Origin of the sequence: Streptomyces corallincola (assembly GCF_019104725.1) — a bacterium.
Taxonomy (GTDB): domain Bacteria; phylum Actinomycetota; class Actinomycetes; order Streptomycetales; family Streptomycetaceae; genus Streptomyces; species Streptomyces corallincola.
On sequence record NZ_JAHRXF010000018.1, the window covers coordinates 55,569 to 105,065 of the forward strand.

The following is a 49,497-nucleotide window of genomic DNA, read 5'->3' on the forward strand; positions in this document are numbered from 1 at the left end:
GACGGTGAAGCGACCACCGGGGACAGCGAGTTGTACGCCCTCTACGCCGAGCCCGACTGTGTCGGGACCGGGGTCGGGCGGACGCTGCTGGAGACGGTGCTGCGGGACTGGGGCGGGCGGGGGCGGATGCTGCTCTGGGTGGTCGAGGGGAACACACGGGCCCGGCGGTTCTACGAGCGGGCCGGGTTCCGGGCGGACGGGGCGCGGGAGCCGTACGAGGCGGGCGGGGTGGAGGTGCCCGAGGTGCGGTACGCGCTCGGTGGCTGACCGTCCACTCAGCCGCGCCGCTGGGCCGGGATGCGGGACAGGGCACGGACCGCCGCCTCGGCCAGGGTGGGGTGGGCCAGAGCCTCGGTGAGGACCCGCCGGGCCCGGTCGTCACCGAGGGTGCCCAAGCCCTCCACGCAGGCCAACGCCACTCTGCGGTACGGGTCGTGGGGGCGGAGTCTGCGTTCCAGGGTGGTGATGAGCGCGGGGACGGACTCAGGGGCGCCGAGTTCCGCGAGCAGCCGTACCGGCTGGAGGGCGTAGGCGACGCGGAGTTCATTGGTGGCGAGGGTGGCGGCGGCGCGGGCGGTGCGGGGGTCGTTCAGGCGGGCAAGGGCTTCCGCGGCGGCGGCGCAGCGGGGCGGGTCGCGGTGGTTGAGCAGCAGCACCAGGGACTCGAACGCGCGCCGGTCCCCGGCGAGTCCGAGCCGGTACGCGGCCAACTCCCGCGCCCAGAGCGGCTGCCCGGGCGCGGTGAGTACGTCGGCCAGCTCGTCCAGGTCCCCGGTGGCCGCCAACACGTCGTAGGCGGCGGCTCCCTGGGACTCGTGCCGTAGGCGTTCCGTCACGGAGCGCGACTCTTCGTTCACGACCACAGGGTAGGCCGCGCGCCCCCGTGCCGGGCACGCCTGTGGAAAACCTCGCCCCGTCGCCGTACCGGATTCGGCACCCTCCGCCCCTGGCGCGCTCGTTACTGGCGAGTTAAGCTCATACGAGCGAGCCCACCCGGCTCGTGCTCCACAGCCGACGACGGTCTGGTGACGCGGCCGTCCGAAGCCTCGCAGGTCCGGTGCCCTGGTACCGGTGTACGAGTGGTGCGATCCGGCTCCGGGACAGGGCCGGCCCGCCGCACCGCTCGCGGGCGCCCCGCGCCCCCGGCTCCGACCGCACACGCACCGGCGCGCACGACAGGCCGCCCACGCGGCTCCGCGCGCCTTCGCGCCCCCTCCACGCCGAGTGCGCCTCCTCGCGCACCGGCGCGTCCCCCGTCGTCACCCTCATTCCTGGAGTCCCGCGATGGACGCTCCCCTGTCCCCCAGCTCCCCCTCCCACCACGCGCCCTCCGGCCCCACCCCTTCCGGCACCACCCCGCTGCGTACGGTCGCCGTCGTCGGCCTGGGCACGATGGGCACCGGCATCACCGAGGTGCTGGTGAAGGCGGGCCGTACGGTGATCGGCATCGACACCGACCCGGCGCAGACCGCCCGCTGCGCCGCCGCGCTGGAGACCGCCACCGCGCGGGCCGTCGAGCGCGGCCGGATCACCGACGCCGAACGCGCCGAGGCGCTGACCCGGCTGCGCACGGCCACCGACCTCGGCGCGGCGGCCGGAGCCAATCTGGTGATCGAGGTGACCCCGGAGTCGTACGAGGTCAAGCAGCGGGTGTTCCGCGAACTCGACGGTGTGGTGCGGCCGGACACGATCCTGGCGACCGGCACCAACGCGCTGTCCGTGACGAGGCTCGCGGCCGACTCCGCGCACCCCGAACGCGTCCTCGGTCTGCACTTCTTCAACCCGGCACCCGCGATGAAGCTGGTCGAGGTGGTCTCCTCGGTGCTGACCGCCCCGGCCGCCGTCGCCGCCGTCACGGACTTGGCGATCGAGCTGGGCAAGGAACCGGTGGCGGTCGGGGACCGGCCGGGATTCGTCGCGGACGGGCTGCTGTTCGGCTATCTCAACCAGGCCGCCGCGATGTACGAGGCCCGCTACGCCTCCCGCGAGGACATCGACGCGGCGATGAGGCTGGGCTGCGGCCTGCCGATGGGCCCGCTCGCGCTGCTGGACCTGATCGGCGTGGACACCGCGCGCACCGTGCTGGAGGCGATGTACGCCGAGTCCCGCGACCGGCTGCACGCCCCCGCGCCGATCCTGAAGCAGCTCGGCGCGGCCGGGCTGACCGGCCGCAAGTCGGGCCGGGGCTTCTACACGTACGAGGCACCGGGCAGCGCCACCGTCGTCCCGGACGCGCTCACCCCGACCCCGGACAGCGCCGGCACCCCCGGCCGCCCGGTCCGCTCGGTCGGCGTGGCCGGGTCGGGCACGATGGCGTCGGGCATCGCGGAGGTCTTCGCCAAGGCGGGGTACGACGTGGTGCTGGCCGCCCGCGGCGCGGTGAAGGCGGAGGCGGCGAAGGCCAGGATCGCGGCGTCCCTGGACCGCTCGGTGGCCAGGGGACGGCTGACCGGGGAGACGGCGCGGGAGGTGCTGGCGCGGATCTCCCCGGCCGACTCCTACGACGCGTTCGCGGACGTGGACCTGGCGGTGGAGGCGGTCGCGGAGGACCTGGAGGTCAAGCGGGAGCTGTTCGCGGCGCTGGACAAGGTGTGCAGGCCGGGCGCGGTGCTGGCCACCACCACCTCCTCGCTGCCGGTGATCGCCTGCGCCCGCGCGACCTCGCGCCCCGCCGACGTGATCGGGATGCACTTCTTCAACCCGGCCCCGGCGATGAAGCTGGTCGAGGTGGTGCGCACCGTGCTGACCGCCGACGACGTGCACGCCACCGCCCGGGAGGTGTGCGCGCGGGTCCGCAAGCACCCGGTGGACTGCGGCGACCGGGCCGGGTTCATCGTGAACGCGCTGCTGTTCCCGTATCTGAACAACGCGGTGAAGATGGTCCAGGAGCACTACGCGTCACTGGACGACATCGACGCGGCGATGAAGCTGGGCGGCGGCTATCCGATGGGCCCCTTCGAACTGCTCGACGTGGTGGGCCTGGACGTGTCGCTGGCGATCGAGAAGGTGCTGCACCGCGAGTTCCGCGACCCCGGCCTCGCCCCGGCGCCGCTGCTGGAGCATCTGGTGGCCGCGGGCTGCCTGGGCCGCAAGACCGGCCGGGGCTTCCGCGAGTATGCCCGCCCCTGAGGGCCCGACGCCCGGTCCGGCGGCCCCGCCGACCGGTGCGGGCTGCTCCGGCCGGGCGGCTTCCCGCCGTCCGGCCGGGGCGGCGGGCGGCGGGAGGGCGCCCGTGGCCGGGGGCGCCGGACCGCGCACCGGGCCGGGCGCATGCAGTACGTTCAGGACATGCCCCAGCCTGCCAAGTCAGCCCGTGCCAGCGCCCCGACCGACGTCCCGGAGAGCGCCGCGGGCAGTCGCGCCGCCGCCCAGCGGCTGAAAATGCGCCGGGAACTGGCCGCCGCCGCGATGGAGCTGTTCGCCACCAAGGGGTACGAGGCGACGACGGTGGACGAGATCGCCGCCGCCGCCGGGGTGGCGCGGCGCACCTTCTTCCGTCACTTCCGCTCCAAGGAGGAGGCGATCTTCCCGGACCACGACGACACCCTGGTCCGGGCGGAGGCGGTGCTCAACGCGGCGCCCGCGCACGAGCATCCGCTCGACACGGTGTGCCGGGGCATCAAGGAGGTCATGCGGATGTACGCGGGCCACCCGGACATCTCGGTGGCCCGGTACAAGCTGACCCGTGAGGTGCCGACGCTGCGCGAGGCGGAGATCGCCTCGGTGGCCCGCTACGAGCGGCTGTTCACCCGCTACCTGCTCGGCCACTTCGACGAGCACGCGCACGCCGACGACGCCAACGACGACCCGCTGCTCGCCGAGGTCGCCGCCTCGGCGGTGGTCACCGCCCACAACCACGTGCTGCGCCGCTGGCTGCGGGCGGGCGGACAGGGCGACGTGGAGGCGCAGTTGGACCACGCGTTCGCCATCGTGCGCAAGACGTTCGGCACCGGCATCGGCGCCGGACGCGCCACCGCCCCGCGCACGGGCGGCGGCACCGGTCCGGACTCCGCGCCCGCGACGGTGTCCGCGCACGGCGAGGTGCTGGTCACGGTGGCCCGGACCGATGCCCCGCTGGACGAGGTGATGCGGACCATCACGGAGGCGCTGAAGGAGCGCTGACCGGGTCGGCGCTGCCCGGCTCCCCCGCGCGGCGCTCTCTCCGCTGGGCTGACGGCCACCCCTCGGGGTGGCCGTTTTGCCATGTCAGGGGCGCTTTTCCACCCGCTCGGCGACCCCGTCTGATCGATCATCGCTCATTTGTTACGTAAAGATTTCATCTGAGATCAATAGGTGGCACTCAGTGCCTTGCCACCTGACACGCGGTGTCATACGTTGAAGGAGTCCGGGCGGCCGGAGCACCGCATCCCAGGTGCGCCGACTGTCCCCGCGGGCCCTGTCGCCCGTGCGCCCGGACGCCTGCGTCACAGGCAACCTCCCGCGCCGCACAGCGCCACCGAGAACCCAGCACCCGACACCGCACCGCCGACCCATCGAGGCGTCCCCCCAGCGGGACCGCTCACCGCCGGAGGCAACACCGTGACCGTGAAGGACATCCTGGAAGCGATCCAGTCGCAGGACGCCACGTCCGCCGACTTCGCCGCCCTGCCGCTGCCCGAGTCGTACCGCGCGATCACCGTGCACAAGGACGAGACGGAGATGTTCGCGGGCCTGGAGACCCGCGACAAGGACCCGCGCAGGTCCACCCACCTCGACGAGGTGCCGCTGCCCGAACTCGGGCCCGGCGAGGCCCTGGTGGCCGTCATGGCCTCCTCGGTCAACTACAACTCCGTGTGGACCTCGATCTTCGAGCCGATGTCCACCTTCGGCTTCCTGGAGCGCTACGGCCGCACCAACGAACTGGCCGCGCGGCACGACCTGCCGTACCACATCATCGGCTCCGACCTCGCGGGCGTCGTGCTGCGCACCGGACCCGGCGTCAACGCCTGGAAGCCCGGTGACGAGGTCGTCGCGCACTGCCTCTCGGTGGAGCTGGAGTCCTCCGACGGGCACAACGACACGATGCTCGACCCCGAGCAGCGCATCTGGGGCTTCGAGACCAACTTCGGCGGGCTGGCCGAGATAGCCCTCGTCAAGTCCAACCAGCTGATGCCGAAGCCGGACCACCTCAGCTGGGAGGAGGCCGCCGCGCCCGGCCTGGTCAACTCCACCGCCTACCGGCAGCTCGTCTCCCGCAACGGCGCCCAGATGAAGCAGGGCGACAACGTCCTGATCTGGGGCGCGAGCGGCGGACTCGGCTCGTACGCCACCCAGTTCGCGCTGGCCGGGGGCGCCACCCCGATCTGTGTCGTCTCCAGCGAGGAGAAGGCGCGGATCGCCCGGAGCATGGGCGCCGAGCTGGTCATCGACCGCAACGCCGAGGACTACCGGTTCTGGAAGGACGAGCACACCCAGGACCCCAAGGAGTGGAAGCGGTTCGGCAAGCGCATCCGCGAACTCACCGGCGGCGAGGACGTGGACATCGTCTTCGAGCACCCCGGCCGCGAGACCTTCGGCGCCTCCGTGTACGTCACGCGCAAGGGCGGCACCGTCGTGACCTGCGCCTCCACCTCCGGCTACCACCACGAGTACGACAACCGGTACCTGTGGATGTCGCTCAAGAGGATCGTCGGCTCGCACTTCGCCAACTACCGCGAGGCGTGGGAGGCCAACCGCCTGATCGCCAAGGGGAAGATCCACCCCACGCTGTCCAAGGTGTACGCCCTTAAGGACACCGGGCAGGCCGCGCACGACGTGCACCGCAACGCCCACCAGGGCAAGGTCGGCGTGCTGTGCCTGGCCCCCGAGGAAGGGCTCGGTGTGCGCGACCACGCGATGCGCGCCACGCACCTCGACGCCATCAACCGCTTCCGGAACGTCTGAGAGACGGGCATGACAGAGCGTCAGAAGGACCGCCCGTGGCTCATGCGGACGTACGCGGGCCACTCCACGGCCGAGGCGTCCAACGAGCTGTACCGGCAGGGCCTCGCCAAGGGCCAGACGGGTCTGTCGGTGGCGTTCGACCTGCCGACCCAGACCGGCTACGACCCCGATCACGTCCTCGCCCGCGGCGAGGTCGGCCGGGTCGGGGTGCCCGTCTCCCATCTCGGTGACATGCGGCGGCTGTTCCAGGACATCCCGCTGGAGCGGATGAACACCTCGATGACGATCAACGCCACCGCCATGTGGCTGCTGGCGCTCTACCAGGTCGTCGCCGAGGAGCAGGGCGCGGACGTCGCCGGGCTCCAGGGCACCACGCAGAACGACATCGTCAAGGAGTACCTGTCGCGCGGGACGCACGTCTTCCCGCCCGGCCCCTCGCTGCGACTGACCACCGACATGATCGCGTACACGGTGGCGCACCTGCCGAAGTGGAACCCGATCAACATCTGCAGCTACCACCTCCAGGAGGCCGGGGCCACACCGGTGCAGGAGATCGCGTACGCGATGTCCACCGCCATCGCCGTGCTGGACGCCGTCCGCGACGGCGGGCAGGTGACCGAGGAACGGATGGGGGACGTGGTCGCGCGGATCTCGTTCTTCGTCAACGCGGGCGTCCGCTTCGTCGAGGAGATGTGCAAGATGCGCGCCTTCGGCCGCATCTGGGACCGGATCACCCGCGAGCGGTACGGCATCGAGGACCCCCGGCAGCGCCGGTTCCGCTACGGCGTGCAGGTCAACTCCCTCGGCCTGACCGAAGCCCAGCCGGAGAACAACGTCCAGCGGATCGTGCTGGAGATGCTGGCCGTCACGCTCTCCAAGGACGCCCGCGCCCGCGCGGTGCAACTCCCCGCCTGGAACGAGGCGTTGGGGCTGCCCCGGCCCTGGGACCAGCAGTGGTCGCTGCGCATCCAGCAGGTCCTGGCGCACGAGAGCGACCTGCTGGAGTACGAGGACATCTTCGCCGGGTCGCACGTGATCGAGGCGAAGGTGGAGACGCTGGTGGAGGAGTCCCTCGCGGAGATCGGGCGCATCGAGGAGATGGGCGGCGCGATGGCCGCCGTCGAGTCCGGCTACCTCAAGTCGCGGCTGGTCGCCTCGCACGCCGAGCGGCGGGCCCGGATCGAGGGCGGCGCCGAGAAGATCGTCGGCGTCAACATCTACGAGACCAGCGAGCCCAGCCCGCTCACCGCCGACCTGGACACCGCGATCCAGACGGTGGACCCGGCGGTCGAGGCCCACGCGGTGGAGGCGATCGGCCACTGGCGGGACACCCGCTACCAGCCGCCGTTCAACCACCCGCGTCCCTGCAAGGCGCTGGAGCGGCTGAAACAGGCCGCGCGCGGCACCGCCAACCTGATGGAGGCCACGCTCGACTGCGCCCGCGCCGGGGTGACCACCGGCGAGTGGGCGGGCGCGCTGCGCGAGGTGTTCGGGGAGTACCGGGCGCCCACCGGGGTGTCCTCCGCGCCGGTCGCGGTCCCCGCCGAGTCCGGCTCGGCGCTCGCGGAGGTACGGGCACGGGTGGCCGCCACGGCGCGTGAAATGGGCGTCGGCAAGCTGCGGTTCCTGGTCGGCAAGCCGGGCCTGGACGGGCACTCCAACGGCGCCGAGCAGATCGCGGTGCGTGCCCGCGACGCCGGGTTCGAGGTGGTCTACCAGGGCATCCGGCTCACCCCGGAGCAGATCGTGGACGCCGCCCTCGCGGAGGACGTGCACGCGGTCGGCCTGTCCATCCTGTCCGGCTCGCACGCGCAACTGGTTCCGGACGTGCTGGACCGGCTGCGCGAGGCGGGCGCCGCCGACATCCCGGTGATCGCCGGGGGGATCATCCCGAACGCGGACGCCGCGCGGCTCAGGGCGGCCGGTGTGGCGGCCGTGTTCACCCCGAAGGACTTCGACATCACCGGGATCATCGGCCGTATCGTCGATGAGATCCGCACCGCCAACAAGCTCGAACCCCTGGAGGTCCCCGCATGAGCCGCCCGTCCACCGACACCGCCCCGGCCGTCGATCGTCTGCGTCCCCGGCGCTCCTGTCTGGCGGTACCCGGAAGCAACCCGCGTTTCCTGGAGAAGGCTCAGGGCCTCCCCGCCGACCAGGTGTTCCTGGACCTGGAGGACGCGTGCGCGCCGCTGGCCAAGCCCGAGGCGCGGCACACCATCGTCAAGTTCCTCAACGAGGGCGACTGGACGGGCAAGACACGGGTGGTGCGGGTCAACGACTGGACGACCGAGTGGACGTACCGCGACGTCGTGACGGTGGTCGAGGGCGCGGGCCCGAACCTGGACTGCGTCATGCTGCCCAAGGTGCAGGACGCCCAGCAGGTGGTCGCCCTCGACCTGCTCCTGACCCAGATCGAGAAGACGATGGGCTTCGAGGTCGGGCGGATCGGCATCGAGGCGCAGATCGAGAACGCGCGCGGGCTGAACAACGTCAACGCCATCGCGGAGGCGTCGCCCCGGCTGGAGACGATCGTCTTCGGCCCGGCCGACTTCATGGCGTCGATCAACATGAAGTCGCTGGTGGTGGGCGAGCAGCCGCCCGGCTACGACGCGGACGCCTACCACTACATCCTGATGAGGATCCTGATGGCCGCCCGCGCCAACGATCTCCAGGCGATCGACGGCCCGTACCTCCAGATCCGCAACGTGGACGGCTTCCGCACCGTCGCCGGCCGGGCCGCCGCGCTCGGCTTCGACGGCAAGTGGGTGCTGCACCCGGGCCAGGTGGAGGCCGCGAACGAGGTGTTCTCGCCCTCGCAGGAGGACTACGACCACGCCGAACTGATCCTCGACGCCTACGACCACTGCACCTCCGAGGCGGGCGGGAAGAAGGGCTCGGCGATGCTCGGCGACGAGATGATCGACGAGGCCAGCCGGAAGATGGCGCTGGTCGTCGCGGGCAAGGGCCGCGCGGCGGGCCTGAAGCGCACCAGCACGTTCGAGATCCCGGAGGCGTGAGCATGCGGTTCGGTCGCACCTACGAGGAGTTCGAGGTCGGCGCGGTGTACAAGCACTGGCCCGGCAAGACGGTCACCGAGTACGACGACCATCTGTTCTGTCTCCTCACCATGAACCACCACCCGCTCCACCTGGACGCCAACTACGCCGGGAAGACGACGGACTTCGGGCGCAACGTGGTGGTCGGCAACTACATCTACTCGCTGCTGCTGGGCATGTCGGTGCCCGACGTGTCGGGGAAGGCCATCGCCAACCTGGAGATCGAGTCGCTGAAGCACGTGGCGCCGACCTTCCACGGCGACACGCTGTACGGCGAGACGACGGTGCTCGACAAGTGGCCGTCGAAGTCGAAGGACGACCGGGGCATCGTGCACGTGGAGACCCGCGGTCACAACCAGGACGGCACGCTGGTCTGCGTGTTCCGCCGCAAGGTCATGGTGCCCACGCGGGCGTACATCGAGGAGCGCGGCGGGGAGCAGCCCGGCCGGCCGCAGCCGACGGATCAGGAGAAGTAGACATGGCCCGTCTCGCGCAGACCGCCGGTCTGACCGACGTGCAGCAGGAGATCGTCTCCACCGTCCGGGACTTCGTGGACAAGGAGATCATCCCGGTCGCCACCGGACTGGAGCACCGCGACGAGTATCCGCAGGCCATCGTGGACGGTCTGCGGGAACTCGGGCTGTTCGGGCTGATGATCCCCGAGGAGTACGGCGGCCTCGGGGAGTCGCTGCTCACCTACGCGCTGTGCGTGGAGGAGATCGCGCGCGGCTGGATGTCCGTGTCGGGGATCATCAACACCCACTTCATCGTGGCGTACATGCTGGGGCGGCACGGCACGCGGGAGCAGAAGGAGCACTTCCTGCCGCGCATGGCACTCGGCGACGTCCGGGGCGCGTTCTCGATGTCGGAGCCGGGGCTCGGTTCCGACGTGTCCGCGATCAGTTCCAAGGCGGTCCGGGACGGTGACGAGTACGTCCTCGACGGCCAGAAGATGTGGCTGACCAACGGCGGTACGTCCTCGCTGGTGGCCGTGCTGGTGCGCAGTGACGAAGGACACCCCGAGGGGACCCCGCCGCACCGGTCGATGACGACGTTCCTGGTGGAGAAGGAGCCCGGTTTCGGTGAGGTCCGGCCCGGTCTGACCATCCCCGGGAAGATCGACAAGATGGGCTACAAGGGCGTTGACACCACCGAGTTGATCATGGACGGTCTGCGGGTGCCCGCCGACCGGGTGCTCGGCGGGGCCACCGGCCGAGGTTTTTACCAAATGATGGACGGAGTGGAGGTCGGCCGCGTCAATGTGGCCGCCCGCGGCTGCGGTGTCGCACAGCGTGCCTTCGAACTCGGTGTCGGTTACGCACAGCAGCGGCACACCTTCGGCAAGCCGATCGCGGAGCACCAGGCGATCCAGTTCAAGCTGGCGGAGATGGCCACCAAGGTCGAGGCCGCGCACGCCATGATGGTCAACGCCGCACGTAAGAAGGACTCCGGGGAGCGCAACGACCTGGAGGCGGGCATGGCGAAGTACCTGGCCTCGGAGTACTGCAAGGAGGTCGTGGAGGACGCGTTCCGCATCCACGGCGGCTACGGCTTCTCCAAGGAGTACGAGATCGAACGCCTCTACCGGGAGGCTCCGATGCTGCTGATCGGTGAGGGTACCGCCGAGATCCAGAAAATGATCATCGGACGGAGGTTGCTCGAAGAGTATCGATTCCAGGGCTGATTATCCCGGTATGGGGTGTTTTTTCCGAGAAGAAGATCACACCCCGTAGACCGTCTTCGGCCGCCGACTCGGCTTCCTGGCTTGCCCAGTTGTGGCCCGCGAACGGTACGATCCCGGAAAGCCGCCGTCCCCCGTCCTGCGCGGCATCATCCGCTACGAAGGTCATCCATGCCCCACAGCCAAACCTCTGCACACCGCGACCGCCTGGTAGGCGCACGCCTCGCGCGCGGAGCATCGCCGTGGCTTCTCCCGACCGTCGCCACCGCCGCCCTCAGTCTGGTACGCGCCCGCCGCTCGGGTGCCGCCAAGGCCGTCGCCGTGCCCGTCACCGCTCTCGCGGCGGGCATGCTGTGGTTCTTCCGCGACCCGGAGCGCGAGATCGCGCCCGGCAGGGTCATCTCGCCCGCCGACGGCGTGGTGCAGAGCATCATGCCCTGGAAGGACGGGCGCACCCGCGTCGCGATCTTCATGAGCCCGCTCAACGTCCACGTCAACCGCGCACCGCTGGCCGGTACCGTGACGTCCGTCGAGCACGTCCCCGGTGGCTTCGTTCCCGCCTTCAACAAGGAGAGCGAGAACAACGAGCGCGTAGTCTGGCATTTCGACACCGAACTCGGCGACATCGAGATGATCCAGATCGCCGGCGCGGTGGCCCGTCGCATCGTGCCCTACCTCCCGTCGGGCACGAAGGTCGAACAGGGCGACCGGATCGGTCTGATCCGCTTCGGCTCGCGTGTCGATCTCTACCTGCCCGAAGGTGTGGAGATCGCGGTCGAGGTCGGACAGAAGACCGTGGCTGGGGTGACTCGCATTGACCGTGATTGATCCTGAAACCCAGGCGGGCTGGGTGCCCGAGGCGGAGGCGTCCGACGACGAGGAGGAGATGCCGCTCTCTCTGCGTCTGTCGATAGCGGACACCCTCACCCTCGGCAACGCGACGTGCGGCTTCATGGCGGTGTACTTCACCACCACCGGCATCCTGATCCCGCACCTCACCGGAAGCCAGGAGTCCGGCATGGCCCGCCACAGCGCGGCCACGGCGGTCATCCTGATGCTGTGCGCGGCGATCTTCGACCTGTTCGACGGGCTCGTCGCGCGCAAGCTGCGCTCGTCCCCGATGGGCGCGGAGCTGGACAACCTCTCCGACCTCATCAGCTTCGGGCTCGCCCCCGCGTACTTCGTGCTCGTCTACGGCATGGTCGCCGACGACGCGCACCAGCGGGTGGCCGCGCTCGGGGCGATCGTGGTGCTGCTGGCGGTGGTGCTGCGGCTGGCCAGGTTCTCCTGCGTGACGCTCAAGGACGGCATGTTCCAGGGCATGCCCTCGCCGTTCGGCGCGCTCACCGTCGTCTCCATCGTGCTGCTGGAGCTGCCGTTCGTGGCGACCCTGCTGGCGATCCTCGGCACCGCCTGGCTGATGGTGAGCCGGGTCGAGTACCCGAAGCCGCGCGGGCGGCTCGCCGGGGCCGTCCTCGGCTGGATCGTCCTCTCGATGGGGCTGCTCGCCGCCTGGGCCCTCGACGCCCCCGGCGGTCAGCTCCTCCTCCAGACCGGCTGCGCCCTCCAGCTCGTCATGGGCGCCGTCATCCCCCTGTTCGCCACGGCCCGCCGGGTGAACAACTTCCGCGACAACCGCCGCGAGGCGCGTGCGGCGCAGTCGTAGTCGTAGTCGCCGTCTGTGACAACCGGCCCCGGAAGCCTGAGGCTTCCGGGGCCGGTTGTCTTCCGGCGCGGAGGGCGGGCGGCAGCGGCGGGTCAGGACAGGTGGGCGGTCGCCAGGCGGGCGGCCGTCCGTTGCAGGAGGGGGCCGGCCTGGGCGATGCAGCGGGCCGGGTCGGGTTCCAGGTCCGTGAGGGGGTAGGCGTGGGAGATCCCGGCGGCGCGGAGGTCGGCCGGGGAGAGGGCGAGGCGTCCGCAGACGGCGACGACCCGCCTGCCCGCGGCACGCGCGGCGGCGGCGACCCCGGCGGGAGCCTTGCCGTGCAGCGTCTGCGCGTCGAGCGACCCCTCACCGGTGATGACCAGCGAGGCGCGCTCCAGCGCTGAGGAGAAGCCCAGCACGTCGAGCATCACCGCGATGCCGGGCCGGAACCGCGCACCGAGCAGCAGCGCGCCGTACCCGATGCCCCCGGCGGCCCCCGCTCCGGCGGCGGAGGCGAGCGCGGCGCCCCGCAGCCCGGCGGCGTCGGCCAGGACCGCCGCGTACCGCCCGAGAGCCGCGTCCAGGACGGCGACGTCCGCCGCGGAGGCGCCCTTCTGCGGCCCGTACACCGCCGCCGCGCCCGTGGGCCCGGTCAGCGGATTGTCCACGTCACTGGCGAGCACCAGCCCGACGGAGGACAGCCGGGTGTCCAGCCCGGACAGATCGGCGTGCGCCAGCCGCGCGAGCCCGCCGCCCCCCGGTCCCACGGGCTTGCCCCCGGCGTCCAGGAACCGCGCGCCGAGCGCGGTCAGCATGCCCGCGCCCCCGTCGGTGGTGGCGCTGCCGCCGACGCCGAACACGATGGTCCGCGCCCCCGCGTCCAGCGCGGCCCGCAGCAGCTCCCCTGACCCGTACGTGGACGCGGTGAGCGGTGCGCGCACCCCGTCCGGCAGCCGCTGGAGCCCGCTCGCCTCGGCCATCTCCACCACGGCGGTCTCCCCGCGCAGCGCGAACGCGGCGGTCACCTCCCGCCCGGTGGGCCCGGTGACCCGTGCCTCCCGGCGCGCGAACCCGGCCGCGACGGCCGCGTCCACCGTGCCGTCGCCGCCGTCGGCCACCGGCAGCGACTCGATCGCGGCCGTCGGTACGACCTCGCGCAGTCCGGCGGCGATCCGCTCGGCGACCTGTACGGCCGTCAGGGAGCCCTTGAACTTGTCCGCGGCGATCAGCACCCCGCGGCCCCCGTTCCGTGCAGCCTGCGTCACGTCGCCCGTCCCTCGCTCTCGTGGTCCCGCCGAGTACGGGACCGGCCGCGCCGCAGCGACCATAACCACTTCACCGACCCGCCCGTCATGCCCGCCGCCCACCGCGCCGTACCGGTAAGAACCGCCGTGCCCTCGCCGGTGCGCCGGGCCCCCTCCGGGACGGGGACGGGCCCGCGTCTTCAACTCCCGTGATTCCACTGAACCTTCACCTCACATGGCGACGTGTGACTCATCGGTCACTGATCGAGATTGAGGTGGTGTGTGATGGACTCCAAGTCCAGCCGTCGTACTTTTCTGAGAGGCACCGCGGCAGCCGGTGTCGTAGGCATGACGGGGATGGCCGGGATGGGGCTGTCGGCGGAGTCCGCCGCGGCAGCGCCGTCGGCCGGGGGGACGACCCGTCCCACGGTCGCCGTGCTCGGCGGCGGTATCGCCGGGATGACCGCGGCGCACGAGCTCGTCGAGCGCGGTTTCGACGTCACCGTCTACGAGCGCCGCGTGCTGGGCGGCATGGCGCGCAGCATCCCGGTGCCCGGTACCGCGCGGGGCGGCCGTGCGGACCTGCCCGGCGAGCACTCGTTGCGGATCTATTTCGGCTTTTACCACGACCTTCCGGACACCCTGAAGCGCATCCCGGTCCCCGGCCGGGTGAACGGGGTCCACGACAACCTCGTGGACGCCGGTGAGCTGGTGTTCGCGCACGACGGCGGCCGCGCCGACCTGCACGTCCCGCTGACGATCAACAAGCTGGACGCCATCACGCCGGACGCGCTGCTGGCGGTGGCGACGGGGCTCGCGGCGGGCGGTCTCCAGCTGCCGCCCGACGAGGCGGCCGTCTTCGCCCAGCGGGTGCTGGTCTACATGACCAGCAGCGAGCAGCGCCGACTGGGGCAGTGGGACAACACCACCTGGCCCGACTTCCTGCGGGCCGAGGGCAAGTCGCAGGACTACCGGCGGGTCCTGGTGGACACCTTCACCCGTGCGCTGTCCGCGACGAAGACCGCCGACGCCAGCGCCCACACCACGGGTCTGGTCTTCGAGAACCTGCTGTTCAACATTCTCGGGCGGGGCAACGAGGGTGCGGTGGACCGGGTGATGAACGCCCCCACCAACGAGGCGTTCATCGACCCGTGGGAGCGCCATCTCACCTCGCTCGGGGTGCGGTTCCGCGTCGGCTGGTCGGTGGAGGACCTGGTGCTGAGCGGCGGCCGGATCAGCGCGGCGCAGGTCCGCGACCCCCAGGGCGTGGCCCAGCAGGCCAAGGCGGACTACTTCGTCTGCGCGCTGGACGTCCGCTCCGCCGCGCGCGTGTGGAACAAGGCCGTACGCGCGGCCGATCCCCAGCTGGCCACGGCGGCGACGCTGGACACCGAGTGGATGGCGGGCATCCAGTTCTACCTGGACCGCCGCACCCCGCTCGCCAACGGCCACACGTTCTACGTCGATTCGCCGTGGAAGCTGACCACGACCACGCAGGCCGAGTTCTGGGACCGCGATCTGCCCGCCCAGTACGGCGACGGCCAGGTCAAGGAGATCGTGTCCACGATCATCGCCGAGTGGGACGTGCCGGGCGTGCTGTACGGCAAGCCCGCCAAGCAGCTCACCGCGGAGCAGATCTCCCGCGAGGTGTGGGCGCAGCTCAAGCTGAGCCTCAACGACACCGGTCAGACGGTGCTCACCGACAGTTCGCTGCTGACGTGGTTCCTGGACTCCGGAGTGACCGGGCTCGGCGGGCCGAACCCGCAGAGCGCCGACGAGCTGATGGTGCACCCGGTGGGTTCCTGGGCGCGGCGGCCCACCTCGCGCACGGCCATCCCGAACCTGGCGCTGGCCGGTGACTACGTGCGGGTGCCGATCAACGGCGCGTCGATGGAGGGTGCGAACTCCTCCGGCCGTCAGGCTGCGAACGTGGTGCTGGACGCGGCGGGTTCGCAGGCGTCCCGCGTGCCGGTCTTCGGCCTGACCAAGGCGCCGGAACTCGAACTCCTGAAGGTCGGGGACCAGCAGCGGTACGCGGCCGGTCTGCCGAACCTGTTCGACGTGTGATCCCGGACCGCCGTTGACCGGCGGGGGTGTGCGGGGCAGGTCCCCACGCACCCCCGCTCTTCGGCCGACCGGGCTCAGAACAGCGCCGATCCCCGCTCGAAGTCCAGCAGTCGGCGCTTGCGGGCCACGCCGCCGCCGTACCCGGTGAGGTCGCCGCCCGCGCCGATCACCCGGTGGCAGGGCACGACGATGCTCACCGGGTTGCGCCCGTTGGCGAGGCCGACCGCGCGGGACGCGCCGGGATTGCCGAGGGCGGCGGCGAGTTCACCGTAGGAGCGGGTCTCGCCGTACGGGATGCGGGTGAGCTGGTCCCAGACGCTGCGCTGGAACGGGGTTCCGGGGAGCCGGAGTTCGAGGGTGAACTCGGTCAGCTCGCCCTCGAAGTAGGCCCCGAGCTGTTCCTCCGCCTCCGTGAAGACGCCGGGGTCGCGGTCGCCGAAGGTCTCCAGCGGCGGGCGGTGGCGGTGGTCGGTCATGTAGAGGCCGCACAGGACGCCGTCGTCCGCGACCAGATGGAGCGGGCCGTAGGGGCTGTCCATGACGGTGTGCCGTTTCATCATGAGGTTCCTCGTGACGTTCCTGAAGTTCCTGAAGTTCCCGGTGCCGGGAGGAAGTTGACCGGGTGGTCGCCGGTGGCCCAGAGGTACTGCACGGCGTACGCCCGCCAGGGGCGCCAGGCTTCGGCGTGCGCGGTGAGCGCGGCCGGGGTCGCGGGCAGGCCGAGGTCGCGGGCGGCGCGGCGGATGCCGAGGTCGGTGGGGAGGAACGCGTCGGGGTCGCCCAGGGCCCGCATGGCGACGGTGTCCACGGTCCAGGGTCCGAAGCCGGGCAGGCCGAGCAGGAGGGCGCGGGTCTCCGCCCAGTCGGACCCGGCGCCCAGGCGCAGGCCGCCGTCCGCGAGCCGGGCGGCCAGGGTGGTGAGCGTGGTGCGCCGGGTGCGGGGCATGGCGAGGGTCGCGGGGTCCACGGCGGCGAGCGCCTCCGGGGACGGGAAGAGGTGGGTGAGTCCGCCCTCGGGGTCGTCGATCGGTTCGCCGTGCGCGGTGACCAGGCGGGCGGCGTGGGTGCGGGCGGCGGCCGTGGACACCTGCTGGCCGAGTACGGCGCGGACCGCGAACTCGTTCTCGTCCACGGTGCGCGGCACCCGGCGGCCGGGTGCCTTGTCCACCAGCGGTGCGAGCAGCGGGTCGGCGCGCAGCCGGTCGTCCACGGCGACCGGGTCGGCGTCGAGGTCGAGCAGGCGGCGGCAGCGGCTGATGGCGACGGTGAGGTCGCGCAGGTCACCGAGGGTGAGGCGGCAGGCGATGTGGTCGGGGCGGGGCGAGAGCGCGACGATGCCGTGCCCGTACGGCAGCCGCAGCGTGCGCCGGTAGGCGCCGTCGCGCCACTCCTCCACGCCGGGCACAGCGGTGGCCGCGAGGTGGCCGAAGAGGTTGTCCGGGGTGAGCGGGGCCCGGAACGGCAGCCGCAGTTCCAGGGTGCCGGGGGTGGTCGCGGCGCGGCGCTCGGGGGTGCGGGCGCGCAGCTCGCCGGGGGCGGTGGCGAAGACCTCGCGGACGGTGTCGTTGAAGGTGCGGATGGAGGAGAACCCGGCGGCGAAGGCGATCTCGGCCATCGGCAGCGTGGTGGTCTCGATGAGCAGCCGCGCGGTGCGGGCGCGCTGGGCGCGGGCGAGGGCGAGGGGTCCGGCGCCGAGTTCGGCGCTTAGCTGGCGTTCGACCTGGCGGGGGCTGTAGCCGAGACGGGCGGCGAGGCCGGTGACGCCGTCGCGGTCCACGACGCCGTCCGCGATCAGCCGCATGGCGCGGGCGACGAGGTCGGCGCGTTCGTTCCATCGCGGTGAGCCGGGGCTGGCGTCGGGTCGGCAGCGTTTGCAGGCGCGGTACCCGGCCTGCTGACAGGCGGCGGCGCTGGGGTGGAAGGTCATGTTCTCGGGGCGGGGGGTCACCGCCGGGCAGCTCGGACGGCAGTAGATCCCGGTGGTGCGGACGGCCGTGTAGAACCAGCCGTCGAACCGGGCGTCCTTGGAGCGCACGGCGCGTACGCAGTGTTCGCGGTCGAGGACTGTCCCGGCCCCGATGGCGGTCCCTGTGCTCTGCATGGGTCCAGCATCCGTCAGAGCGGGGGCGGCCGGCTGGCGGAAATCCGACATGGACGTGGGCCCGGCCTGCGGTGGTGCCGTGCCGGGCGGGGTGCGCAACCCCGTGCCGTACACGCGTTCGCCCGGTGCGCGGCGCGATCCCCGGCCGGCTCCCTCAGCGCGTCCCGTGGGCGGCCCGGAACTCCCGCACCCACGCGGAGGTGGCCGCGAGCCCGCCGAACGTGTAGAAGTGCGCCCGCACCCGCCCGTGCCGTGCCGGGTCGTGGCCCGCCTCCAGGGCGCGCAGGAAGCGGTCGGGCCCCGCGGTGCCCATGAGGTGGGTCAGCGAGAAGCCGTACTTGCGGGCGATGGAGGCGCTGGTGCCGACGCCGAACCGGGTGGCGTACGTCATCAGGCGCCGTACTCCGGCGGGGCCGGGCACGCCGACGCGGACAGGCAGACGCACGCCACGGGCGCGGACGGCGGCGATCCAGTCGAGGACGGTGTCGGCGTCGAAGCCGAACTGGGTGACGATCTCGCCGGTGAGGCCCTGGGCGTCGAGCAGGGCGCTCTTGTCGGCGAGGGCCGTCCACAGGGCGTCCTCGGCGATGGCGGGGTGGCCCTCCGGGTAGCCGGTGATGCCGACGTGCCGTACGCCGTGCGCGGGCAGCAGTCCGGAGCGGAGCACGGCGAGGGCGTCCTCGTACGGGCCCTCGGGGGTGGCGGGGTCGCCGCCGACGACGAGGACGTGCTCGCCGGTGCCGTCGGCGGCCAGGCCGGACAGGAACTCCGCCAGGTCGCGGTGGTGGCCGAGGCGGCGGGCCGAGATGTGCGGTACGGGGACCAGCCCGAGGTGTTTGACGGCGCGGGCGGCGGCGAGCCGGGCCGGGGTGTCCTCGCCCGCGAGGAAGGTGATGTTGACGCGGGTGCCGTCCGGTATGCCCGGCCGGGCCTCCTCCAGCGCGGCCACGTCCTTGCCGGTCATCTCCAGGGAGAAGCCGTCCAGCAGGGCGGCGGGGGCCGTGGGCGGCGCGGTGACGGCGGGGTTCATCGGGCTCCTCACGGCTCCGGGCCGTGCTGTTCACGGCACCGGGGCCGCCCCGCGTCCGTCGCGGGCGGCCCCGGCCGATGATGCCACGGGGTCAGCGCGGCCCGTCCCCGGCCCCCGCTCCCCCACCGGCCTCCGGCTCCGGCTCGGGCTCCGGCTGGGGCTCCGAGGGCGGGTTCACGCCGTGGCTCGCCGGGTGGCGGGTGCCGCCGGTGTCCGGGTGGGCGCGGTCGCGGCCCAGTTCCTCGTCCAGCGCCATCGCGGCCGTGATGAGCGACAGATGGGTGAACGCCTGGGGGAAGTTGCCCAGTTGCTCGCCGGAGGGGCCGATCTCCTCGGCGAACAGGCCGACGTGGTTGGCGTAGGTGAGCATCTTGTCGAAGGCGTGCCGGGCCTGGTGGAGCCGCCCGGTGCGGGCGAGCGCCTCCACGTACAGGAAGCTGCACAGGTTGAAGGTGCCCTCCGAGCCGCGCAGGCCGTCCGGGGACGCCGCCGGGTCGTACCGGTGGACCAGGCTGTCGCTGACCAGCTCGCGGTCCATCGCGTCCAGGGTGCTGACCCAGTCGGGGTCGTGCGGGGAAAGGAACCCGACGCGCGGCATGAGCAGCAGGGACGCGTCCAGCACATCGGTGTCGAAGTGCTGGACGAACGCCTTGCGCCCCTCGTGCCAGCCGCGTTCGGTGATCTGCCGGAACACCGCGTCGCGGGCCTCGCTCCAGCGGCCGAGGTCGCCGGGGCGGGCGTACCGGGTGGCGGCCCGGATGCCCCGGTCGAAGGCGACCCAGCTCATCAGACGGCTGTAGGTGAAGTCCCGGCGCCCGCCCCGGGTCTCCCAGATGCCCTCGTCGGGCCGGTCCCAGTTCCCGGCCAGCCAGTCCAGTACGCCGCTGAGCGCCCGCCAGCCCCGGATCGCGCCGATGTCGCCGCCGACGGACAGCGCGTCGGACGCCTCGCCGTAGATGTCCAGCTGGAGCTGGTCGGCGGCGGCGTTGCCCGCGCGCACCGGGCGGGAGCCCCGGTAGCCCTCCAGGTGGGGCAGTTCCTCCTCGGTGAGCCGGGGGTCGCCGTCCACCCGGTACATGATCTGCAACGGGTCGCCGGTGGCGGTGCCGCCCGCCTCGACCCGGTCGCGCAGCCAGCGCCGGAACGCGTACGCCTCGCTCTCGAAGCCCAGCTCGACCAGGGCGCGGACGGACAGCGAGGCGTCCCGGACCCAGGTGTAGCGGTAGTCCCAGTTCCGTTCGCCGCCGATCTGCTCGGGCAGGCCGGTGGTCAGGGCGGCGACGGGGGCGCCGCTGGGCGCGTAGGTGAGGACTTTCAGGGTGATGGCGGACCGGTTCACCATGTCCTGCCAGCGGCCCCGGTAGGTGCAGGGACGCAGCCAGTCCAGCCAGAAGCGGCGGCAGTCCTCGACGGTGTCCGCGATGCCGGGCAGGGTCGGCGCGGGCGGGGCGGGCGCCCCGGACGCCGTGGTGGTGAGGACGAACACGGCGGCCTCGCCCGCGCTCAGCGTGACGCGGGCGGTGACGTCGTCGTCGCCGTCCGCGCGGAGCCGGACACCGGGGGTGGTCCGCACGTGCAGGTCCAGGTCCGGCCCCCGGAGGACGGCCGTACGGTCGTCCCCGAGCCTCAGGGTGTGCGGGGCGCGGCCGTAGTCGAAACGGGGGCGGCAGTCGAAGGCGAAGGGCAGGCTGCCGCGCACCACACGGGCGATCCGGATCAGGGTGTGCCGGTCGGTGGGGTCCGGGCCGTCGAGCGGCGGCATCAGGTCGGCGACCTCCCCGACCCCGCCGGGCCCCATGAACCGGGTGATCAGCACGGCGGTGTCGGAGAGGTACAGCTGCCGGGCCCGTACGCCGTTGCCGCCGGTGCGGTGCGCCGTGAGGCGGCAGTGCCCGCCGCGCCGCCGGTCCAGCAGCGCGGCGAACAGACTGGGCGAGTCGAAGCGCGGGGCGCACCACCAGTCCACGGTCCCGGCGGACGACACCAGGGCCGCGGTCTGGAGGTCGCCCACCATGCCGTGGTCGGCGATGGGCGGGTACGGGCCGGGGTCGGCCGACGGCGGGAGCCGGTCCACGCGCGGTCCTAGGCGGCGCGGCCGGGGTCGTCCCGGCGCACCACGCACAGGGCCCAGATGATGAACCCGGACAGCGCGATCATCACGACCGACCACACCGGGTAGTACGGCAGCGAGAGGAAGTTGGCGATGATGACCAGCGCCGCGACGGCCACGCCCGCGACCCGCGCCCACATCGCCGTACCGAACAGCCCGAAGCTGATGACGACGGCGACAACGCCGAGGACCAGGTGTATCCAGCCCCAGCTGGTCAGGTCGAACTTGAAGACGTAGTTCGGGGTGGTGACGAAGACGTCGTCCTGGGCGATCGCCATGATGCCCCGGAAGATGCTGAGCAGTCCGGCGAGCAGGAGCATGACCCCGGCGAAGGCGGTCAGCCCGAAGGCCCACTGCTGGCGGGCGCTGTGCGCGTGCGCGCGGGGCTCGGGTGTGGGTGACGCGGTCATCGGCTGCCTCGTTTCGTTCGGTCGGGTACGGGCTCGGGGTGCCGGGCCGGGTCAGTGCGGGGTCGGGGTGCGCGGGGTGGTACCGGCGCCGGTGGCCCCGGGACCGCCGGGGGCCGCACCGGTGCGCTGCTCCGGGGCGTCGCCGCCGAGCAGCATCTCCTTGGCGCGGCGGAACTCGTCGTCGGTGATGTCGCCGCGCCGCCGCATCTCGGAGAGCCGCGACAGCTCGTCCACGTTGCTCCCGCCGGACCGGGCGGTGTCCCGGACGTACGACTCGAACGCCTTCTGCTGGGCGCGGGCGTGCTCCACCTCGCGCCTGCCCATGCCCTTGCCGCGGGCGATGACGTAGACGAGGACGCCGAGGAACGGCAGCACGATGGCGAAGAGGGTCCAGCCGGCCTTGGCCCATCCGCTCATCGAGTCGTCGCGGAAGATGTCCACGATGACGCGGAACAGCAGGACGAACCACATGACCCACAGGAAGAACACCAGGATGGTCCAGAAGGCGCTCAGCAGCGGGTAGTCGTACGCGAGGTAGGTCGGGGCGCTCATGTCTCTCCTCCGTCCGGGGGACGTTGTCCCTCCCGGCTCTCAGCGTGCACACGCCCGGCGGGAGCGGCCTCACCCGTGACGGGTGACCCTGGCCCGGGACGGATGTTCAGTCGGCGGGCTCCGGGGCAGCGGTGATCACCCGGATTCCGGGGGTCGCGGAGGTTCCGGGGGTGGTTCCGGGAGCTGGCGCAGTTCCACCACGCGCAGGCCCAGGGACTGGCAGCGCGTCAGCAGGCCGTACAGATGGGCGTCGTCCACGACCGGGCCGTACAGGACGGTCTGGCCGGACATCGTGACGTGGTCCAGCTCGGGGAAGGCGTGGGCCAGCGTCTCCGACATCAGGCCGTCCACGCGGATCTCGTAGCGCATGTGCCGCTCCCGCCGGGGGGTGCTGCGATCCTGCTCCGCGCACGGGCCCTCCGGCCTCACCCGCTACAGGTGAACCGTGGCGCGGTGCGGGCCGGGCGCTCGGGTGCGGGCCGGTACGGGCGCTCAGTGGGTGACGGCGAGCTTGAAGACGATGATCGCCAGTCCCAGGACGAGGTTGACGGACGCCGAGACGGCCACCAGCCGCCAGGACGCGCCCGCCCGCCACGCCCCGTACGCCGACCAGCCGACCTGTCCGGCCACGGCGACGGCCACCGAGAGCCACAGGGCGCCGTCCAGGTCGAGACCGAGCAGCGGGCTCACCGCGACGGCGACCGCCGGGGGCACGGCCGCCTTCACGATCGGCCACTCCTCCCGCGCCACCCGCAGCACGGTCGCCCGGTCGGGGGTGCGCTCCGCGAGCCGGGCGCCGAACAGCTGGGCGTGCACGTGCGCCACCCAGAAGACCACCCCGGTGAGCAGCAGCAGGATCACCAGATGCAGGCGCGGGAACTCACCGAGCGACCCGGCCCCGATGACGACGGAGGCGGCGAGCATCGAGCCGTAGACGGCACCGGTGTAGTCGGCGAGGTGGTCGGCCGGAGTGCGCCCGGTCCGCTCGCGCGGTGTGGCGCCCGCGCGGCTCACAGCAGCCCCTGTTCCCGGCCGCGCCGTACCGCGTCGCCCCGCCGGTTGACGCCGAGTTTGCGGTAGACGCTCTTGAGGTGGGTCTTCACCGTGTTCACGGAGACGTACAGCTCGGCGGCGATCTCCTCGGCGGACAGCAGTTGGGCGAGGCCAAGCAGCACCTCGCGTTCGCGCCCGCTCAGCTCCTCGACGACCGGCGGCCCGCCCTCCGGCCGACCGCCCACCGGCGGCCGACCGCCGACCCGCGCGGGCGGCGGTGGCCCGGCCGACGGCAGCAGCCAGCCGGTGGCCAGGGCGTGCAGCGGCGGGCGCCCGAGCAGCCGCCGTACGCCGGGACCGGCCTCCAGGAACGGGCGGCGCAGCCCCTCCCGGCGGGCCTCCGGGAGCGCGCGGGCCAGCAGCCCGCAGGCGGTCGCCGTGTCCCCCGCCTCCAGCGCCGCCCCGGCCCGGACCAGCGCGACGGCGATCCGGACGCCGGGTGCGGCCCGGCTCCCGGTGTCCGGTTCCCCGGCCAGGGCGAGGGCCCGCACGGTGTCACCGGCGGCGAGCAGGGCGCGGGCGGCCTCCGCCGCGTGGGCGGGTCCGGCCGCGTACGGTACGTCGTCCAGCACCTTGACGGCGCTGTCGGGGCGGCCGTCGGCGAGGTGCGCGGCGGACGCCACCAGCGCCCAGTGCACCTCCGCCCACGGGGACGGCGTGTCGGCGGCCACGGCGGTGCCGACCGCTTCGGCGGCGGCCCGGTGATCTCCCCGCGCGAGCAGCAGCCGGGCGGTGACGAGGGCGCGGCAGGCGGTGGCGGACGGGTCGGGGGCGGCGGGTACGGGCGTGCCGTCCAGCAGGGTCCGCGCGCGGGTGAGGTCGGCGCGGTCCACCGCGACGGCGGCCAGCACCAGGCGGGCGAGCGTGCCGCTCCCCGGCCGGTCGAGCCCGTACCGCTCAGCTTCCGCGAGGGCCGCGGTGGCGGTCCGTTCGGCCTTCGCGGGCCGCCCCTCCAGATGCTCGATGAGCGCGAGCTGCCCGAGGCAGTCCTGCCGGGGCAGCGCGGTCGCCACCCCGCCGGGCCGTGCCGTCGCCTCGGCGAACGCGGCCCGCGCGTCGGTGAACCGCCCGGCCCAGGTCCGCGCCGCCCCCACCTGTGCCAGCAGCAGGGCGGACAGCTCGGGGTGCTTGTCGAGCAGCCGGGCGGGCACCTCGCACCGCAGCTCGCGCGCCGCGGTCACGGCCGCCTCCGCCCGCCCGACCGCCCCGGCCCGCCGCGCGGCCACCGCTTCGAGCAGGGCGTGCCCGAGGAGGAGTTCGGGGGCGGTGCCGGAAAGCGGGGACGAAAGTGCCGGGGGCGCCGGGGTGGGGGTGAGGCGCGGGACGGCCGGTGCGGCGGAATCCACGGCCGGAGCCGTACCCGCCGAAGCCGGACCCACCGCGGCGGCCCCGGCACCCACCCCGGCCGGTCCGCCCGGCCCCACCCCCGCGCGTGCCCGGCGCAGCTGGGCCAGGCCGCGTGCCGGATCGGGCCCGGCCAGGTCGCGTGCGGCGCGGACGAGGTCGGGTGCCGGACCTCGGGTGTCCGGGCCCAACGGGGCGAACAGCGCGGCGAGTTCACCGGCGCGGGGCGCGGTGAAGAACTGCCCGAGAGCGAGGTCGGAGACGAGAGCGGCGGCGGTGAAGTGCCAGTCCCGGGCGGCGGCTCCGTGGACGAGTGCCTCGGGTACGGCGTCGGCGGCCCCCAGCCAGTGGGCGGCACGGCGGTGCAGCTCCGGTTCGAGACCGGGGTGCCGGGCGCGCAGATGGGCGCGGAGGATCTCCCCGAACAGCGGGTGCAGCCGGTACCAGGAGTGTCCGAGGTCCTCCACGAAGGCGTTCTCCCGGTGCAGCGCGGCCAGCGCCGGTTCGAGTCCGGCGCGTCCGGTGAGCGCCTCGGCCAGCTCAGGCCGGAACCGGTCCAGGACGCTCACCCGGAGCAGCAGTTCCTGGGTGCGGGCGGGCTGCCGGGTCAGTACCTCGGCGAGCAGGAAGTCCGCGACGGTGCTGCGCCCGGCCTCGAACTCCCGCAGGTATGCCACCGGGTCGGCGCTCTCCCCGGCGGCCATCGCGCACAGCCGCACCCCGGCGGCCCAGCCACGGGTACGGGCGACCAGCCCGCGAACCGCGTCGTCCGGCAGGTGGAGCCCGTGCAGCGCGAGCAGTCCGGCGGCCTCCTCGGGGGTGAGGGCGAGGTCGGCGTCCCGTATCTCGGTCATGGCGTCGGCGGCGCGGTACCGGTGCAGCGGGAGGAGCGGTTCGGTGCGGGTGACGAGGACCAGCCGCAGGCCGGGCCCGGAGTGGTGCAGTACGAACTCCAGCTGGTCGGCGACCTGGCGGGCGGTCTGCCGGTCGAAGTCGTCCAGCACGAGGACGGCGGGCCGGTCCCGGCCGCTGAGCCCGTCGGCGAGGCGGGCCAGCAGCCCGTGGTCCACGCGTCCGGCGTCGGCGGGGCGGCCGACGCCGGGGGGCGGTTCGACCCCGGCGGTGCGCAGCGCGTGCAGGACGGACGCCCAGAACATCCCGGCGCCCTGCCCGGCGGCCTCGCCGGTGTACCAGGCGACCGGCTGCCCGAGCCGCGCCGCCCAGTCCGCGACCAGCAGGGTCTTGCCCGCGCCCGCGGGGCCATTGACCATCGTCAGCGGGGTGTCCAGGGCGCGGTCGAGGCGCTGGGTGAGGCGCGGGCGGTGCAGGAAGGTGGCGGGTCGGGCGGGTGGCGCGAACCGGGTGTGCAGGAACGGCTCCCCGAGGGGGTCGGTGCGGGGGGTGTCCGGTTCCCGTGTCCCGGTGTCGTCTCCCGGTTCGCGTGTGCTGTCGGCGTCCCTCGTGGCCACTGGTCACCACCACGGTTCGTGAGGCTGTGTCCGGCGTCCGCCGTCCGTCCGGGGCGGCGTTCCACCTGATCAGAATCGCAGGGTTCGGGTCGGCGCGCAGGTCGCGGGGGTGCGGGCCGGGCAGGGGGCGGGCACGGCCGGAGCAGGGGGGCGGCCCTGGGGCGCGGCTCAGTGCCGTACGGGTGCGGCGGGCCGGTCCCGTTCCACGCGCCCGCCCGCCGCGAGCAGCGCGATCACCACGAGGGCGGCGAGCAGAACGCCCACGAGCAGCAGCACGGTCGGCGCGGTCGGGTGGTTCCAGAAGGCGAAGACGCAGGCGACGACCAGCAGCACGGCCACGGTCAGCGGGCGCCGCCACGCCAGCGTCCAGGTGCCCGCGGGCCCGGTGCGGACATGGTGCCGCGCGGCCCAGCGGGCGGCGGTGTCGGCCCCGCGCTCGGAGGCGCCCCGCACGGCGACGGGCAGCCGCCCGGGCCCGGTGAAGTAGGCGCCCAGCGCGATCACCACCCCGAGCACGACCGCCGTCACCAGCGCGGCCCTGAGAAAGCGCAGCAGGGTGTCGAGCACGGCCGCGACGGCCGCCTTGGACTGCACCTGCGGCGGCAGATGGTCCAGCAGGTGGTGCCGTACGACGACCAGCGCGACGGCGACCACCAGCGAGGCGAGGGCCGCGCCCAGGGCGGTGCGGGCGAGGGCGCGCCGTCTGCCGCGTGCCAGGAACACCCCGGCGGCGCCGAGCAGGACGACGAGGACGGGCATCCAGTTGCCGACCACGTTCAGCAGGTGGGCGCCCTTCCTGACCTCGGCGAACTGGTCGGAGTGGAACAGCGTGAACTGTTTGTCGATGTCCGGGATGTTCTTGGCCGGGGTGAGCCCCGCATCGACGAGTTCGGTGCGGGCCTTGTCCACGACCGTGCCGAGGTCGAGGGAGATCGTGCCGTCGTCGATGTCCAGCGCGCCCCGGCCCTCGCCGGTGAGGGCGCGGACGACGGCCTGGTGGGCGACCCGGTTGGCGCCCCGCCAGGTGGTGGCGAAGGCGTCGCTGTCCACGACCTTGGTGGCGATTTTGGTGACCGCCGTGTCCACGGCCGTGTCGATCTGCGGCCCGAGTCCCCGTACGGCGTTCGCGGCGCGCGGCGGCAGGCCGAGCGACTGGAGCCAGGACGCGAAGTCCCCGGCCACGGCGGGCCCGTCCACCTGGTCGCCGACGGCCTCGGTGACGCGGTGCACGACGGCCTGTTCGACGGCCGGGTCGGTGGCGAGCGGGGCGACGGTGGCGACGTACCGGTCGGTGTCGAGGACGATGTCGTGCACCCAGACCGCGAGCAGCGCCACCGGGACGAGCACACAGGTCAGCACGGTCAGCACGGCGGAGGCGGTGGCGCGCGCGACCCGTCCCGCGCGGCGGCCCGCGCGGGACGGGGAGGTCGGTTCGGGCGGCGCGGTCACGGGGCCTCCGGCGCGGGGCGGGCGGATCTGCTGGGGACCTCCCCATTGCGTCAGCCACCGGCGGGTGCCGCGCGCTGGACGGTCCGAACGGACGAGGCTCCCCTCCGCCCCGTGCCGGGCGTCGCGGGGCGGAGGGGAGTGTGAGGGCAGGCCCTACGTCCCGCCGCCGCGCCGGGGCGGGCTGCCGAGTCTGCGGGCCAGCGCCGGTTCCTGGGCGGCGACGGCGCCCGTGCTGAGGGTGACGGCGACGGCGACGCAGACCACGATCAGCCAGGACAGCAGCACGAAGACGGAGCCGACGGGGCCGTAGTCGGAGAGGGCGCGGTCGAGGGCGCGGGGCATGTAGAGCGCGGCGGTGGCGGTCAGCGCGGTGAGGGCGAGCGCGGTGAGCACCGAGCCCGGCAGCAGGGGTTTCCAGCCGACGGTGCCGCCGAGCAGCAGGTGCTGGGTCCACCACCACAGCCCGGCCTGCATCAGCACGAGCAGCGGTACGCCGAGCCAGGCGCCGAGTCCGAGGCCGTCCCGCAGCAGTCCCTGGAGGACCATCGCGGCCAGCCACAGCGCCAGCCACGCCACCCAGCGCCAGGGCGCGACGCGGGTCGTGCCGCGCGGGATCTGCCAGGCCCGCCTGCACAGCCGTTGCAGCGCCCGGCTCACTGCGGTGGCGGACAGCAGCACCATGAGCCCGCCGATGACCCCGGTGGCCTGCTGGAGGTCGTGGGTGGCGGGTTGCAGCACGTGCTGGAGCTGGGCCTCGGCGGGGCCGCGCAGTCCGATCACCGCCTTGGCGGAGTCCACCACCTGACGCCGTACGGCGGGCGGGGCGTAGGCGGCGAACACGAACAGCAGGGGGACGGCGGTCAGGAAGCACTGGGCGGCGAGCCGGGTCGCGGAGTCGAAGACGTTGACGGAGACCAGCCGGTCGGCGAGGTGGGTGACGACCGGGAACCGGCGCTCCGCCGCCCGGTGCGCGGCCCTGGCCCGCGCGACGAGCGCCTGGCTCGCGCGGTGCCACGCGGCGGTCCGGCGCTGCCACCGTCCGGCCCGCCGCACGGGTCTGCGCCGCACTCCCGCGGCCGGACGCGGGCGCCCGGCGGGGCCCCGGCTGCCGTGCCCGCCGGTCGTCATCTGCGGCGCGGGGCGGCCGGGTACGGCGTCCACCCGGTGATCGGCACGGCACCACTCCTCTGGTCCTCTCCCTGCGGCCAGCCTGGCGTCCCGCGCCCGGCCCGGCACCCGGAGAGCAGCCGTCAGTGCCGCCGGTGCACCGCGACCACGATCCCCGCGTCGTCCCGTCGTACCGCCGCCTGGTTGAGCAGCTGGGCGGCGACCAGGGCCGGGTCCTGGGTGAAGAGACCGGGGAAGTCGGCGGGTTTCCAGCGGTCGCTGAGCCCGTCGGAGTGGAGGACGAGGGCGGCGCCGGGCGGGAACGGTGCCTCGAAGGCCCGGGTGCGGGGCATCTGGCCGCCGACGATGCCGGGCAGGGACATCAGCCCGTTGCGCCCGCCCTCGTGCACGACCAGCGCGCTGATGTTGCCGACGCCGGCCAGCCGCACGATACGGGCGACCGGGTCCGCGAACGCGACGGCGACGGCGGCGCCCCGCGTGCCGCGCAGGTCCTGGTGGATGTCGGCGAGGACCGCCACCGGGTCGGTGTGCCGACTGTCCCGGAAGGCGCCCCTGGCCCGGTCGGCGACACGGGCGGCGAGCGGCCCGTGTCCGAGCCCGTCGCACATCAGCAGCAGCGAACCGGAGCCGTTCCCGGTGTCGCCGCTCCCCCTAAGGTCCGCGGCCTCCGTACGGCCCGTGCCGCAGGCCGCTCCCGCCCCCGGCGTGCCGCCCCCCACCGTCCGTACCGCCCAGGTGTCCCCGCAGACCTGCTCCCCGCTGATCGGCCGGGTCAGGCCGCCCGTCTCCACCGGGCCCGGCGGCGGCGTGTCACCGGCCCAGAACCGGGCGTGCACGGCGGTGCCCCGGCCGTGCAGCGAGTGCACGCCGAAGGAGTCGGCGAGGCGGCGTACGGCGCCGAGGCCGATGCCGAGGCTGCCGGTGGCGGAGGTGCCGTCCCGCAGGGCGCGCGGGATGTCGTCGATGCCGGGCCCGCTGTCCAGGGACAGGCACTCCACGGCCACCCGGTCACGGGCGCGTACGACGCGCAGCGCGAGGGCGCCGTCGGTGGCGTGCTTGAGCAGGTTGGTGGCGAGTTCCGTGACGCACAGCTCGACGCGTGCGACGCGCTCGTCGGACATGCAGATGCCCCGGGCGAGCTGACCGGCCTGGCGGCGGGCGGCGGCGGCGAGCGCGGCACCGGCGCGCAGCCAGTGCACGTCCCCGGCCTCGGTGACGACGGTCGTGCTCACCGTGCCCACTTCACGATGCGCACGGTGGTGCCCTCGGGCCCGGAGGCGATGTCGAACTCGTCCACCAGCCGTCTCGCGCCGCTCAGCCCGAGCCCCATGCCGTTGCCGGAGGTCCAGCCGTCGGTGAGGGCGAGTTCCACGTCGGGGATGCCGGGCCCCTCGTCCCGGAACTCGACGTAGATGCCGGAGCGTCCGGCGTCGCTCAGCGCGGCGGCGCGGACCACGCCGCCGCCGCCGTAGACGAGCATGTTGCGGCCGAGTTCGCTGGCCGCGGTGACCAGTTTGGTCTGGTGGACGAGGCCCAGTCCGCCCCGCTGGGCGAGGGTGCGCACCATCTGCCGTGCGGTCACGACGTCCCCGCTGGTGGCCACCTGGACGGTCTCGGCCGGGGTGGCCGAGGCTCCGTAGTCCTTCATGCCGGGTCGTCCTTCATGCCGGGTCCGTGCCGAGCCGCCGGAGCAGTTTCAGCCCGCGCTCCAGGTTGAGGGCGGTGCGGACACCCTTGAGGGACAGGCCGAGTTCGACCAGGGTCATGGCGACGGCGGGGCGCATGCCGACGACGATGGTCTCGGCGCCGAGCAGCCGCGACACCGAGGCGTTGTCGGCGAGCATCCGGCCGACGAAGGAGTCCACGATCTCCAGCGCGGAGATGTCGATGACGACGCCCTTGGCGCCGGTGTCCACGATGCGCCGGGACAGGTCGTCCTGGAGGTCCATGACCATCTGGTCCTCCAGGTCCTGCTGGATCGAGACGAGGAGGACGCGTCCAATCTTGAGAACGGGGACGCGGTCGCTCACAGCAGCCCCCGCGCGTCGTTCTCGGACTCTTTGGCGACCTCGGCGACGGCCTGGCGCAGCGCGTCCGCGAGCGAGGCGTTGGTCGGGATGTCCCCGAACTCGATGCCGAGCGCGACGATGGTCTGCGCGATCTGCGGGCGGATGCCGGAGATGGTGCACTGGGCGCCCATCATGCGGGCGGCGACGACGGTCTTCAGCAGGTGCTGGGCGACCTGGGTGTCCACGGTGGGGACACCGGTGATGTCGATGATGGCCTGGGTGGAGTCGCTGTCCACCAGGGTCTGGAGGAGCTTCTCCATGACGACCTGGGTGCGGGCGGAGTCCAGGGTGCCGACCAGCGGCACACCGACCACGCCGTCCCACAGCTTCACGACCGGGGTGGAGAGTTCGAGGAGCTGCTCGGCCTGCGAGGAGATGATCTCCTCGCGGGTGCGGACGTACGCCTCGGTGGTGAGCAGGCCGAGGTCGTCGAGCAGGCGGGCGAACTGGAGGTAGGCGCGGGCCCCTTCCTGGTCCCCGGTGAGGGAGGGCTCCAGCACCTCCTTGAGCGCGAAGACGCTGCGGGCGGTCTCGGTGGGCGTGAAGCCCTGGCGGGCCCGGTTGCGGGAGAGTTCGATCAGGAGGCTGCGCACCTCGCCGTACCGCTCGCCCCGGCCGTCGAGGCCGCCGGTGCCGAGGGCCTGGAGGATGGCCTCGTACAACTCGCCCAGCTCGCGGCCGAGTTCGGCCATGCTCAGTCGGCCCTGGAGGTCCTCACCGATCGTCCGGACCCACTGCGAGAGGAACGTCTCACGCTCTGCGGTCAGTTTCTCGGCCAGCAGTCGTGTGCTGCTCTCGATCGCCACGTCGTCCTCACCCAAGATCTCGATTTGCCTACCCGCCCGCACCTTAAGGGCAGGCGTGGAGGTGCCCCCGTTCCCGCACTTCACACCTCCCCTTCCATGTGATGCGCGGCACACCGGATCGCCCGGGCGGGCGACCGAGCAGCCGGGTGACGGGGAGGGCCGGGGTGACGGGGGCGACGGACCGGACCGGGCCGGCCGGAATCCCGGAATCCCGGAATCCTCATTTCGCTCGAAAAGCCGTACCTCATTCGATCACGTATTCCATCAGTGAAAAACAGGCTTTGCATTGATCACGGACATTCAGGTCTACTAACATCCATCCTGCACAACTCCTTTACGTATGAGCTGCTTTGAAGCTGCTTCGACTGGGACTGCACTTGTCGGCTTCGAACCTGTAGGCGGTTTCGGTCATGGCTACCTCCGCGGCTGCGAAAGTCCTCCTGCCCCTGGGCGACCACGACCCGCTCTCGATCGGTGACTACCGGCTGCACGCGGTCATCGGCCGGGGCGGCATGGGCACCGTCTACCTCGGCGAACTCGCCCGCGGCAGCCGCCCCGCCGCGATCAAGACGATCCGTACGGACCAGCAGTGGGACACCGTGTTCCGGGGCCGGTTCGCGCGGGAGGTGGCGGCCTGCCGCAGGCTCGGCGGTCACTCCACCCCGGCCGTGCAGATGTACAGCCTGGACGACGACCGGCCGTGGCTGGCCATCGACTACGTGAAGGCGCCGACGCTGAAGGACCTCGTGGAGGAGTCGGGCCCGCTCCCGCTGCCCGCCGCGATGGCGCTGGTCCGCGAACTCGCCCGCATCCTGCTCCGGTTGGCCGATCTGCACCTGGTGCACCGCGACCTGAAGCCGTCCAACATCCTCGTCACCTCCGACGGCCCGAGCCTCATCGACTTCGGACTGGTCCGGGACATAGACCAGCCCTCCCGCGCCCTCACCCCGATGGGCACCCTGGGCTACGCGGCACCCGAGCAGATGCGCGACCGGGGAATCTGCGCCGCCACCGACGTCTACGCCCTCGGCGCGGTCCTGCTGTACGCCCTCACCGGCGAGAACCCCCCGCTGGACGACAGCGGCCTGCGCGTCGCCCGCCGCGCGGACGGCACCCCGGACGTACCGGGGCTGCCCCCCGACGCGCACGCGCTGGCCGCCGCCTGCATGGCCCCGGAGGTCGCGGACCGGGCCACCGCCCCGACCCTGCTGGCCCGCGCCGACCGGCTCGCCACCGCGGGGCGCGGCCCCGGCGGACCCGGCGGAGTGGCGGGACTCGGCGCACGGGTATGGCTGCCCCCGCGCGCCCAGGAGGTGCTGGAGCGGTACGAGAACGTCCGCCTCCCCCAGCCGGGCGGCGCCCCGGAGCCCCGCCCCCGCCGCCCGCACACCCCCACCCGGCCCGGCCCGCGGGCGTCCGGCCGGGCCAGGACGCGGATCGCGCCGCGCTGGTCGTTCGCCCTGACCGGGCACGGCTACTACGGCACCCCGCTGCCGTACCGGGACCGGGTGCTGGTCGCCTCGCTGGACGGCACCGTGCACGCGCTGGACGGCACGACCGGGCAGCCGGTGTGGAGCCGCCCGCTGCCCGGCCGGATCGAGTGCGGCCTCGCCGCGACCGGCGACACGGTCGTCGTCCCCTGCGCCGACCGGGGCGTCTACGCCCTGGACGCCGCCTCCGGCGAGGTGCGGTGGCGCCACCGCACCGGCGACACCGCGCCCTCCACCCCGGCGGCGGCCGGTCCGCTGGTCTGCGTGGGCGACCGCGACGGCCGGGTCACCGCGCTCGGCGCCGGAAGCGGACGGGTCCGCTGGCAGGCCGGGGCGGGCAGCCGCGCCGTGCTCGCCGCACCCGCGCTCTGCTCCCGGCGGGGCGCGGTCTACGCCGCGGCCTGGGACCACTTCGTGTACGCCTTCGACGCGTCCGACGGCACCGTCCGCTGGCGCACGGCGACCGGCGGCGAACTCCAGGGCGGCCCCGTCGTCGCGGGCGACACGGTCCTCGTCGGCAGCGGCGACCGGCACCTGTACGCCTTCGACGCGGCGACCGGCGCACCCCGCTGGACGTTCCGCACCGAGGGCCGGGTCGTCGCCTCGCCCGCCGTGCACGACGGCCTGGTCTGGGCGGGCTGCACGGAGGGCCTCCTCTACGGCCTCTCCCCCGCCGACGGCACCGAGGTCCGCCGCCACTCCCTCGGGGCCGCCGTGCGGAGCACCCCCGTGGCGCACGGCGCGTGCCTGTACGTCGGCTGCGCGGACGGCGTACTGCACGTCGTCCGGCCCAGCACCGGCCACCTCTGGCCCTGGTTCGAGGCGGACGGCGCCATCGAGTCCGCCGTCGCGGTGGCGGGCGGTCTCGTCTACGTCGGCACCTCCGACGCCCGTGTGCACGCCGTGGACCTGGGCGCGGGCCGCACCCGCGCGTTCGACGGCGCGGAGCGGCCATGATGGGCCGCTCGCACCGCCGGACGAAGGACGGCGCGCCACCGGGCGAACGGGACGGCACGGCCCGTGGCCCGGTGCCCGCGTTCCGGCAGGGACGGCTGCTGCGCCACAGCCTGCTCGGGGAGAGCCGCGCCGGGCATCTGCGCGACGGCTCGCTGGTCACGCTGGTGCGGATGGAACCGCACTGGACGGACCACGCCGTACTGCCGGGCCTCCTGGAGCGCGCGGCGGCACTGGCACGGGACCGCTCCGTGCCCGGCACCGTCCGCGTCCGGGGAGTGGCACCGCTGGACACCGGGGGGCTCTGCGTCGTGACCGAGTACGTCCCGTCGCCGACCCTGCGCAGGCTCACCGAGCGCGCCGGGCTGCTGCCGCCGCCACTGGCCCTCTGGCTCGCCCACCGGGTCGCCCGCTCACTGCACCTGCTGGACCTGGAGAGCCGCGAGCACGGCGCGCTCGACCCGACCAGCATCCTGTGCACGAGCGAGGGTCCGGTCCTGGCCGACCACTCACTGGCCGGGCCGCTGCGCCGGGCCGCCGCGAACCTCAACCACTTCCAACCACTGCCGAGACACCCGGAGTTCGGCCTCCGCCATCTCGCGCCCGAACTCGCCGGCCGGACCGGCTGGCGCGGCGGCACGGCGGCCGACGTGTTCGCGCTCGGCATGGTGCTGCGCCACAGCACCAACCTCAAGGCCCCCTACGAGGGCGCGGAGGCGGTCCACGACCTCGTCGAGCGCTGCCTGCGTACCCAGACCCGCAGACGGCCCTCGGCCCAGCGGGTGGCCCGCATGGCGGCCAACGCCCTGGAGGCCGCCCGGTTCAGCGAGGAGTGGCTGCGCGCGGAATGGCAGCACCGGGTGCTGCTCACCCCGTCACCCGAGACCGTCACACCGGCCCCGGCGGACGGACCGGCGACCCGGGCACTGGAGAGCGAGGAGTTCGAAGAGCCAGGGGAAGCACGGGAGTTCGAAGAGCCCGGGGCGAGCGGGGAGAGCGGGGAGTACGGGGAGAACGGGGAGTACCGGGAGGCCGCGACCGCCGAGACGGTGCACACGGTCGAGACGGTCGAGGTGGCGGAGACGGTCCAGTCGGCGGGGACGGTCGAGATCGCTCGGACGGTCCAGGTCCCCGCGACTCCTGCGGCCCCTGCGACACCCGCAGTTCCCGCGACGGCCGAGATGCCGAGCCAGGGGCCGAACTCGGGTGAACTCGCTTATCGGAAAACCCAGTTCGATACATCCGGGCCGCTCTCCGACGAGCCCGGCGACCACCCGACCCACGAGCTTGCCGATCCCGAGCCCGGCCTCGACCCCGGCCCCAAGCCCGACCCGGCCCACCAGCCCCAGCCCCACCTTGAGCCGAACCCCCCGCCAGTCCCGCACCCCGCACGCCAACGCCCGTACCTCGCCGGGGGAATGCCCGCCGGGGTGGACCCCCGCGCCGCCCTGGCCGCCCGCAACTCCGTTCCCTCGCACCGCACATCGCGCTCCACCTCGACCATGCCGCTCCACACCACCGCACCGGCCACCACCCCGGCCCCCGGCTGGACCACGGACCTCGGGTTCCTGCCCGACGCCCCCCTCGCCCACGAGTCCGGCGTGCTCTACGCGGCCGGGACCGACCGCGACACCGGCGCGCTCTGTGCCGTGGACGTGCGGGACGGCAGCGTGCTGTGGAGGTTCCGGACGGCCGGACCGTGCCGGGCGCGGCCGGTGCCGTACGAGGGCGGGGTGCTGCTGGCGAGCCGGGACGGCATGCTGCACAGCGTCAACAGGCTTACGGGGCAGGCGGATTGGGCGGTGCCCATCGACGATCCGCTCGGCTCGGCGCCCGCCGTACTGGGGGACCACGTCTGGCTGGGCGGGATCACCGGCCTGCTCCAGGCGGTCGATCTGCGCGACGGGCGGCTGGGCCGGGTCCGCCCGCCCGGCAACCCGGCCGATGTGGCGGCCAGTTCACCGCTCGCGGGCTCCGATTGCCTCTGGGTGACGACGGCGGGCGGTCTGCACCGGCTGGCCGGTGACGGCTCGGTGATCTGGTCCCGGTACGAACTCGGCGATCTGGGCGGCCTCGAACTCGCGCTGGAGGACGGCCTGTTGTTCGGCACCACGCCCGACGGCCGGGTCCACGCGCACGACGCGGCCTCGGGCGAACCGGTGTGGGTCCGGGCGACGGACCAGCGGACCGTGGGTCCCCCGCTCGCCGCGCACGGAGTCGTGCACGTGGGCACCGCCGTCGGCACGGCGGGCGTCCTGCACACCTTCGACGCCGTGTCGGGCAGCCCGCTGCGCACTCTCGGGCTGCCGTCACCGGTGACCGGGCCACCCGCGTACGGCCAGGGCGCGCTGCTCGCCGCGACCCGCGACCGGCGTCTGCGGGCGGTCGCGGCGGAGGACGGGCGGTCGCTGTGGTCGTGGCGCGCGGGCGGACGGTTCGGCCGTTCCGGTCTGCTCGTCGCGGCCGGGCGGGTGTTCACCGGCGCGTCCGACTGCCACCTGCACGCGGTGGCCGTCCGGGACGGTTCCGGCGGCCCGCCGGGGCTGCTGGGCATGGACCCTGACCTGGACGCCACCCTCGCCATCCACTTCAACGGACCCGGCTGACCGCTCCGGACCGCCGCACCACCGCCCCCGTACCGCCGACCCGAATCGCACACAGAGACCAGTCACCGAGCGGAGACATCCCATGCCGTACGAGGCCGAGATCAGCCGTACCCAGCGGGCCTACGTGGTCCTGCTCATCGACCAGTCCGGCTCGATGGAGACGCCGTTCTTCGGCGGTGACCGCCCCAAGTCGGAGGAGGTGGCCGACGCGCTGAACCGGCTGGTCCACGAGCTGGTGCAGCGGGCCGCGCAGGAGGACCCGTCGAAGATCAAGAACCTCTACGACATCTCGATCATCGGCTACAACGACACGGTCCGCTCCCTGTTCTGCGGGGCGCTCGCGGACAAGGACATGGTGACGATCAGCGAACTGCGCGACCACCCCGCCCGGATCGAGGAGCGCACCCAGATGCGCCCGGACAACGCCGGGGGTGTCGTGCCCGTACCCGTGCGGTTCCCGGTGTGGGTCGAGACGGACGCGCTGGGCCTGACCGACATGAGCGCGGCCCTGGACTACGCCCACGACCTCGTGTCGGAGTGGGTGAGCCAGAACACGCGGAGCTTCCCGCCCATCGTCATCAACCTGACGGACGGCCTGGCCACCGGGGAGTCCCCGGTCGCCGCCGCCACCCGGCTGCGTTCGCTGGCCACCCAGGACGGCCAGGTGCTGCTGTTCAACGCCCATGTGACGGCCGACCGGCACGAGCCGATGCTGTATCCGGAGAACCACGACACGCTGCCCCCGGAGGGGCAGCTGCTGTTCCAGATGTCCAGTGAACTCCCGGACCGGGTACGGGAGATCGCCGGTTCGCTCGGGGTACGCGCCCGGTACGGCAGCCGGGGTCTGGTGTTCAACGGGAACGTCGTGGACGTGATCAACCTGCTGGACATCGGCACCCGGTTCGTACCGCCCGCGGCCGGAGCGCACGCACGGTGACGACGGTGACGGTCCGGCGGCTGCACAAGGCGGGCAACACCCCGGACGAGTACGAGGACGCCGCCGCGAGCAGCGTCCAGGGCGGGGCCGGGGCGGACGACGTTCCGGCCGTCTGGCGGCTGGCGGTCGCGGACGGTGCCACCGAGAGCGCCATGTCGGGCGAGTGGGCGCGGATGCTGGCCGGTGAGCTGTGCGCGTGTCCGCTGCGCACGCTGTCCGACCCGTACGCCCTGCGCGAGCTGCTGACGGGGCTGGCGGACGGGTGGCCGGCCCGGCTGCGCTGTCATGTCCGCGCGCTCGGCCGCGACCTGCACTACTGGGAGCCCCGGCTGCTCGCGGCGGGCGCGGCGGCCACCGTGCAGGCGGTCGCCGTGGTCCCGGAACCGGACGGGGACGGGCGGACCGCCGCGTGGAACTGGCGGGCCGCCGCCGTCGGCGACTGCGACCTGTTCCATGTCCGGGACGGTGTGCTGCTCACCGCGTTCCCGCTGACCCGCGCCGAGGAGTTCAACCGGACCCCGGCGCTGGTGCACAGCCTGAACGTGCTGGGCCCGGACGGGGACCGGCGGATCGCGCTGACCGGCGGCCGGGCGGTCACCGGCGATGTGCTGCACCTGGCCAGCGACGCGCTGGCGCTCTGGGCGCTGGAGGCCGAGGAGGCGGGTGTGCCGCCCTGGGAGCGGCTGGCCGCCGCCGCGCGGGACACCGGCGCGTTCGAGGACCTCGTGTCGGGCCTGCGGGCCAGGGGCGCGCTGCGCAACGACGACGTGACCCTGACGACCGCGGTGCTCGGCGTCCCGCCCGGCGCGGGAACCGGCGGGGGAACCGGCACGGGGGCAGGCGCGGAGACCGGCATGGAGAGCGGCACGGGGACCGGCGGGCGGGCCGGGGGCGGGACGGCGGGCGGGCGCGGGGGTCCGGCGGCGGGGGGTGTGCGATGACGGAGTCCGAGACCACGGCCATGCGCCGCTTCCCCACGCTCGGGGACTACAGCACGGCGCTCCAGCACCCCCGGCTCTGCTTCCCCGGCGACCCCGATCTGCGGTCGGCGGAGGTCACCGAGGACATCCTGCTCGGGCCGATGGCGAGCAGCGGCAACTTCGGCGGGGTGTACCACCTGCACTCCCCGGACGGTCAGCGCGAGTGGGGCGTCAAGTGCTTCACCCGCGCCTCCGACATCCGCCCGGAGCGCTACCGGAGCATCTGCGCGCACCTCGCCTCGGTGGACCCGGACGTCGAACGCTGGTACGTGCCCATCGAGTTCGTGCCCGAGGGCATCCGGGTCGGGGACGACCACTGGCCCATCGCCAAGATGTCCTGGATACGCGCCCCCGGTCTCCTGGAGTGGATCGACCGCAACGTGGCGAACCGCACCTATCTCCGCAAGCTGGCCGGGGACTTCACCGATGTCGTGCTGCGGCTGGAGGAGCTGGACATCGCGCACGGCGACCTCCAGCACGGCAACATCCTGGTGTCGGCGGGGCGCCGGGTGCGGCTGGTGGACTACGACGCGATGTACGTGCCGGGGCTGGCCGGTGCGGCCCGGCCCGAGGGCGGTCACCGGCACTACCAGCACCCGCGCGCCGGAACCCTGTTCGGCCCGCGCATGGACCGGTTCCCGGCCCGGGTGATCCAGCTCAGTCTGCTCGCCGTCGCCGCGTCGCCCGAGCTGTGGACGGACCTGCGGGACGAGGAGGACGAGCGGCTACTGCTCGGCACCGAGGACTTCGCGGACCCGGCCGCGTCCAGGGCGTTCGACACGCTCTCCCGCAGCGCCGATCCGGAGGTACGGGACCTCACCACCCAGGTGCTGCGCGACCTGGCCGCCGACCCGCGGGCCCTCCCGCCGCTGGAGCGGGTCCGGCCGGTCGTCCGGCGCATCCCGGCACAGACACCCCGTACGGCACCGGTCTTCGGGGAACCGCCCCCGGCCGAGCGCGCGGCGCCGGACAGCACACCGGGGGCGGACGGGACGTGTGAGGCGTCAGGGGCGCACGGGGCGGCCGGTGCGCCTGGGGCGACCCGGACTCCCGGCCCGGCTTCCGCCCCGGGTACGCCCTCCGGACCTACCGGGACCCGGCCCCCGGCGCCCGACCCGGCCCGGCCCCACACCCCCGGTCCGACACCAGCGCCGGGGCCCGTACGGGAAGCCGCGCCCGCATCCCCGTGCGGCAGGGCCGCCGCCGAGCCCCCGCCGTATCCGCGCCGCTCCGACCCGTCGCCGCACACCAGCCGGGCCGCCCAGCGACGGGAAGCCCAGCGGAGTGGCCGTACGGCCGCCGGGCGGTCGGCGGGGCCGGTGCCGGAGCCGCGCCGTACCGGGCGCCGTACGTGGCCGTGGGTGCTGGTCGTGCTGCTGGTGCTGCTGGCCGGGGTCCTGATCGCGCTGCACATCGCCGCGCGCGACGACGCCGTGCCCGGTGGATTCTGCGACCGGCTGCCGTTCGTGTGCGCCGGTCTGCCGTCCCCGAGCCCGGCCCCGTAGGAAGCACGGGGCGGGGCGACGGGGCTCACTCGGCCAGTGCCAGCACCCTGCCCCGGAACGACGACACCACCGGGCGCAGGTCCACCCGGTGCCAGGCCGCCCAGAGCCGGAACGAGCTGTGCAGCCAGGGGAGTTCACGGACGACGACGTCCTGCGACGAGCCGTGCCGCATGCTCCGCTGGACGAGGGCCAGACCGAGGCCGGAGGCCACCAGGCCGAGCGCGGTGAGCGGTTCGGTCGCCTCCAGCCGGATGTCGGGGGTGAAGCCGGAGGCGGCGCAGGCGGCGACGAAGTCGTCCCGCCAGCCGGGGTCCTGGCTGTTCTCGACCGCGATCCAGGGCTGCCCGTCCAGGTCGGCGGGCCGGATCTCCGCCGCCTCCGCGAGCGGATGCCCGGCGGGCAGCGCGAGCAGCAGGGGATCCTCCAGCAGCAGCGCGGCCGTCAGGTCGGGGTCGTCCTCGGCGGGCGGCTCGGGCACGAACGCGATGTCCAGGCTGCGCTGGCGCAGTCCCTCGAACTGCTCGGCGCCGGTCATCCGGTAGAGCGCGACATGGACGTCCGGCCGGTCGCCGTGCAGGTCGCGCAGGGCCGAGGGCAGCACGCCCGCGTTCATGGCGTCGCTGACGTACCCGATGCACAGCCCGCCCTCCTCACCCCGGCCGAGTCTGCGGCCCAGGTTCTCCAGCCGGTCCGCGTGCCGGAGCAGTGCCCGCGTCTCGGTGAGGAAGACCCGGCCGTCGGCGGTGAGCCGGATGCGCTGCTGGCTGCGCTCGAACAGGGCCAGACCGAGGTGTTTCTCCAGCTGAGCGATCTGGCGGCTGAGCGGAGACTGGGACATGTGCAGAAGTTCGGCCGCGCGGCCGACGTGTTCCGTCTCGGCGACCACCACGAAGTACCGGAGTTGCCGGAGGTCGAGCATCTCAGACCTTTCAGGACTCAACCGCGTCCAAGCGAGTCTTGGACAGTCTCAACTTCGCATCCTAGCCTCGACAGGGCAAGCACGGCGTAGTCCGCACTTCGCACCAGAACGTGCGGTACTCCGTGAAAGCACCACAGAGAGGGATCTCGTCTCATGGGTATCAAGCCCCTCCTCCCCGGCCCGCTCGGTTTCGGCACCGCGCCGCTCGGCAACATGTTCCGCGCCATCCCCGACGAGGAGGCCGCCGCCACGGTCGCCGCCGCCTGGGACCAGGGAATCCGCTACTTCGACACCGCCCCGTTCTACGGCGCCGGACTCGCGGAGCTGCGGCTCGGCGAGGCACTCGACGGGCTCCCGCGCGACGCGTACGTGCTCAGCACCAAGGTCGGCCGGGTGGTCCTCGACGACGTCGAGGACCCCGCGAGCCGTGAACTCGGCGAGAAGGGCGGCCTGTTCGAGCACGGCCGGCCGAACCGGATGGTGGACGACTACTCCGCCGACGCCACCCTGCGCTCCATCGAGGACAGCCTGAAGCGGCTGCGCACCGACCGGCTGGACATCGTCTGGGTGCACGACATCGCCCAGGACTTCCACGGCGACGACTGGCTCGCCCGCTACGAGAGCGCCCGCACCGGCGCCTTCCGCGTCCTCCAGCGGCTGCGCGAGGAGGGCGTCATCAAGGGCTGGGGCCTCGGTGTCAACCGCGTCGAGCCGATCGAGCTGACCCTCGACCTGGACGAGCCGAAGCCCGACGGGTTCCTGCTCGCGGGCCGCTACACCCTGCTCGACCACGACCGCGCGCTGCAACGGCTGCTCCCGGCCGCCGTGGAACAGGACGTGGACATGGTCGTCGGCGGCCCCTACAGCTCCGGCATCCTCGCGGGCGGCCAGCACTTCGAGTACCAGAAGGCCCCGAAGGACATCATCGACAAGGTCGAGCGGATCAAGGCCCTGTGCGCCCGCTTCGGCATCGGCATCAAGTCGGCCGCGCTCCAGTTCTCGCTGGCCAACCCGGCGACCGCCGCCGTCGTGGCCGGTGCCACCCGGCCGAGCCGGATCGCGGAGGACGCCGCCGCCCTGCACGAGACCGTCCCGGCCGCCTTCTGGCAGGCCCTGCGCGACGAGCGCCTGATCTCCCCGACCGCACCGGTCCCGGCCGCCTGACGGCCCCCACCCCACCACTCCGCCCGTCGCCCCACCGAGCTGGAGGGCGCCGCCGGAGCATTCCGGGTCGGCCCTCGCAATCCTCGCGCGTACCGGGCCGGGGGCGCTACGAGTCGTCGCCCAGCCGCGCGGCGAACACCCCGTGCGCCCGGTCGTCGAAGAGGACGAAGGTCACGTCCTCGACGGAGGTGAGAGCCGCCGCCCGCACGGTCTCCACGGCGATGCGGGCGCCGTCGTCCATCGGCCAGCCGTAGACGCCGGTGGAGATCGCCGGGAAGGCGACCGTACGGGCGCCGAGGCCGTCGGCGACGCGGAGGGACTCGGCGTAGCAGGAGGCGAGCAGCGCCGAGCGGTCCTCGTCGGCCGCCCACACGGGTCCCACGGTGTGCACGACCCAGCGGGCGTCCAGCTCACCGGCGGTGGTGGCGACGGCCTGCCCGGTGGCGAGGCCCTTGCCGTAGTGCCCGGCGCGCAGTTCGCGGCACTCCGCGAGGATCGCCGGACCGCCCCGGCGGTGGATCGCGCCGTCCACACCTCCGCCGCCGAGCAGCGAGGAGTTGGCCGCGTTCACGATCACGTCGGCGTGGAAGCGGGTGATGTCGCCCTGGGCGAGGGAGATCGTGGTCATGACTGCCGGAGCCTCTTCCAGACGGCTTTCGCCGCGTTGTGTCCCGACATGCCGTGCACGCCGGGTCCGGGCGGGGTGGCGGAGGAGCAGAGGAACACCGCCGGGTGCGGGGTGCGGTACGGGTGTGCGGTGAGCCGGGGCCGCAGCAGGAGCTGGAGTCCGGAGGCGGCGCCGCACGCGATGTCCCCGCCGACGTAATTGGCGTTCTTGGCGGCGAGTTGGGGCGGCCCCGCGGTCGCGCGGGCCAGCACGCGGTCCCGGAATCCGGGGGCGAACCGCTCCAGCTGGCGTTCGATGGCGTCGGTGAGGTCGCCGTCCCAGCCGTTGGGCACATGGCCGTACGCCCAGAACACGTGCTTGCCCTCGGGGGCGCGGGTCGGGTCGGCCACGCTGGGCTGCACGGTGATCAGGAACGGTGTCTCGGGAGCGCGGTCGGTGCGGGACGCCGCGTGCAGGGCGGTGCTGATGTCGGCGCGGGTGGGTCCGAGCTGCACGGTTCCGGCGGCGCGTGCCTCGGGCGCGGTCCAGGGCACCGGGCCGTCCAGGGCGTAGTCCACCTTGAAGACACTGGCTCCGTAGCGGTACTGGTCGTACAGGCCGCCGAAGCCCGCGATGCGGGCCAGCGCGGTCGGGGAGGTGTCGAAGACGTAGGCGCGGGCGGGCGGCAGGTCGTCGAGGCGCTTGACCTCGTAGTCGGTGTGCACGGCGCCGCCGAGATCCTTCAGGTACGCGGTGAGCGCGTCGGAGATCGCCTGCGAGCCGCCGCGCGCCACCGGCCAGCCGCGCGCGTGCGCGGCCAGCGCGAAGACGAGGCCGACGGCGCCGGTGCCGATGCCGCTCAGCGGCGCGATGACATGGGCGACGAGTCCGGCGAAGAGTGCCTTGAACCGTTCGTCGTGGAAGCGCCGCGTCAGCCAGGTGGACGGCGGCAGCCCGGCAAGCCCGAACCGGGCCAGGGTGAGCGGGTCGCGGGGCAGCGCGGTCAGCGGCAGCGACATGAAGTCCCGCACGAGGGTGTCCCAGTGGGCGAGGAACGGCGTGATCAGCCTGCGGTACGCCCCCGCGTCCCGCGGCCCGAACGACGCGGCCGTCTCCGCGACCGACCGGGACAGCACCGCCGCCGACCCGTCGGGGAACGGATGCGCCATCGGCAGCCCGGCGTGCAGCCACTCCAGCCCGTACCGGTCCAGCGGAAGATCCCGGAACGCGGGCGAGTTGATCCCCAGCGGATGCGCCGCCGAACACGGGTCGTGCCGGAACCCCGGCAACGTCAGCTCCTCCGTCCGGGCCCCGCCGCCCACCGTCCCGCGCGCCTCGAACACCGCCACGGAGAAACCCCGCCGCGCCAGCTCCACCCCCGCGGTCAGCCCATTGGGTCCCGCCCCCACCACCACCACATCCAGCACCGCCGACACCTTCAGACCCCTTCGTCAGCCGATGACAACCCCCTCCCACACTATGCCGCCCCACCACCATGAGCCGAGGACGCGACCCGGGCGGGGCTCGGACCGCTCAGCCGAGTCGCGCGCGATACCCATCCCCGGCCCGGTTGATGAACCCGGGCGTGCCGCGTCTTCGTGTTGCAGGGAGGTCGCGGGAGGGGACGATGCGGTGCGGGACATGGAGCATCCTCCGCCGGTGACCGGTTCTCCCCGGGAGCAGGAAGAGAAGGGTGTGAGATGTCTTCGAGAACGAGGACATGGCGAAAGCTCGCTGTCCTCTTGACGGCGACGATCGCGGTGTTCGTTTCTCTCATTTCGACGGCTTCAGCCGCCGAGGGAAGCTGGGAGGCGTACGGCGCCAACCAGAACGTCCGGTCGAGACAGGTGCCGACGACGGTCGCCTGGGACGACTGCTGCGGAACCCCGCACGACATGATGGGCTGGCTGTCCAGCAACGGTGACGGTCAGGTCTACACCATGCTCGACGGGCGGGGCGTGATCCCGGTGCCGGGTGCGATATCCGACGTGGCACCCACCCTCGTCGTGTGGCACGGCCTGCCGACGGTCTACTGGGTGGGCCGCGACCACCAGATCTACTGGGCGGTCTGGGAGAGCGCTCCGAGTCCCGGCGGCAGCAGCCCGTGGTCGAGGCCGCTCGGCCCCATTCCGGGCCAGAGCACATCACAGCCGGTGGGGCTGACCCTGGTCAACGGGGACCAGCTCATGGTGGCCTACGTCGGCGGCAACCGAGCCGTCTACGCCGTGGTCGTGGACAGCGGCGGCAACTGGCAGTCCACTCAGGTGCCCGGTTCGGCCGGGGTCACGGTCGATAGCCCCGCGGTGGCGACGTTCCCCTCGGGCAACCGCGTGCTGATGGCGGTCACCCAGCTCGACGGCCACATCGCGCAGGTCGTCATCCGGGTGGCCTCGAACAACAGCATGGACCTGGAAACCTCGTGGTCCGTGGTCAACTCGTCGAACTACGGCACCAGCGTGCTCGCGTCGGGCGCGCCCGGGATCGCCGCGGCCGGAAACGACCTGCGCATCGGCGTACGGGCACGTGGCGACGGAAACCACTGGTCCGGCATGTTCGTCTACATGGGCGGCACCGCGGTGATGTCCAGCGGTATCCAGCGGGTCAACTGGGGTTCCTGGACCGATCACCGGCAACTGTGGAACCTGAACAGCGGTTCCGGGCCGCGCGTCGTTCTCTTCCACGGCGCTTTCCGCGCGTTGTACTCCGACAACTTCGTCTATCAGACGCAGTTGCTCTAGCCGCTCCGTAGGCGCTCCAGGCGCTCCAGGCGCTCCAGGCGCTCCAGGCGCTCCGCGGAAGGTCGTACGCCGAGCCGTCCGCGAAATCCGCTGCGGACGGCTCGGCGTACTCTCCGGTGCCGCCGGACGCACTCACCCGTGCCGCAGCAGCTCCGCGATCCGTCGTGCCGTCTCCGCGTCCCGTGCCGCCGTGAAGGGGAGTGCGTTGTCGCCGGTGATGCGGAAGGGGTCGCCGGTGCGGGTGAGGTGGATGCCGCCGGACTCCTCCACCAGGAGGAGACCGGCCGCGTGGTCCCAGGCCGCTTCCCAGGAGAAGGCGACGGCGTCCAACTCGCCGCGGGCGATGGCCAGATACTCCAGTCCGGCGGAACCGCAGGGACGGGCGTCGATGCCGTCGGTCCAGAGGACGGAGAGGTCGCGCTTCTGGGCGTCGGTGGTGAAGTCGGGGTGGGAGGTGGCGACGGTGAGGTCCCGGCCGGGGGCGGGCGGGCCGGGGAGCAGGCGCCGACCGTCCAGCCAGGCGCCCCGGCCGCGTACGGCGGTGGCGAACTGTTCGCGGGCGGGCGCGTAGATCCAGGAGGCGAGGACGGTGCCCCGGTGGGCGAGGGCGACCAGGGTGCAGAAGCCGTCGTCACCGTGGACGAACTGGCGGGTGCCGTCCACCGGGTCGATGATCCACACCGGTGCGTCGCCGCGCAGCGCCTCGTAGGAGAAGGGGTCTGCGTGGACGGCTTCCTCGCCGACCACCTTCGAGCTGGGAAGCAGGCCGCCGAGCACCCCGGTGAGCATGCGTTCGGCCAGCCGGTCGGCGTCGGTGACCAGATCGTGGGGGCCGTTCTTCTGGTCCACCTCGTCGGCGGCGAGACGGCGGAAACGGGGAAGGATCTCGGCCGCCGCGGCCTTGCGGACCGCGGCCTCCACGTCGGCCGAATGGCGGGCGAGAAACTCGTCGATGGTTTCTGTTGCGTCGATCATGCCGTCCATGAGACCACGCCCCACCGACAATCCGCACCGGTTCGGTGTACCGGGGGTGGAATGAGGGTGAAATGCGGGGCGGCTCCCCGGGCTCCCCTACCTCCCCACCGCTACCTCCCCACCGCGTATCCCTGCATACCCCGCGCATTGGCCGCCCCCGACACCATCCCCGTCCCCGGGTCCCGCGCCACCGCGCACAACCGCCCCTCCGACCACGCGGGCGCCACCGTCACCTGGTGCCCCCGCTCCCGCAGCCCGGCGATCACCTCCTCCCCCGCGCGCGACTCGACGGTGACGCTGCCGGGCCGGTGTCCGCGCGGATAGAAGGAGCTGGGGAAGGCGTCGGTGTGCCAGTTGGCCGCGTCGATGGCGCCCTGGAGATCGAGGCCGCCCCGCACCGGAGCCCGGAGCGCGACGGCGAGGAAGAAGTTCAGCTGCCACTGGTCCTGCTGATCGCCACCCGGCGTACCGAACGCCAGCACGGGCACCCCGTCACGCAACGCCATCGACGGGGTGAGCGTCGTACGCGGACGGCGCCCCGGAGCGAGGGAGTTGGGCAACCCCTCCTCCAGCCAGGCCATTTGGAGCCGCGTGCCGAGCGGGAAGCCGAGTTCGGGGACGACCGGGTTGGACTGGAGCCAACCGCCGCTCGGCGTCGCGGCGACCATGTTGCCCCAGCGGTCCACCACGTCCAGATGACAGGTGTCGCCACGGGTCGCGCCGTTGGAGTCCACCCATGACCCGGCGTCCTCCGAGTCGTCACCGCGTGCCACCGTCGGCTCCCCCGCGCCCATCGGATCGAAGCCCCCGGAGCCCGCGCCGCCCCGGCCATCGCTCTCCACCAGGCTGTACGCGGGCAGCCTCGGCACCCGTCCGCCCGGACTCCCCGGCCGCAGTTCGTACGACGCCCCCGCCCCGATCAGCGCACGGCGCGCGGCGTTGTACTCGTCCGACAGCAGCTCGGCCAGCGGGACTTCGGCCGCGTCCCCGTACCAGCCCTCCCGGTCGGCCATCGCCAACTTGCATCCCTCGACCAGCAGATGGACGTACTCGGCCGAGCCGTACGGGGGCAACTCGGCCGGGAGCAGCGCCAGTTGCTGGAGCAGCGCGGGGCCCTGGCTCCACGGCCCGGCCTTGCAGACGGTCCAGCCGTTCCAGTCGTACGTCACCGGTGCCTCGTACCCGGCGGACCAGCCCGCGAGGTCGGCGGCGGTGAGCGTGCCGGTGTGGTGGGTGCCGCTGGTGTCGAGGGTGGGGCGGCCGGACTGCCGTACCAGGGCCTCGGCGATGAATCCGGTGCGCCACACCGCGCGGGCGGCGTCGATGCGGGCCTCCCGGTCGCCCGCCCCGGCGGTCTCGGCGAGCAGGCGTTTCCAGGTGGCGGCGAGGGCGGGGTTGCGGAAGAGGGTGCCGGGGCGGGGCGGGCGGCCGTCGGGGAGGTAGACGCGCGCGGAGGAGGTCCACTGGGTGGTGAACAGCTCGCGGACGCTCGCCACGGTCTCCCCGAGCTTCTCCACGGGGGCGTGGCCGTGTTCGGCGTACCCGATGGCGTAGGACAGCACGTCGTCGAGGGACTTGGTGCCGTGGTCGCGCAGGAGCAGCATCCACGCGTCGAAGGCGCCGGGTACGGCGGCGGCGAGCGGGCCGGTGCCGGGGACGAGGTCCAGGCCGAGGCTCCGGTAGTGCGCGGGGGTCGCGCCCGCAGGGGCGACGCCCTGCCCGCACAGCACCCGCACCTCCCCGCCCGCCGGGGCGAGCAGGATCGGCACCTCGCCCGCCGGGCCGTTGAGATGCGGTTCCACCACGTGGAGGACGAACGCTCCGGCGACGGCCGCGTCGAACGCGTTGCCGCCGCTCTCCAGCACCGCCAGCGCCGACTGGGAGGCCAGCCAGTGCGTGGACGACGCCATGCCGAAGGTGCCCTGGAGGGTGGGACGGGTGGTGAACATACGGCCTCTCACCTCGTGTTCGTCCGCCGCCCCGGCACACACCGGACCGGCACTCGGGGACGGTGATCACGTCCCCGGCACCCTAACCCCGCCGCCACCGGCCCCCTGCGGCCCGTGCCCGCCCCGGCCCCGGAGCCGCCCGGCCCACCGGCGCCGCCACCGCCCCGCCCCGCCCGGACGGGCGCCCGCGTTTCCCCGCCCCCGCTGGGGCTACTCGGGCCGGACGCACGACGACGAGGGAGGACCGATGAAGCAGCCCGGTTCCGAAGCTGTCCTGTCGGCCGTGGACCGCCTGGGGCGGTGGGAGGGGGCCGACCGTCTGATCGACGCGGTGCGCAAGGCGGTGGAGGCCGTCCCGCTCGGCCCCGGAGTACGCGATGTCCTGCACGGACGCCAGATCGGGCACCCCCTGCACCCGGTGCTGGTGCAGGTGCCCGTCGGTACCTGGCTGTCGGCGGGTGTGCTGGATCTGCTGCCCGGAGTCCGCGGGGCGCAGTCCGTCCTCATCGGGGTCGGGCTGGTCACCGCGTTCCCCTCGGCGGTGGCGGGGTGGGCGGACTGGGCGCAGCTGTCGCCGGAGCAGCAGCGAGTGGGGGTGGTGCACGCCGCGTCGAACGGGGTCGCGGTGATGCTGTTCGCCGGCTCGCTGGCCGCCCGGCTGCGCGGGCGGCACGGGCTGGGCAAGCTGCTGGGGTTCGCCGGGCTGACGGCGACCGGCGCGGGCGGCGCGCTCGGCGGCCACCTGGCCTACCGGCAGGCGGCGGGCGCCAACCACGCCGACTACGTACGGCAGGTCGTGCCGCCGGGCTGGCACCGGCTGGCGGACCTCACCGAGCTGCCCATCGGCGAGCCGATCCGCCGCCATCTGGACGACGTGCCGGTGCTGGTCGTCCGCGAGGACGAGCGGACCGTGCACGTCCTGGCCGACCGGTGCGGTCATCTGGCCGGTCCGCTGTCCGAGGGCGAGCTGACCGACGGCTGCGTCCGCTGCCCCTGGCACGGCAGCGAGTTCCGGCTCTCCGACGGCTGGAACGTCCGGGGCCCGGCGACCGCCCCCCAGCCCTGCTTCGCCGTCCGGATCGTGTCCGGGCGGGTGGAAGTACGGCTGGAGGGGTGAGGGCCGGGTCCGCGGCGTGCCGACACCCCTACGGGTCGGGCACCCCCTACGGGCCGGACGCCCCCCCGCGGTCAGACCACCGCGGTGCCGGAACGCCCGGCCAGCGCCGGAGCGGCCACCCGGCCGGAGTGGGTGTCGAGGTAGGCGTGCGCGGTGCGCAGCGCGTCGGCGGTGTCACGGGTGCCGGTCGAGACGCACAGCGTGTACGCGAGGTCGCGCAGCCGGGGGCTGGGCGCGGGGGCACCGGCGAGCGTCTCCTCGGCGAGCAGGGTCTCGTAGTCCTTGACGAGGAGGCGCAGGGTGGCCGGGAGGGGCATCAGCATCGGGTGGGCTCCTGATTTCGGGGGCTCGGGGGCTCGTGGCGGGGGGGGGGGGGGGGGGGGGGGGGGGGGGGGGGGGCGCTTGGGGGGGGGGGGGGGGGGGGCCCGGGGGGGGGGGGGGGGGGGGGGGCCCCCC

The 49,497-nt window shown here is 73.5% G+C and carries 42 protein-coding genes (1 of these 42 cut by a window edge); 19 read left to right on the forward strand and 23 right to left on the reverse strand.

The features are described 5' to 3' along the window. Window positions 1-267, forward strand: the 3' portion of a protein-coding gene (locus KUM39_RS14290; RefSeq protein WP_246620117.1) for a GNAT family N-acetyltransferase. 249 nt of this gene lie to the left of the window's left edge; only the last 267 of its 516 coding nucleotides appear in the window; its start codon lies off the left edge, out of view; its stop codon occupies window positions 265-267. Between the two features lie 8 nt (window positions 268-275). Here KUM39_RS14290 and KUM39_RS14295 read toward each other — a convergent pair whose 3' ends face one another. Next, window positions 276-857, reverse strand: a complete 582-nt coding sequence (locus KUM39_RS14295) for an adenylosuccinate lyase (RefSeq protein WP_217785979.1) — start codon at window positions 855-857, stop codon at window positions 276-278. 427 nt (window positions 858-1,284) lie between these two features. Here KUM39_RS14295 and KUM39_RS14300 point away from each other — a divergent pair, with 427 nt between their 5' ends. From KUM39_RS14300 to pssA, 9 genes are all read left to right on the forward strand, one after another. Beyond that, window positions 1,285-3,129: a 3-hydroxyacyl-CoA dehydrogenase family protein gene (locus KUM39_RS14300; protein ID WP_217785980.1), complete on the forward strand. Its 1,845-nt coding sequence runs from the start codon at window positions 1,285-1,287 to the stop codon at window positions 3,127-3,129. A gap of 141 nt (window positions 3,130-3,270) precedes the next feature. After that, a complete protein-coding gene (locus KUM39_RS14305) occupies window positions 3,271-4,122 on the forward strand; it encodes a TetR family transcriptional regulator (RefSeq protein WP_217785981.1) in 852 nt (283 codons plus the stop codon). A 423-nt stretch (window positions 4,123-4,545) separates the two neighbouring features. Beyond that, on the forward strand, window positions 4,546-5,883 hold the full coding sequence (gene ccrA, locus KUM39_RS14310) for a crotonyl-CoA carboxylase/reductase (RefSeq protein WP_217786020.1): 1,338 nt from the start codon (window positions 4,546-4,548) through the stop codon (window positions 5,881-5,883). Between the two features lie 9 nt (window positions 5,884-5,892). Then, the gene (locus tag KUM39_RS14315) at window positions 5,893-7,920 is read left to right on the forward strand and encodes an ethylmalonyl-CoA mutase (protein WP_217785982.1); all 2,028 of its coding nucleotides are present in this window, start codon (window positions 5,893-5,895) and stop codon (window positions 7,918-7,920) included. Next, window positions 7,917-8,903: an HpcH/HpaI aldolase/citrate lyase family protein gene (locus tag KUM39_RS14320; RefSeq protein ID WP_217785983.1), complete on the forward strand. Its 987-nt coding sequence runs from the start codon at window positions 7,917-7,919 to the stop codon at window positions 8,901-8,903. Before KUM39_RS14315 ends, KUM39_RS14320 begins: the two co-directional genes overlap by 4 nt. A gap of 2 nt (window positions 8,904-8,905) precedes the next feature. Beyond that, the gene (locus tag KUM39_RS14325; protein ID WP_217785984.1) at window positions 8,906-9,418 is read left to right on the forward strand and encodes a MaoC family dehydratase; all 513 of its coding nucleotides are present in this window, start codon (window positions 8,906-8,908) and stop codon (window positions 9,416-9,418) included. Between the two features lie 2 nt (window positions 9,419-9,420). Continuing rightward, window positions 9,421-10,626, forward strand: a complete 1,206-nt coding sequence (locus tag KUM39_RS14330; protein WP_217785985.1) for an acyl-CoA dehydrogenase family protein — start codon at window positions 9,421-9,423, stop codon at window positions 10,624-10,626. 168 nt (window positions 10,627-10,794) lie between these two features. Beyond that, window positions 10,795-11,451, forward strand: coding sequence for a phosphatidylserine decarboxylase (locus KUM39_RS14335; RefSeq protein ID WP_217785986.1), 657 nt, complete (start codon window positions 10,795-10,797; stop codon window positions 11,449-11,451). Between the two features lie 22 nt (window positions 11,452-11,473). Next, entirely contained in the window at window positions 11,474-12,289 is an 816-nt protein-coding gene (pssA, locus tag KUM39_RS14340) for a CDP-diacylglycerol--serine O-phosphatidyltransferase (RefSeq protein WP_217786021.1), read from the forward strand. Window positions 12,290-12,381: 92 nt separating this feature from the next. On the opposite strand, the gene KUM39_RS14345 is transcribed toward pssA, so the two are convergent. Beyond that, complete coding sequence (locus KUM39_RS14345; RefSeq protein ID WP_308288129.1) at window positions 12,382-13,533, reverse strand: glycerate kinase; 1,152 nt, start codon at window positions 13,531-13,533, stop codon at window positions 12,382-12,384. Window positions 13,534-13,797: 264 nt separating this feature from the next. Between KUM39_RS14345 and KUM39_RS14350 the strand changes: the two genes are divergently transcribed. After that, on the forward strand, window positions 13,798-15,579 hold the full coding sequence (locus KUM39_RS14350) for a hydroxysqualene dehydroxylase (protein WP_217785988.1): 1,782 nt from the start codon (window positions 13,798-13,800) through the stop codon (window positions 15,577-15,579). 74 nt (window positions 15,580-15,653) lie between these two features. Here KUM39_RS14350 and KUM39_RS14355 read toward each other — a convergent pair whose 3' ends face one another. The 15 genes from KUM39_RS14355 to KUM39_RS14425 form a co-directional block, all read right to left on the reverse strand. Beyond that, entirely contained in the window at window positions 15,654-16,136 is a 483-nt protein-coding gene (locus tag KUM39_RS14355) for a methylated-DNA--[protein]-cysteine S-methyltransferase (RefSeq protein WP_217786022.1), read from the reverse strand. Further along, a complete protein-coding gene (locus tag KUM39_RS14360; protein ID WP_217785989.1) occupies window positions 16,136-17,680 on the reverse strand; it encodes an AlkA N-terminal domain-containing protein in 1,545 nt (514 codons plus the stop codon). The genes KUM39_RS14355 and KUM39_RS14360 overlap by 1 nt, the downstream gene beginning before the upstream one ends. Window positions 17,681-17,834: 154 nt before the next feature. Further along, window positions 17,835-18,710 carry a methylenetetrahydrofolate reductase gene (locus KUM39_RS14365; RefSeq protein ID WP_217785990.1) on the reverse strand — a complete coding sequence of 292 codons (876 nt, stop codon included), beginning with the start codon at window positions 18,708-18,710 and terminating at the stop codon, window positions 17,835-17,837. A 91-nt stretch (window positions 18,711-18,801) separates the two neighbouring features. After that, entirely contained in the window at window positions 18,802-20,784 is a 1,983-nt protein-coding gene (locus KUM39_RS14370; protein WP_308288130.1) for a glycoside hydrolase family 15 protein, read from the reverse strand. Between the two features lie 8 nt (window positions 20,785-20,792). After that, entirely contained in the window at window positions 20,793-21,230 is a 438-nt protein-coding gene (locus KUM39_RS14375; protein ID WP_217785991.1) for a DUF7144 family membrane protein, read from the reverse strand. 51 nt (window positions 21,231-21,281) lie between these two features. Further along, window positions 21,282-21,782: an SHOCT domain-containing protein gene (locus KUM39_RS14380; RefSeq protein WP_217785992.1), complete on the reverse strand. Its 501-nt coding sequence runs from the start codon at window positions 21,780-21,782 to the stop codon at window positions 21,282-21,284. A gap of 135 nt (window positions 21,783-21,917) precedes the next feature. After that, complete coding sequence (locus KUM39_RS14385) at window positions 21,918-22,151, reverse strand: DUF8691 family protein (RefSeq protein ID WP_217785993.1); 234 nt, start codon at window positions 22,149-22,151, stop codon at window positions 21,918-21,920. Window positions 22,152-22,274: 123 nt separating this feature from the next. After that, window positions 22,275-22,796, reverse strand: a complete 522-nt coding sequence (locus tag KUM39_RS14390; protein ID WP_217785994.1) for a hypothetical protein — start codon at window positions 22,794-22,796, stop codon at window positions 22,275-22,277. Then, window positions 22,793-25,648: a winged helix-turn-helix domain-containing protein gene (locus tag KUM39_RS14395; protein ID WP_217785995.1), complete on the reverse strand. Its 2,856-nt coding sequence runs from the start codon at window positions 25,646-25,648 to the stop codon at window positions 22,793-22,795. The genes KUM39_RS14390 and KUM39_RS14395 overlap by 4 nt, the downstream gene beginning before the upstream one ends. 168 nt (window positions 25,649-25,816) lie before the next feature. Further along, window positions 25,817-27,097: a hypothetical protein gene (locus KUM39_RS14400; protein WP_308288131.1), complete on the reverse strand. Its 1,281-nt coding sequence runs from the start codon at window positions 27,095-27,097 to the stop codon at window positions 25,817-25,819. A 153-nt stretch (window positions 27,098-27,250) separates the two neighbouring features. Next, window positions 27,251-28,258 carry a YhjD/YihY/BrkB family envelope integrity protein gene (locus tag KUM39_RS14405; RefSeq protein WP_308288132.1) on the reverse strand — a complete coding sequence of 336 codons (1,008 nt, stop codon included), beginning with the start codon at window positions 28,256-28,258 and terminating at the stop codon, window positions 27,251-27,253. An 89-nt stretch (window positions 28,259-28,347) separates the two neighbouring features. Next, the gene (locus KUM39_RS14410) at window positions 28,348-29,457 is read right to left on the reverse strand and encodes an ATP-binding protein (RefSeq protein WP_308288133.1); all 1,110 of its coding nucleotides are present in this window, start codon (window positions 29,455-29,457) and stop codon (window positions 28,348-28,350) included. Then, window positions 29,454-29,873 (reverse strand): anti-sigma regulatory factor, encoded by a 420-nt coding sequence (locus KUM39_RS14415; protein WP_217785997.1) that lies wholly within the window; start codon window positions 29,871-29,873, stop codon window positions 29,454-29,456. Before KUM39_RS14415 ends, KUM39_RS14410 begins: the two co-directional genes overlap by 4 nt. Window positions 29,874-29,886: 13 nt before the next feature. Beyond that, window positions 29,887-30,255, reverse strand: coding sequence for an STAS domain-containing protein (locus tag KUM39_RS14420; RefSeq protein WP_217785998.1), 369 nt, complete (start codon window positions 30,253-30,255; stop codon window positions 29,887-29,889). After that, window positions 30,252-31,100, reverse strand: coding sequence for an STAS domain-containing protein (locus KUM39_RS14425; protein ID WP_217786026.1), 849 nt, complete (start codon window positions 31,098-31,100; stop codon window positions 30,252-30,254). Before KUM39_RS14425 ends, KUM39_RS14420 begins: the two co-directional genes overlap by 4 nt. 410 nt (window positions 31,101-31,510) lie before the next feature. On the opposite strand from KUM39_RS14425, the gene KUM39_RS14430 reads away from it, so the two are divergent. The 5 genes from KUM39_RS14430 to KUM39_RS14450 all read left to right on the forward strand — a co-directional run bounded on the left by KUM39_RS14430 (window position 31,511) and on the right by KUM39_RS14450 (window position 39,572). Further along, a complete protein-coding gene (locus KUM39_RS14430; RefSeq protein ID WP_217785999.1) occupies window positions 31,511-33,547 on the forward strand; it encodes an outer membrane protein assembly factor BamB family protein in 2,037 nt (678 codons plus the stop codon). After that, on the forward strand, window positions 33,544-36,150 hold the full coding sequence (locus tag KUM39_RS14435; RefSeq protein WP_217786000.1) for an outer membrane protein assembly factor BamB family protein: 2,607 nt from the start codon (window positions 33,544-33,546) through the stop codon (window positions 36,148-36,150). Before KUM39_RS14430 ends, KUM39_RS14435 begins: the two co-directional genes overlap by 4 nt. Window positions 36,151-36,232: 82 nt before the next feature. Continuing rightward, window positions 36,233-37,087 (forward strand): vWA domain-containing protein, encoded by an 855-nt coding sequence (locus KUM39_RS14440; RefSeq protein WP_217786001.1) that lies wholly within the window; start codon window positions 36,233-36,235, stop codon window positions 37,085-37,087. Then, entirely contained in the window at window positions 37,084-38,028 is a 945-nt protein-coding gene (locus KUM39_RS14445) for a hypothetical protein (protein ID WP_217786002.1), read from the forward strand. The genes KUM39_RS14440 and KUM39_RS14445 overlap by 4 nt, the downstream gene beginning before the upstream one ends. Beyond that, window positions 38,025-39,572 carry a protein kinase family protein gene (locus KUM39_RS14450; protein WP_217786003.1) on the forward strand — a complete coding sequence of 516 codons (1,548 nt, stop codon included), beginning with the start codon at window positions 38,025-38,027 and terminating at the stop codon, window positions 39,570-39,572. The genes KUM39_RS14445 and KUM39_RS14450 overlap by 4 nt, the downstream gene beginning before the upstream one ends. 25 nt (window positions 39,573-39,597) lie before the next feature. Here KUM39_RS14450 and KUM39_RS14455 read toward each other — a convergent pair whose 3' ends face one another. Beyond that, window positions 39,598-40,491, reverse strand: coding sequence for a LysR substrate-binding domain-containing protein (locus tag KUM39_RS14455; protein ID WP_217786004.1), 894 nt, complete (start codon window positions 40,489-40,491; stop codon window positions 39,598-39,600). Between the two features lie 153 nt (window positions 40,492-40,644). On the opposite strand from KUM39_RS14455, the gene KUM39_RS14460 reads away from it, so the two are divergent. Next, window positions 40,645-41,655 carry an aldo/keto reductase gene (locus KUM39_RS14460; protein ID WP_217786005.1) on the forward strand — a complete coding sequence of 337 codons (1,011 nt, stop codon included), beginning with the start codon at window positions 40,645-40,647 and terminating at the stop codon, window positions 41,653-41,655. Between the two features lie 106 nt (window positions 41,656-41,761). Here KUM39_RS14460 and KUM39_RS14465 read toward each other — a convergent pair whose 3' ends face one another. Then, a complete protein-coding gene (locus KUM39_RS14465; RefSeq protein ID WP_217786006.1) occupies window positions 41,762-42,283 on the reverse strand; it encodes an O-acetyl-ADP-ribose deacetylase in 522 nt (173 codons plus the stop codon). After that, on the reverse strand, window positions 42,280-43,689 hold the full coding sequence (locus KUM39_RS14470) for a phytoene desaturase family protein (RefSeq protein WP_372455757.1): 1,410 nt from the start codon (window positions 43,687-43,689) through the stop codon (window positions 42,280-42,282). The genes KUM39_RS14465 and KUM39_RS14470 overlap by 4 nt, the downstream gene beginning before the upstream one ends. A gap of 315 nt (window positions 43,690-44,004) precedes the next feature. On the opposite strand from KUM39_RS14470, the gene KUM39_RS14475 reads away from it, so the two are divergent. Then, window positions 44,005-45,000 (forward strand): hypothetical protein, encoded by a 996-nt coding sequence (locus KUM39_RS14475; protein ID WP_217786008.1) that lies wholly within the window; start codon window positions 44,005-44,007, stop codon window positions 44,998-45,000. A gap of 132 nt (window positions 45,001-45,132) precedes the next feature. Here KUM39_RS14475 and KUM39_RS14480 read toward each other — a convergent pair whose 3' ends face one another. Continuing rightward, entirely contained in the window at window positions 45,133-45,975 is an 843-nt protein-coding gene (locus tag KUM39_RS14480) for an inositol monophosphatase family protein (protein ID WP_217786009.1), read from the reverse strand. Between the two features lie 110 nt (window positions 45,976-46,085). After that, window positions 46,086-47,924, reverse strand: coding sequence for a gamma-glutamyltransferase family protein (locus tag KUM39_RS14485; RefSeq protein ID WP_217786010.1), 1,839 nt, complete (start codon window positions 47,922-47,924; stop codon window positions 46,086-46,088). Between the two features lie 247 nt (window positions 47,925-48,171). On the opposite strand from KUM39_RS14485, the gene KUM39_RS14490 reads away from it, so the two are divergent. Beyond that, window positions 48,172-49,041 (forward strand): Rieske (2Fe-2S) protein, encoded by an 870-nt coding sequence (locus KUM39_RS14490; RefSeq protein ID WP_217786011.1) that lies wholly within the window; start codon window positions 48,172-48,174, stop codon window positions 49,039-49,041. A gap of 71 nt (window positions 49,042-49,112) precedes the next feature. Here the strand turns inward: KUM39_RS14490 and KUM39_RS14495 are convergent, their stop codons facing one another. Then, the gene (locus tag KUM39_RS14495; protein ID WP_217786012.1) at window positions 49,113-49,364 is read right to left on the reverse strand and encodes a DUF5133 domain-containing protein; all 252 of its coding nucleotides are present in this window, start codon (window positions 49,362-49,364) and stop codon (window positions 49,113-49,115) included. Window positions 49,365-49,497 lie beyond the last annotated feature (133 nt).

Coding starts and splice junctions, on each gene's coding strand:
- KUM39_RS14320 (WP_217785983.1), top strand. CDS start 7,917: ATGAGCCGCCCGTCCACCGACACCGCCCCGGCCGTCGATCGTCTGCGT.
- KUM39_RS14355 (WP_217786022.1), bottom strand. CDS start 16,136: ATGAAACGGCACACCGTCATGGACAGCCCCTACGGCCCGCTCCATCTG.
- KUM39_RS14450 (WP_217786003.1), top strand. CDS start 38,025: ATGACGGAGTCCGAGACCACGGCCATGCGCCGCTTCCCCACGCTCGGG.
- KUM39_RS14460 (WP_217786005.1), top strand. CDS start 40,645: ATGGGTATCAAGCCCCTCCTCCCCGGCCCGCTCGGTTTCGGCACCGCG.
- KUM39_RS14375 (WP_217785991.1), bottom strand. CDS start 21,230: ATGACCGCGTCACCCACACCCGAGCCCCGCGCGCACGCGCACAGCGCC.
- KUM39_RS14330 (WP_217785985.1), top strand. CDS start 9,421: ATGGCCCGTCTCGCGCAGACCGCCGGTCTGACCGACGTGCAGCAGGAG.
- KUM39_RS14485 (WP_217786010.1), bottom strand. CDS start 47,924: ATGTTCACCACCCGTCCCACCCTCCAGGGCACCTTCGGCATGGCGTCG.
- KUM39_RS14385 (WP_217785993.1), bottom strand. CDS start 22,151: ATGCGCTACGAGATCCGCGTGGACGGCCTGATGTCGGAGACGCTGGCC.
- KUM39_RS14435 (WP_217786000.1), top strand. CDS start 33,544: ATGATGGGCCGCTCGCACCGCCGGACGAAGGACGGCGCGCCACCGGGC.
- KUM39_RS14300 (WP_217785980.1), top strand. CDS start 1,285: ATGGACGCTCCCCTGTCCCCCAGCTCCCCCTCCCACCACGCGCCCTCC.
- KUM39_RS14465 (WP_217786006.1), bottom strand. CDS start 42,283: ATGACCACGATCTCCCTCGCCCAGGGCGACATCACCCGCTTCCACGCC.
- KUM39_RS14315 (WP_217785982.1), top strand. CDS start 5,893: ATGACAGAGCGTCAGAAGGACCGCCCGTGGCTCATGCGGACGTACGCG.
- KUM39_RS14480 (WP_217786009.1), bottom strand. CDS start 45,975: ATGATCGACGCAACAGAAACCATCGACGAGTTTCTCGCCCGCCATTCG.
- KUM39_RS14495 (WP_217786012.1), bottom strand. CDS start 49,364: ATGCTGATGCCCCTCCCGGCCACCCTGCGCCTCCTCGTCAAGGACTAC.
- KUM39_RS14360 (WP_217785989.1), bottom strand. CDS start 17,680: ATGCAGAGCACAGGGACCGCCATCGGGGCCGGGACAGTCCTCGACCGC.
- KUM39_RS14305 (WP_217785981.1), top strand. CDS start 3,271: ATGCAGTACGTTCAGGACATGCCCCAGCCTGCCAAGTCAGCCCGTGCC.
- KUM39_RS14455 (WP_217786004.1), bottom strand. CDS start 40,491: ATGCTCGACCTCCGGCAACTCCGGTACTTCGTGGTGGTCGCCGAGACG.
- KUM39_RS14490 (WP_217786011.1), top strand. CDS start 48,172: ATGAAGCAGCCCGGTTCCGAAGCTGTCCTGTCGGCCGTGGACCGCCTG.
- KUM39_RS14350 (WP_217785988.1), top strand. CDS start 13,798: ATGGACTCCAAGTCCAGCCGTCGTACTTTTCTGAGAGGCACCGCGGCA.
- KUM39_RS14380 (WP_217785992.1), bottom strand. CDS start 21,782: ATGAGCGCCCCGACCTACCTCGCGTACGACTACCCGCTGCTGAGCGCC.
- KUM39_RS14365 (WP_217785990.1), bottom strand. CDS start 18,710: ATGAACCCCGCCGTCACCGCGCCGCCCACGGCCCCCGCCGCCCTGCTG.
- KUM39_RS14325 (WP_217785984.1), top strand. CDS start 8,906: ATGCGGTTCGGTCGCACCTACGAGGAGTTCGAGGTCGGCGCGGTGTAC.
- KUM39_RS14415 (WP_217785997.1), bottom strand. CDS start 29,873: ATGAAGGACTACGGAGCCTCGGCCACCCCGGCCGAGACCGTCCAGGTG.
- KUM39_RS14440 (WP_217786001.1), top strand. CDS start 36,233: ATGCCGTACGAGGCCGAGATCAGCCGTACCCAGCGGGCCTACGTGGTC.
- KUM39_RS14335 (WP_217785986.1), top strand. CDS start 10,795: ATGCCCCACAGCCAAACCTCTGCACACCGCGACCGCCTGGTAGGCGCA.
- KUM39_RS14430 (WP_217785999.1), top strand. CDS start 31,511: ATGGCTACCTCCGCGGCTGCGAAAGTCCTCCTGCCCCTGGGCGACCAC.